Consider the following 47194-nt stretch of genomic DNA (forward strand, 5'->3'; position numbering starts at 1 on the left):
TTGTGGAGAATGCCCGAATGACTCAGACGCACCGCTGCCAACTGTTCCCGTAGGCGATCGTAGTTTTCGGGCAGTTGTTGGCGCAGATGAATCACTTCACGGCTAAGGGCATTCACCCGTCGCTCTAGATCCGCCAGCCGTTCAGGCAAATGCTCCGTTTGAATATAAAACTTGCAGACAATGTCAACAATTGCCGCTTCAAGGCTAGTAAATTGATGCTCCCGCTGATAGGCATACAGCCAACTGAGAACATCGGGCGGTAAATGCTCCGTAATTTCCGACTCAGAATTCACGATTCTATCCTGTGGCAGGCTGTACTTCTATTGTGTCGCTTTAGGGAGAGCAGTGGCGAGAGGGTCGAAGCATCGGAATGGACACCTGTAGTCAGGCAAGGCCACTGCCATTGAGTAAAAACTTGGGAGGCGTCAGCCAAAAGAGTTGACTATTACCAAGGGGATCGGTTTCTGGAATCTGCAGGCCAATAATGCCGGCTTTCTTGAGCTGGAGGTGTCCCAAGGCTTTGCCACAGATGAGCAGTTCTGCCCAGTGACTAAGATTGGGTTCATGACCCACGGCAATCAGGGCTCCCTCATGGTCTTGACGCCAGTGGTTCAGCCACTGCAGCCAATCTGGCAAACGACCGCTTGGCGCCAACAGGTCAGAAATCATCAGATCGGGGGCAACCCCCACTTCAAGGAGAATTTCTGCGGTTTGCCGTGCCCGCACTAGTGGGGAGGAGAGAATCAGTTCTGCTTCAATGCCTAGATCCAATAACCGCCGCGCAATCTGCTGGGTTTTCTTTTCGCCTTTGGCCGTCAGGGGGCGATCGCTATCACTGCCTTCAAACACTTCCCGTTCGACCGCGATTCCGTGGCGGAAAAAAAAGACTGTTAGCTCCGTCATAAAGACCTAAAACTTGATTACTACAAACAGTGCCTTACTCCGTACCGTGGAGGACATTGTTCTTCGGATTGACGAGGTGGAGGAGCTTCTGCTTAATCTGCGTATCGTAAACGCTCCACTTGAGTTTAGCGTATTCTGGATTTTCATTGAGACCCGACAAGAAGCCCACGGGAATTTCAAAACCGCCGGCCTGGGAGCGACCGCCACCAAAGAAGCGTCCTTGGCGATCCTTACCAAAGGCCTCTTTGATAAATTCGTCGGGGTCAAGGGTAATTTTTGTTGTGCGCAGCGAACCGATAATCAGTTCCACTTCTTCATCTTCGTCGTGGACGAGGCCATAGACAACGGCAGTGTGGACGTTCTCTTCAGTCACAAGGAAATCCGCCGCTTGGGGAATGGCATCGCGGTCTTCGTAGCGGATATAGCCCACGCCAGAAATTGAGAAATTGTTGTGAATGGAGCGGTTTTTCAGCGATCGCTCGATCACATCCATCACCTGCTTCGAGCGGTGGGACTGCAAAATGGTGTTCAGCAGTTGATAATCAATAAAACGACTCAGGAAGGCGGCTGCGAGAAAGTCCTCTTCTTTGGCTTGTTTGAGGCAATCGGTGTCAGAGCGCAGGCCATGCATCAGAGCCGTGGCACATTTCACGTGAACTGGGTTACTACTGTCGAGGGTGAGTAGCCCCGCTTGCAGGTATTGGGTAAAGATGGTAGCCGTGGCGCGGGTCGTGGGTCGAATGTCTGTAAACTCGGCTTGAATGACTTCTTGGAGACTGTGGTGATCAATGATGGCGATCGCGGGCAGGCCTGCCTCCTGTACCATGGGCAGCAATTGACTGGTGGTGCCTTGGTTGTCAATGAGAACGTAGCCTTGGTAACAGGTACAATCCCGCTGATCTTTATTTTTCGTACCTTGCACCGCCCAGCGCACAAGGGGCATCCCCGTCAGCCGCACTAGGGTGATATTCTCCTGATGGCTCAGGGCACCGGCGTAGGCAATATCGCACTGAATCTCAAACTGCTCAGCAATAAGCTTATAGGTCCATGCCGAAGAGAGGGCATCGGGGTCAGGAAAATCTTGGAGAATAATCAACTGCCGCGTACCGCGATGGCGTTCCAACATTTGCCGCAGCGCTTCGGCACGAGGGTCACTCAAGCGAACTTCCGCCTTGGCCAATTCTGTAGAGGTCGTCTCCGATTTCACCAGTGCGTTACCATTCAGTTCAGGATGAGTAGAACCGACGTCACTGGCAGCAGGGTCACTGAGTTCAAGTGGATAGGGAGATTGCATAGTTGTTTCAGCGTTGGATAACAGGGTTGAACCCAATGGGGAACGCGCAGAAGATAATTGTCGTCACCATACCGTCAACGACTCTATCTCGATCTTGGCAGATATTTTATCGTTTGGCATCCCCCCTTGGACAGCGGTTGCGCCAGTGGCGATCGTCCCATGCTTGGCAGCCTTTAGCTTTTACTTTAGCGATCGCGCTGTTTTTGGCGGGAACCCACAGTGTGAAAGCGCAGCAGGTGTGGCGAGGCAGTGAATTGGTATCCTTGCAGCGAGCCTACGATGAGTGGCAGCAGAAACACATCCTCTATTTGGGTGAAACCCATGACAGCGCTGCTGACCATCAGGCGCAACTGTTGATTTTGCAGGAATTGCAACGGCGGGGTCGCCCCCTAGCGATCGCCCTAGAAATGATGCAGCGCCCCTTTCAAAGCGCCCTTGATGCCTACATTGGCGGTGAAATTACGGAAATGGAACTGCTGGAGCAAACCCAATATGCTCAGCGCTGGGGCTTCCCTTGGTCGCTCTATGCACCGATTTTTCGCTTTGCCAAGGAGCAGCAGATTCCCCTAATTGCCCTAAATACGCCCACCGAAGTCACCCGCCAAGTGGCACGCCAAGGTCTCGAGAGCTTAGGGGAAGATGATTTTCGCTATATTCCACCCCTATCAGATATTGACTTGAGCAACACTGCCTATCGCGATCGCCTGCAGGAGATTTTTGTTGCTGCCCATCAAGGGATGAGCCACAGTATGAATTTTGACTTCTTTTACCAAGCTCAAGTCCTTTGGGATGAAACCATGGCCAAAGTCATTGCTAAACAGCATCAGCGGCATCCCGATCGCCTGATTGTGGTGCTGACAGGGCGGGGTCATGTTTATTTTGGCGATGGCATTCCCCAACGGGTACAGCGACGGCTCTCCCCCAACCTCCGCCAAGCAATTATCCTCCTCAACCCGACAGCAACGGAAAAAGCCAAACCCCGCATTGCCGACTGGTTCTGGCAAAATGATCCCTCTCTCTAACCTAATCCGCCAAGCCATGTTCAAGGGCAAAGCGCACGAGTTCTGTGCGGCTACTGGTACCGGTTTTCACAAAGAGGCGACTGACATACTTTTCAATATTGCGAACACTGGTATTCAGTTGGCTGGCAATTTCCTTATTCATCAGACCCTTGACCACCAGTTGCAGCACACTGGCTTCGCGGGGGGTGAGATCCAGTTGAATTGGGGGAGCCGTGGGATTGCGTTTGCCCTGTTGGACGAGCATTGCCCGCAGTTCGGCAATTTGTTGGGCTAGATTGGCCAGATTGGGTTCGGTCTCATCGCGAGCAGCCGCTTGCCGCCGCAGCAGATTTTTAATGATGGCCACCAGTTCATCGGGGTCAAAGGGTTTGGCTAGGTAGGCATCACAGCCAGCATCATACCCTTGGATGCGATCGCGCTTCATGCCCCGCGCTGTGAGGAAGATAACGGGAATATGGTTGAGATGGGGCTGTTGGCGCACTGTTTCCAAAAAAGCATAGCCATCCATCTGCGGCATCATAATATCCGTAATAATCAGGTCGGGCACATTGGTTTCTAGGTACTCCAGAGCCGCTTGACCATTGGCCACTGCTGTTACTTCAAAGCCACTGTCCTCTAAATAGGCCGTTACCGCCTCGCGCACTCCCGGCTCATCATCCACCAGCAATAATTTTGCTGTCATTGGCTCTCTCCTAAGATCAGTAGGACTTAATTTATCCATGCTCTACCATATTGGCTATTGGTAGTACTTGGGTGGAATATCGAATGGCGATTATTGCGCTGCGGGCATGGTACCTACCGCAGTATGAACCCCTCGAACACATCGAGCAACGCCCCCACGATCTACGGCTCAACAAAAGTAGCTTGCTGAAAACGGCATTGCGGGCAGATTTTCTCGATGACTTAGAAACGGTGCAGCGTTCGGAGTGGTTTCAACGCTATCGCCTTGGGGAAACGGTGGAATTTTATATTGAGGGCAGTGGCAGCTATACAATTGCCAACATTGATGTTCTCAGTCATGAAATCTATTTCATCAAGAGCGATCGCCTGAGTTACTTGGAACCAACCCTCTTTTTCAGTGCCGCCGATAGCCCCAGTAGTGACGAGATTCGCACCGCCCTCAAAGCATTTGTGACCAATACCCCTAGTCGCTTCCCCTTGGAACTGGTCGAAAGCCCACGCTCAGCCACGGCTCCTCTGCGTCTGGATAGTCCCGTGATCACCCAATTGCGTCGCTCACTGCTCTTTATTGCAGATGGGAGTGGGAATGAACAGTTGCATGCAATGGTTGCCCTCGAACTGGGCTATGCCCTAGCCAGTAAACGCCGCAATCAACTCCTTGTTATTCAGCAGGAGCACCCCAGCCAGCGGGCGCCTCTTCCCATTGAAGTTCCCAGTCGCCAGCGCCTCATCTATAGCCATTCCCAAGAGCTAGCCGAGAAGTTGCCCACCGTACTGCAAACGCTCCTAGAACCTTTTGATTTCCATTGATACTTGCATAGGGAAGCCCGTTTCGGGAATAACCTGACCGTTAACGAACGAGATCGTAGAGCAGGTGGGAAGGAACTCCTGCCGCCAAGAGAAGGCGCGGTAGAGTGGGCAGGACACGACAGCAATGCCGAATGAAATCATGGATCCACCGTTGCAAGGTTTCGACTTCATAGTTGGTTAAAAGTTGATCGTGGGGCGTGAAGTTACGGTTGTGGAACTGCTCCACTTGAATTTGCGCCAACCAGCTTTCACGGGGTCGTGTCAATAACCAATAGTTAGTGACAATCATTTTGCCAAGGTAGCGTACCGTTACTTCTGTAATTCGCCGACAGTATTCATAGTAATCAGCAAGGTTTGTCGATTCATGGTTTACCCTAGGCACAGGAATCTGCTCTTGAGTTTCCGCAACCTGACTAAAGAAAGACATCAAATCTGTTAAGGCACTGTGGGAGACAGGAAGTTGAATACCAATGAGGTCAAAAATTTTTTGCTCAATCTGTTGAAGCTGGTGAGTGTGATGTGGTTCGTTAACTTTTATTTTTTGATGTAACTCAATGAGAAATTCTAATTGATTCAGTTGTGGATAGGTTAAATGATCTAGATTAATGTAACGCTCTAGGTATTCTTCCTCAATGCCCAGTGGGTGTGTGTCACGGGCAACATAGGATTGAATGGCGGGATGCTCTGCCAGTAAGCGCCGCATATAGTAGCGAGTGACTGGAGAAATATTCATAGGGGGAACCCTCACAGTTAGGACAGGACATAGCTGCAAAAGGGAGAGAGGCACGTGACATGCACGTACTTTCAGGTGTGTAAGAAGTTAAGTCAATGATGAATACTTAATACTTGTTTAACAAACGCAGGGACTAGGGAAGCAAGTTAACATAACCAAATAGTTATTCAAAAAACTAATCATCGTCATCAGGGAAACACCAATCACTTCAGGTTTACAAGTAAATTTACGGTATTTAAGTTAAAAGAGAACTCTAACTGTGTTGGATGAAACATGTTTCTGTTATAAATGCTCAGATCTGAGATCGTCAAGTATTGATTGATACAAATAGTGTCAAGTATTAATTGATACAAATAGTTTTGCGTCACCATTCTGTAACATAGCCGCTACGTGACACTGCAAAATTTAAGAAATCGTTTACATTAGTTCATATTGAGCCTAAATTTGGTAGCCAAGGCTACAAATGTTGTCAATAAATGATTTGATTTTTTTATATTCTGATTACAACTCTTTACATTAATTTTTATTAATTACAGCAGCTCCATTTCTATCCACAGACGGGGATCATTCATCCCCTTGGTTGTAGGGTTGATCGGCAAAGATACAGTCAGAAAATTTCTGGGGCGATCGCGAGTGATCTGCCAATGCAGCAATGGTATCCGCTGTTCCGAGAAATCAGCGATGATTGTCTTACCCTTGATGCTGTTTAACCTCTCATCTCGTTATTGAGCCGCCTATGCTTGCTGTTTATCCTGGAAGCTTTGATCCCATTACCCTAGGGCACTTGGACATTATTGAGCGGGGTGCTCGTCTCTTTAGTGAAGTGATTGTGGCGATCGCCCATAACCCTCAGAAAAAAGCCCTCTTTAGCGTGGCGCAGCGGATCAAACAAGTGCAGGCGGCAACTGTCCACTTAAAAAATGTGCGGGTGGATACCTTTGATGGCCTCACCGTTGAGTACGCGCGATCGCAACAGGCAACAGTTCTTCTGCGGGGGCTACGGGTTCTGTCGGACTTTGAATACGAGCTGCAGATGTCCCACACCAATAAAAGCCTCTGGCCAGAGATTGAGACCGTGTTCCTCACCACGTCCAATGAGTATAGTTTCTTAAGTAGTAGCTTAGTAAAAGAAATTGCCCGATTTGGCGGTAATGTTCGTCATCTAGTACCAGCCACTGTTGCAAAGGATTTAGAAGCATGCTTTACTCAAACGCCGATCGCATCTCAACGACCACTGGAGTAAATGAAGCGCTTGATGTCCCTTCCGTACCGCTGCAACTCCTGCAACAATTGGAAAAGCTGGAAGAACTCCTGATTCTCGAAGGGACGAAGATCCCGCTGACCGGCCGCAAACTCATTGATGAAGAGCAGATCCTAAACCAACTTGCCCACATTGAACAGGCGATCCCCGAATCAGTGAAGACAGCGCAGCGGATTCTCAATCAGCGGGATGAGATCATTAAACAGGCCCAGCACCGCGCCCAAGAAATTATCCGTGCCGCAGAGCAACGCGCTGCCCAAATTGCCGATGAACTGCGGATTCGCCAGCAGGCAGAACTCGAAGCCCAAAAAATTCGCCAGCAGGTGCAGCAAGAGGTGGAGTTTATGCGCCAGCGCGCGATCGAGGAAATCAATCTGCTACGGCAAAACACAGAAAAAGAACTAGCCCATCTGCGCCAAGTGACCCGCCATGAATGTCAAGAGCGGCAACAGGAAGCGGATGCCTATGCCGATCGCACCCTTGCGGAAATGGAACGCCAATTCAAGGAAATGCTAGCGGTGATTCAAAATGGGCGCCAATACCTCAAGCAGCACCAAGCCCACCGTCAACCCTAGGCAATACCCCAATTCAATTGTCACGCTAGCGGGCTTTCACAGGCTCTAGGGTAAAAAACGTTTGAAAAATTTGCGTATCCACCTCATTCATTTGCTGCTGCAAGTGATCGAGGAACTCGTGCATGCCTTGGCCAATAATTTCATCAATCGTCAAATAGTCCAGTTGCGATCGCAGGCGTCCCAGTTGGCGTTCCACGGGCTGGTGCCAGCTCCCCAAGGGCGTCCCTGTAATTTTGTAGAGGGATTTTTCCACCTGCAACAGACAAAAGCGGATCGCGCGGGGAAACTCGGCATCGAGAATCAAAAACTCTGCGACCCCTGCGGGTGTAATCCGATGCGAACCCCGTTTACGATACATCTCATAGGCACTGGCGGACTTGAGGAGCGCAATCCAACCCAATTCATCAATGGGCGTGCCCACATCTTCCACTGAGGGCAACAGCAGATAGTATTTCACATCGAGAATCCGCGAGGTCTTATCGGCTCGCTCCAGTAGCCGCCCCATTTGACCAAAGTGCCACGCTTCATTGTGGCTCATCGTACTATCCATCACGCCGGCAAAAAGGTGACTGGCCTGTTTCACTTGCTCCAAAAAGCTGGCAATCTCCAATTGATCCGGGGCTTTAGCCGCCTCCCGCACCATTGTGTAGAAGGCATTCACCTGCTGCCACATTTCTGAGGAAATCACCTCGCGAATGGATGTGGCATTCTCCCGTGCCGTCCGCAGACAGGAGATGATCGAGTTGGGATAGGTGGTGTCAAAGGTGAGGAACTGAATCACATTTTCAGCCGTGGCCGTGCCATAGTGTTCCTGAAAAAAGGGCAAATCCCCCGTTGTTAGCACTAGGGGATCCCATTGACTTGAAAGACTCGTGGGCAGATCCAGCAGCATGTTCAAGTTGACATCAACAAAACGAGCAATATTCTCTGCCCGCTCAATGTAGCGATTTAACCAATAGACCGCATCGGCGACACGACTTAACATATACTGGCAAGCATTCACTCTCTGCCCACTCTAGCAACCTTTTCCCGTCCTGAGTATATGCAGCAAACCCGTCTTAATACCCTGCTTGATCGTTTAGGCGCCGGGATTCAGGAGCAGTTAAAAAATCCGTGGCGACGGCTAGCAACACTGAGTATTGCCTTTCTCTTTGGGGTGTTCTTGGGCTTAGCCATTTCCTCGAGTGCAGGTCAATTGGGCTATTTAGATATTGTGGCCTCGAGCATCGTAGCAATTATTGCTGAAGTGATTAGTGCTATGTTCTATAGCGATCGCTGGAAACTGCGGCAAACTCTCTTTGGCGAAATTCTCAATGCCTTGAAGTTCGGTCTCCTCTATGGTTTGTTCCTCGTTGCCTTCCTTCTGGGAAGTTAGTTGCTAATTCAATTGGAAACCTCATGAATGAGTATTGCGGCAATTTTAATCGCCATTCCCGACAATGAACCGCCAGCAGACCTTGAAGCACTCATCGCAGCCGCAGAGGAAGGAGACTTACCCAGTTGCATCCTAGAAACTGCATGGCACGGTCTGCAAACGACCCTAGCAAAACGTTTTGACCAGAGGCAATGGCTGCTGCCCACATCTATCCTGCTTCTCTTTTTAGCAAACCAGCAAGGGGCAGGAATACTCATTTACTGTGATTAGCCGAGGCTGGCATTCCCTTGTTACTCTCATATTTAAGAAAAGGGCTGTAATTTGAGTACAATAGTGTGATGCCAACGGCGGCTTGCCCTGTTGGTACGGCGTTTACCCTAAGTTGATCACTGCCTGCTATGGTTCAAGAGCGTAGTCTGCCCTCTTTGTCCATTCCCCAAACCACGATTACTCGTGAGCAGGGGTTAATGCTCTATGAAGATATGGTACTGGGGCGCACCTTTGAAGATAAGTGTGCCGAAATGTACTACCGGGGGCGGATGTTTGGCTTTGTCCACCTCTACAACGGTCAAGAGGCAGTCTCTACAGGTGTAATCAAGGCGATGCGTCCCGATGATTACGTGTGCAGTACCTATCGCGATCACGTTCATGCCCTGAGCGCCGGTGTTCCTGCCCGTGAAGTAATGGCTGAACTCTTTGGCAAGGCGACGGGGTGTAGCAAAGGCCGGGGCGGCTCAATGCACCTCTTTTCTGCTAAGCATAATCTCTTGGGGGGCTTTGCCTTTGTCGCTGAGGGGATTCCAGTCGCAACGGGGGCAGCATTTCAGACGATGTACCGCCGTCAGGTGATGGGCGATGCCAAGGCCGATCAGGTCACCGCTTGCTTCTTTGGTGATGGTGCCAGCAATAATGGCCAGTTCTTTGAGTGCTTGAATATGGCAGCCCTCTGGAAATTACCCATTCTTTTCGTGGTGGAAAATAACAAGTGGGCGATCGGTATGGCCCATGAGCGTGCCAGTTCCGAAACAGAAATCTACAAGAAGGCCAAGGTCTTTGGCATGGTGGGTGAGGAAGTAGATGGCATGGATGTGCTGGCGGTGCGTACAGTGGCTGAGGCAGCGATCGCCCGCGCCCGTGCCGGTGAAGGCCCCACCCTAATTGAAGCTTTGACCTACCGTTTCCGGGGGCACTCCCTTGCCGATCCCGATGAACTGCGCTCCAAAGAAGAGAAAGAATTTTGGCTGAAGCGCGATCCGATCAAAAAGCTGGGTGCCTACCTCGTGGAGCAGGAACTGGCCACTAGCGAAGACCTGCGTGCCATTGAGCAAAAAGTACAAGCGATTGTGGATGATGCTGTGGCCTTTGCCGAGGAAAGTCCTGAGCCTAAGCCCGAAGAACTCTACGACTACATCTTTGCGGATGAATAGGTTGGGCCGCTGCCAGCAAGGGGGGCATTGCCCGAAAAATAGGACAATTTTGCAACAGGAGCAAACTCACGCGGTAAAACGGTTCGGACAATCTCGGACAAAGCAATATCCCACTGTTGGCCAAGTCCACTGAACACTAGGAAACAAATGCCTAAGAAGCAACCGCAAACACAAATAAGTGGAATTTGGCATGTTGCAGGGGGCTGGGGTGTTGTCTTTTGGTAAACACTCGTCTGGCGAAATGCGCTGAGGGGCATAGCTCACAACGACAGTTCTAGGGGAAACTCGTGTTTAAGAGAACATTATTTAAAGATTAAGGGATTATAACCTAGCCCCACCCCCCTACAGCCCTTGGCTGATCCCAGTCTCAGCAACGTCAAGAATATATTTTTATCAATGAATAAACCATTGCTGGGTCTGTTGACTAGGATAGTCACTAGAATAAAAGGAGCTTTCCCTAGAACATTGGCATGTTGTTGACTCCTCCTTTGTTTGCCTGGCTGGATGGTCTCTGGGATGGGGTATTCTCCACCCAAGGGATCATGATCATGCTGCTGATGGGCTACGCAGGGGCGATGTGGCTCTTTTTGTCCAGTGCCCCCAAGGTCTATACGATCATGGTCTCGGATTTGGAGCACGCGCGGCAGTTCTACGAGCAGGAGTTGCATTTGCCGATCGCTGATGTACCGCTGCACTACTACTACAACTATGAGCAAACCCTTGGCGTGGCTTCGATGGATCCGCTCTATGTGCCCTCGGCCTTGAGCTACAGCAGCCCCAAGCGCCCCAGCCCTAGTGATGGGTTGTGGTACCAACTCAAGAAAAATACGCAACTGCATGTCATTAGTGGTGCCAGCAAGGGGGAACGCCACCGTCAGCGCCATGTCTGCTTTGACCGTGAGTGCCTCAAACTCCTATTGCTGCGGATTCAACGGCGGCAGTTGCGCTACAAAATGCGCAGCGATCGCCCCCTCAATTTCCTTGTCAAGGACTACGACGGCACCGTGATTGAAATGGCAGAAATTTCGGCGCGGCCATGACAGACCTCCAAGAACTCCCTAGTCGTGGTCATCTCTTGACGGAGCAGATCAATCCCGCCAGCCAGAATCTGGATCAGCTCACTCCCTTGGAACTAGTTGATCTGTTTAATCAGGAAGATGCCCAAACGCTGCGGGCGATCGCCCAAGCCCGCGAGGCCTTAGCCCAAACCATTACCGCCACAGCAGTCCGCCTCCGCCAAGGGGGACGCCTCTTCTACGTTGGTGCCGGCACCAGTGGTCGCTTGGGGGTTTTGGATGCTGCGGAATGTCCACCCACCTTTTGTACACCGCCCCATTTGGTTCAAGGCATTCTGGCCGGCGGTGAGGCTGCCCTTGTGCGCAGTTCCGAAGGCCTTGAGGATCGCTACGAAGATGGCGCCGCCGTGGTGGGCGATCGCCAGATTACTGCCCAAGATGTGGTGATGGGTATTACCGCTGGCGGAACCACTCCCTATGTTCATGGGGCACTGGATGCAGCGCAAGCAGTAGGGGCACTTACGGTCTTTATGGCCTGTGTTCCCTCGGATCAGGTACAGCGGGCTGCCGACATTGACATTCGCCTACTGGTGGGGCCTGAACTCCTTGCTGGATCCACCCGTTTGAAAGCCGGTACTGCCACAAAAATGGCACTGAATATCATTTCCACGGGGGTGATGGTGCAGTTGGGCAAAGTCTATGGCAACCGCATGGTGGATGTGGCGGTCACCAATCGTAAGCTCTTGGATCGTGCCCTGCGGATTCTCACGGATCTCACGGGGATTGATCGCGCAGCAGCAGCAGCTCTCCTCGAACGCAGTGGCTACCAAGTGAAGCGTGCCCTGCTCATGTACTGGACAGAACTGGATGCCCTTGCCGCTCAAGCTCTACTCGATCAACACAATGGCCAACTGCACGCGGCCAAAAGTGCTGTCCTGAACCCCTAAATGCCCACTTTGAAGCCAAGACCGCGATTATTGCGGGGTTCCTCAAACTGCCTGTACACCTTTGGATCGGGGCGAGTAGGCACAGGCGAAATCTCTAGGCTGTTTTCAATCTCTGCCATATTACTCGCAGGTGGGACAGCATTGGGGTTTGCCGCAGGATCGGGGGCTGATTGCAGTGCCGATCGCAACTCGGGGCTAACTTGAATCGTGCCAATGGCAGCGGAATTAGCAAAGACAGGTACAGCAGGCAGCATACTGGCAATTACTATCCAAGGGATTGAGGAGAAACGCATAGTAAAGAATCCTCAAGGGGGTTAGAAATTAAGCACTTAAGAACCCCTAACTGCGTTGGGAGTATTCTCTATGTTTTCTATTTTAGGGCAGCCACCTCTCCCTTGGTTGCCGCAAGGGATCCCTTCTGTGGTGGCAAGATAACAATAGGACGGAGAGAGAGGGATTCGAACCCTCGGTGAGTTGCCCCACACAGCATTTCCAGTGCTGCGCCTTCGACCACTCGGCCATCTCTCCACGTTTAGGCAGTTCTACTATCCTATCAGAAGTCCTGTGTCTCTGCTGCATTCCATTGCCCAAGCCAGTTTTGCCATCATTGATCGCGAGATCGGTCCTCACCCTTTTGATGCCCCAAGCTATGCGATTTTGCGGCGAATTATCCACAGCACGGCAGATTTTGAGTTTAAGAACCTGCTGGAGATTTCGCCGGGGGCGATCGCCCACATGACACAAGCCCTGCGCTCAGGTGTGCCGATTATTACCGATGTGGCCATGGTCAGGGTCGGCATTCAAACCATGGTCAGCCGTACCTTTCAGAATCCGATCATTACCGCCCTTGACGATGGCAGCCACACCGCTCCCGATCAAACCCGCAGCGAAGCAGGGATGATCCGCGCTTGGCAACAGTGGCCCGATGCCCTGTTTGTGGTTGGGAATGCGCCAACGGCGCTCCTTGCCCTGTGCGATCGCCTGCAACAAACCCGTGTACCGCCGGCGGGCGTCATTGGTGTCCCGGTTGGCTTTGTCAATGTTGTAGAGTCAAAAGCAGCCCTTGCCCAACTGCCCGTGCCTCAAATTCGTGTTGCCGGTCGCAAGGGGGGATCGCCTGTGGCGGCAGCGATTGTGAATGCCCTGCTGGAGTTGGCCGATAGCAAGGAGTCAGTGTGACCCCGATTCATGTGGTGGGCATTGGCCTAGAGGGGCTGGCAGGGTTGGGGGAAACAGTTCAGGAAATTATTCGCACAGCGACGCTTTTGGTGGGGAGCGATCGCCATCTTCAGTTGATTCCCCATGGAGACGCCCGCCGCTTGTCTCTACGGGACTTTAACGCCAGTTTCAAGGCGATTCAAACCCACTTGGCAACAACCCCGAACCCCCAAGTGGTCATTCTCACCAGTGGCGATCCCCTGTTTTACGGGCTGGGACGCTGGCTGCTCGAAGTCTTTACTCCCGATCAGTTGACGTTTCATCCCCACCTCAGTGCGGTGCAGTTGGCCTTTAGTCGGCTCAAGCTCCCTTGGCAGGATGCCGTGATCTACAGTGCCCATGGTCGCGATTTAGCGGGGTTGGTGCCGCTGTTGCAGCGGGGGGTGGAGAAAATTGCCATCTATACCGATGGTGAGGCTAATATTGCTGCCATTAGCCGCTTATACCAAGCATTGCACCTGCCTGTGTCCTATCGGGCGTGGGTGTGTCAGGCCTTGGGTAGTGCAGACGAAGCCATTCTGCCGTGGGACTTAGCCCAACCAGTGACAATGCTTCCGCCGGTACATCCGCTGAATTTGGTGGTGCTCCTGCGTCAACCCCAGCACCTACCCCCTCGGGAACAGCCCGTTTTTGGCCTAGGGGATGATCAATTTTTCACCTTTGGCGATCGCCCCAGCTTGATGACAAAGCGGGAAGTGCGGGTATTGGCCTTGGCGGAACTTGCCCTCACCGGCACTATCGAAACCGTTTGGGATGTGGGCGCCGGCACCGGCAGTGTCGCTGTGGAAATCGCCCGCCTTGCCCCCCAAGCCACCATCTATGCGATCGAGAAAACGGCGATTGGCTTTCAACTGATTGAGCGCAACCGCAAGGCTTTTGGTTTGACCAATCTGATCCCAATCCAAGGAGCAGCACCCCAGAGCCTCAGTGGCTTGCCGCAACCGGATCGCGTGTTTATTGGCGGCAGTGGTGCCCAATTACTGGCCAATCTCGACTATTGTTGGTCACACTTGAAAGCTGGCGGCCGGTTGGTGCTGGCGATCGCCACCCTCGAACACCAAGGCCAAGTTCTCCACTGGTGTCAAACCCAGCAAATCAGCCCGCAAGTGCTACACGTGCAACTCAGCCGCTCCATTCCCTTGGGTCAAGGCCACCGCCTCCATCCCCTCAATCCAGTCACCCTCATCACCCTGAGTCAGGGGTAAAAATAGCCATCGGGATAAACCGTGGTGCGATCGCACACCGCAGCCGACAGATCAACACCCGTTGCCCGAAAAAAATTACACCGCTGTACCTGGGCTGCCGTTAAATCTGCCTGCTCTAAATTGGCCTGTTGCAGGTTGGCCCCTTGGAGATTCGCTTGTCGCAAATTGGCATAGCGCAGATCCGCCCCCTGAAGATTAGCGCCTTGCAGGTTTGCCCGTTCCAAATTGGCCGATCGCAGGTTGGTGCGGACAAGGTTGGCTCCTTCAAGATCTGCTGCCGCAAGGTTCGCTTGATACAACTGAGCATCCCCTAATTCACTGTGGCGTAGATTGGTGGCAATCGCTTGAATTCGATTCAACTGGCAATAGGGCAAATAGGCATTTTCCAAATTACTCTCACTGAAATCGGCATCACTGAGGTTGGTGTCAAAAAGGCTCAGACCCGTCAGATCGCTGCCCCGAAAATCTCGTTCCCCCGCTGCATAGGCTGCCAATAGTTCCTCATTGCTGAATTTGGCCATAATGGTATAAAGAGCGTTGTACTGTGACTAAGTATTTCTACCTAAACCTTTTTGACTGTAGGGGGATTTATTGAGGAAGTTCATTTTATTTAATGGTTTCTTAACTTGGTGAGGCACCACAATGGGGTTTCAACCGCTTTCCTTGGCACAGCATTACCACGAACGCACCAAGTACGCCCCTGAGACCTTAGCCCAACAGGCAGCACCGCTCGATTTTAGTCGCCAGCCCAGTCCCTGCAAAACCTATCCTCTTGGTCAGTCCTTCTCCCTCAAGCCGTTTTTAGAACCTGAGCAGGGGGCAGCCCACCCCCACTGGCAGCGACTCTCACGGTTGTTGTACTGTACCTATGGCATTACTGGGGTGGTTCCCTATCCCGATCAGCCCTTTTATATGCGGGCAGCACCTTCTGCCGGGGGGCTATATCCAGCGGAAATCTATCTCCTCACTCGCAACGACACCGCCGTTCCCGCTGGCATTTATAACTACCAAGTGAAAGACCATGCCCTTGTGCAGGTGTGGCAAAGCTATTCTTGGTCAGCCCTACAGGCCGCTTGTCTTTGGCATCCAGCGCTAGAAAGGACGCACATTGCGCTGATCGTGACAGCCGTCTTTTACCGTTCCGCTTGGCGTTATGGCGATCGCGCCTATCGCCGCATTTGCCTCGACATTGGGCACCTCTTGGGGAATGTGGAACTGGCCGCCAATATCAATGACTTTCGCGCTCACTTCATTGGTGGTTTTGTGGATGCCCAAATGAATGAACTGCTTTACCTTGATCCAGAACAGGAGGGGGTGTTGGCGGTGGTTGCCCTTGCCAATTTACTCGAAGTGGGTGAAAACTTGTCCACGTTCCCCGCAGTGTTGGCCTCCGCCACCTGCTATGACTATGGGGCGATCGCCAGTGGCGAGCTACTGAAGGCTTACCATCGTGCCAGTGCCCTCACCAATAGTGACATTATCTACGGCATGGCCAAAGAGACTCCCAGCCCCCCTGCCAAGGAGCCTACTGAACCCCCTGCTAGTAAATACAACTTTCCCTTTGGTCTGCGGGTGAGTCTCAGCAAAACCATCATTGACTGGGAAACCAATCTAGCCGCTCTCCAGCAAACCATTCTGCAGCGGCGCTCGACTCGTCAGTACAGTGGCCAAGGGATTGAAGTGGATCAACTGGCTGCCCTGCTCACCTTTGCCTACCATCCTCAGGACTACCGCGATCAAGGCCTAGATGAAGCCCCTAGTTTCTTTGACCCGACATTGGTGGAAACCTTTATTGCCGTGACGCGGGTCAAGGATCTAGAGGAGGGCTGCTACTACTATGCTGTGGCCGAGCATGAGTTACGCCAAATTCGCTTCAAGAACTTTCAAGAGCAGTTGCATTTCCTCTGCCTCAATCAAGACCTCGGTCGCGATGCCGCTGTGGTGATTTTCCATACCGCCAATCTGGAGCGGGCGATCGCTCGCTATGGGGAACGGGCTTATCGCTACCTCCACATGGATGCTGGCCACCTTGGACAGCGGATCAATTTGGCTGCCACCGCTTTGGGGCTAGGGGTCAGTGGCATTGGCGGTTTCTTTGATGATCAGGTCAACGATCTCTTGGGCATTCCCCCGCAAGAAGCGGTTCTGTACATTACCACCGTTGGCAAAGCAGCGTGACCCTCACCACCCGTGGCCACTACAGTATCAAGGCTCTATTGGACTTGAGTTTGTTACCCAACTATGGGCCTGCCTCCGTGCGCGCCATTGCTGAGCGGCAAAAGATTCCTGCCCCCTATCTGGAAAAACTCTTGATTGAATTGCGGCGGGCTGGCTTGGTGCGATCGCTGCGAGGCGTCTATGGGGGCTATCAACTGGCCCGTCCCCCGGCCGCCATTTCCCTGCGGGATATCCTTACTGCCGTTGGTGAATCGCCGACCCCCCTGTTTTTGCATCCTCCCCAACCGGAAGATGGCACAGCGGATTGGGTGACCTTGAGTCTCTGGCAACGACTCCACCAAAAACTTCAGGATGCCTTGGCCAGTATCTCCCTTGAGGATTTATACTTTGATGCCCGTAGTTGGCAAGCGGCTCAAGGGGATGGGGCAACGTTTGTCGTCTAGGCGATCTAGGCTAAGGGCATCCCAGAGTGGGGGGAGACACCCATGTCAGCACCAACCTACCCCAAAGCATGGCTGATCATTCGCGAACGTGGTTTGCCGAAACGGGAAGTTATTCTCAGTCCCGATCGCCAGTGGACGATTGGTCGCCAACTGGATTGCAATATTCTCCTCAAAGATACCTACGTCTCGCGAGTGCATGCCGTCATCAACGCCTTTCTCTTTAAGGGGCAGCCCCTCTATTTCATTAGTGATTACCACAGTCGCAATGGCACGCTCCTCAATGGCCTGCCAATTCAGCACAGCACCCTCCTCCACCATGAAGATGTCATTTGTGTGGGTACCACCCTCATTGTTTTTTACTATCCAGACATGTTTAAGGAGATTTCCCTCGATGAGCGCCCCAAACTGAGCAAACGTTCAACCGGCAGTCTGCCTTGGGTTGGCTAGGGGTTTGACAGCCACAGGGGATAAACTTTATGATGAAAAATTGTTGAGTTTGCACGGAACAGGTTTTCCAAGAGGCACGCATCCCCTCACCTGCACGGCAAGGAGTTTTTTAGTTTCTATGGCATACGCAATCATTGAGACCGGTGGCAAGCAACTGCGCGTTGAAGCCGGGCGCTTTTACGATGTGGAGCGGCTCCCCGTCGAGCCAGAGGGCACAATTGATCTAGAACGGGTGTTGCTGGTGCAAACCGATAGCCAAGTCCACGTGGGTCAACCCTACGTTAGTGGTGCGGTTGTCTCTGGTACGGTGATGGGGCACCGTCGCGGCCCCAAGGTGATTGTCTATAAGATGCGCCCGAAAAAGAAAACCCGCAAAAAACAAGGCCATCGCCAAGAACTGACCCGCATCATGATCAACGAGATTCGTCTTAACGGTGAATCCCTAGGAGGTTAACATGGCACACAAGAAAGGAACAGGTAGTACCCGCAACGGTCGTGACTCCAATGCCCAGCGTCTGGGTGTCAAGCGCTTTGGTGGTGAAGTGGTTAAGGCCGGTCACATTCTTGTACGGCAGCGGGGGACAAAGTTTCACCCCGGCGCCAATGTCGGTCGTGGCAGTGACGATACTCTTTTTGCCACGATCGCGGGTGTGGTCACCTTTGAGCGCTATGGCAAAAATCGCAAGCGCGTGAGTGTCTATCCCCTAGCCGAGGGCTAAAACCACTCCTCGATAAACATTCAAAAATCATCTAATTGGGTCAATCCTCGGGGTTGGCCTTTTTTGTTGTCTTAGTCAATGACTCTCCTAAGGAAGTGTTGACCCGATTATTGTAAATTTCTATGAACAGCTTGCTTTAAGGTCGAGAAATTGTTAAATTAGATACAGAAATAAATCGTTCATCTCTCGCAGGACATCAGTAAACGCTTTTCAGACCGAGTTTAATTGTCAGCGTTGTACCTTCGCGAGGGACGGAAGTAGGGAAACAGATCCCGAAGGAACGCGCCTCAGCCAGTCCACCTTGTAATAAAAATGGGGCGAAAATTATGACGACTCTTACTTATCGCGGCGTTCAATACAACTACGTTCCTCCAGCGATCAACACCCAAGCAACGGATGTCGTGGCCAAGTATCGCGGTAGCACCTATCGTGTGGCTGCTCCGACAAATCCACCGGAAGACTCCTTAAAAATCATGACCTATCGGGGTGTCAAGTATCAAAAAGGTAAACAGCCCGCTGGTGTTCCCGCTGCGCGCTTGGCCGATAATGTGGCTTCTGTGCCCATGACAGCAACGGTTAACGAAATGGCTCGCTCCTTGGCGATGGCACATCATGTGATGATTAAAAGCCGTGAACAAACCCTCCTTGCCCGGATGGCAGAAGCAATCGGCATGCCGGTGACGGCAGCCCACTACTGGAACCAAATCCAAGGGAAAATTAACCCCGTCTTTGGTGCCACCTACGATCGCTCCCCTGTGGCGCTGAGCTAAGGCAGCAATGACACTGGGTTGAAGTGTTGAGTTGAGTCAGTAGGAAAATAACGAGGGAGTCAGGTCATTCTTGGCTCCCTTTTGCTGTGGGCATTAACCCCGCCGATCCCAGGGCCCCCAAATGGCAAAGGTCATCCCCGGATGGTAGAGATTGACAAACATGGTTTGGCCGTCGGGTGAGAAGCAAACCCCCGCCAGTTCTTGATCATTGAGGGCATTGCGCGCAAAGGTGTATAGCTCTCCTTGGGGGGTGATACCAATGAGGCGATTAATGGCATCGTCGCCATCTTCGCAGCAAATGAGGTCTCCCCAAGGGGCCATCGTCAAGTTATCGGGATAATCAAGAACCTCTTTGCCGGGGGACTCGACAAACAGCTCAATCGTGCCACCATCTGCTGCGGTGCGACCGGGGCGGTATCGCCAGATTTGGCCTAGCCGCTTTTCACCACCACTGGTGGCTGTAAAGTAAAATTCGCCATTGTGGTAGCAGAGGCCTTCACCGCGTACAAATTGGGCTGCCCCTTTGTCGTAGCCCTCATAGCGCACGGTGTCGAGGGGGGGGTCAGGCTGGGTGATATTTACCCATTCCACTTCAAAGGGTTTGCGCAGGGGAAAATCCTGACCGGTGTTAATTTTCGGGTAGCGTTTGATTTTCAAGGCTTGGAGTTGGCCGCCAGCAGCAAGGTTGGTGGGTTCCTTGGGAATAAAGCGATAAAAGAGACTATCGCCGCGATCCTCTGTTTGATAGACGATATGCGTTTGCGGGTCGATGGCGATCGCCTCATGTTGAAAGCGCCCCATTGCCTTGAGGGGAACTGGCGTCACGGGGCCTTGGGCACTGATCGGTACTTCAAAGTTGTAGCCGTGGCGTTTTTGCACCGGACCGCGGTTGGCAGGATGTTCGGGCGTGGAAATGGTTTCCTCGCAGCTAATCCAACTGCCCCAAAGGGTTTTGCCGCCACCACAATTGCGCGAGGTACCGGCCAAAGAAACGTAATGCTTGAGGAGTTGCCGATCTTTGCTCACCACGAGTGTAGTGGTGCCGCCGGGGGCAATGGGGTCATACATCCGCTCCTTGGGAGCCACCACCCCCTGAAAGGCACGGGGTAGCCCCGGATACATCTCATGGTTGCGCACAAGGATGGTCGTGCCATCGGGGCCGGGGAAGGCGGCCATGCCATCATGGAGCGTCGGGACGGGGGTACCATCACTCAGGCGATCGCCCAGCTTGGAAAATACCCGATACTGAAAGCCTGCCGGCAAATCCAACAGGCCATTGGGATCCTGCACCAAGGGGCCAAATCCGCGTGTGGTCAGCAGTTCACCTTGGGCGGCCCGTTGATAGAGAAGCTGTAATCCTTGGGGAAACAGTGCTGCCCCCATACCGGCGGCGGCAAGGGTGAGGAAGCGACGACGTTGCAAACCCATAAAAAACCCATGTAAACTGCACAACCAACGGCTAAAAGCCGACCCCTATTGTCTTACTGCAAACTTAGGAAGTTATTCAAGGGCATTTTGTGGCCGATTGCAGATCGCTTGCTAAAATAAAGTCATAATGAGTTTGGATAAGTCAATGCGAGTGATCGATTTGCCCCTCAATGCCATTCGTCGTCCCCTGATTCGGCAAACGGATCCTGCAAAAGTCGCAGCGTTGATGGCCTCCATTGCGGAAATTGGCCAGCAGGAACCCATTGATGTCCTTGAAGTCGAAGGGCAGTACTATGGCTTTTCGGGGTGTCATCGCTACGAAGCCTGTCAACGGCTCGGACTGCCGACGATTCGGGCACGAGTCCGCCGGGCGCCCCGTTCGGTACTGAAGCTGCACCTTGCCTAGGCATCTTGTCAGATTCGCCTCAGTGTGGGATTCTAGCCAATTAGCCCCTCTAGGATAGCGATCGTGACCGGTGTACGCCTTGAACAACTGACCAAGGTCTATCGCGACCCCCAGCGCGGGCATGATGTCACGGTGCTGCAAGGGATTGATCTGAGGGTCGGTGCGGGCGAGTTTTTGGTGCTGGTGGGGCCTTCGGGGTGTGGCAAAAGTACCCTGCTGCGGCTCATTGCGGGTTTGGATGAACCAACCACGGGCACAATTTGGGTGGGCGATCGCGTGGTCAATGGTTTACCGCCCAAAGCGCGGGACATTGCCATGGTTTTTCAAAGCTATGCTCTTTATCCCCACTTGACGGTCTATGACAACTTGGCCTTTGGCTTGCGCCGTAACGCCCAGATGAATGGCCTCCTCCCCGCCCCCATTGAAGCAACTTTGACGCGCTGGACGCGATCGCTCCCCAAGGGGATGCAACTGTCTTTTCCCCGCGAACGCATGATTCACCAGCGGGTGATGCAGATTGCGGCGATGTTGCAAATTGGTCACTTGCTCTATCGCTATCCCAAACAACTGTCCGGTGGTCAGAAGCAGCGGGTGGCCCTCGGACGAGCCATGGCCCGCAATCCCCAAGTGTTTTTGATGGATGAACCGCTTTCAAACCTTGATGCCAAGCTGCGCACCGAAACCCGCGCTCAAATTGTCCAACTGCAGCAGCAATTGGGCATCACAACCATTTATGTGACCCATGATCAAACGGAAGCAATGACGATGGGCGATCGCATTGTGGTGCTGCACCAAGGTCAAATCCAACAAATTGCCAGCCCCCTCGACCTGTATCAACGCCCTGCCAATCGCTTTGTCGCTGAGTTTATTGGCTCACCGCCAATGAATTTCTTAGCCGTGACCCTCAACCAAGGGAAGATTCAGTACCACCATTGGCAGTTGTCCTTGAACCCGCCCTTCCCCTCGACAGCGAAGGCATGGTTAGGGATTCGTCCAGAACATTTCGCGCTGGCCACCGCTGAAGAGACCGATGTCCTGCCCGTTCAAGTGGATCTCGTGGAAGCCCTTGGCCATGAAACGGGCTTGACGGTTCACCTCTGTGCGACAGGAGAAACGTTGCGGGTGCGCTTACCAGGACAACAGCCGATTCAGCGGGGCGATCGCCTGTATTTGCGTCCTGATCCCCAGCATTTCCACTTCTTTGATGAGCAAACGGGGCAGCGACTAGAACCATGAGCCAACGCCTGCAAGCCCGCCTCGCCATGGCCGGCATTACCCGCAAGAGTCAACTACGCCGTAAAGGATTTACCCGCCACCAAGCCAATGCCATTTGGTCAGGGGAGCTGCGTCGCTTGCGCCTAGAGACCCTCGAACACCTTGCCCAGGTTCTGGGGGTGACGCCCTTGGAGTTTTGGCAGTGGTTTTATGGTGAAGCGTCCCCTGAGGCTGCCCTGCAACACCAAGCTCTTCAGATTCTGGAGCCATTTCTGCGTTTCTGGCCCACTGCCGCCTACGCCGCTAGCCAAAACCCCACTGCCCCCGCCCAGAGAATTTTGCCCCTTGTGAAGCCGGTGTTTCAACTCCTCGAGCAGTGGGGGATTCGGTTGATTGGTGAGGTTGGAGCCTGTGTTCCCTTTGATCCGCACCAGCACCAGAGCGATCGCGTGCCCTTAGAGGAAGGCACCCCTGTGCGCATTAGCCATGCGGGCTATTGGTGGGGCGATCGCCTGCTCTTTCGGGCGGTGGTGACGCCAGTAGATACTCTTGGACAATCTGCCCCCTCAGCACATGCTCCTGAATCACCCGCTCAATAACTGCTGGCGTTGCCGAGTGATACCAGACGCCATCGGGATAGACCACTAAAATGGGGCCCTGTTGACACACCCGTAGGCAATTGGCCTTTGTGCGAAAAATACAGCCCTCTGGGCGCGGTTGATCCAAGCCCAATTCCTTGAGGCGTTTTTTCAAATACTCCCATGCTTCTAAACCCACTGCCTTGTCACAGCACAGGGGTTTGGTTTGATCAGCACATAGGAATAGATGCCGCTGAATGTGATCAATGCCGAGAGCTGCTACTTGCTGCGCTAACGAAGGAGATGTCATAGTTGGCTTTTTCTAATCTGCAACAAGGGTTTCTGGTGTTGGTAGCACCATTGAGGACGTGGGGGAGGGTTGACGCCGATTCCATTCAATGTCGGGCATTTCCTCAAAAGCTCGCCGCAGGGAGGCCTCCCAGAACTGCCGCACCTTCGACAAAAAAGGATCACCCAAGACAAATTCGGCGCGGTGACAGATCTGAAAGCTATCGGTGCGGTACATGATCAGGTCAAGGGGGGGGCCGACGGAGATATTGGATTTCATCGTTGAATCAAGGGAGAGCAGTGCATACTTTGCCGCCGCATCTACCGGCGTATCGAAGCGCAACGTGCGGTCTAAAATCGGCTTGCCATATTTTGTTTCACCAATTTGAAGAAAGGGAGTTTCGGGGGTCGCTTGCAGAAAGTTGCCCTGACTGTAGATCAGGTAGAGGTAGGGTTCCTCGCCACGAATTTGCCCCCCCACCAGAAATGTGCATTGGTAGTCAATGTTATCTTTGGCCAACCAAGGGCGATGACTATCGGTGACCTCCCGCAGCTTACCACCGACATAGCGGGCTACCTCGTACATATTGGGCAGCGAGTTGAGACTGTGCTCCAACTGACCCTTGAGATCACGACGAATGAGCGTGAGCACTTCCTGAGTAATTGAAAGGTTACCAGCGGTACAAATGACAATCACCCGCTCCCCCGGCACCGAAAAATCAAAGAGTTTCTGATAGGTGGAAATGTAATCCACCCCCGCATTGGTGCGAGAGTCTGCCGCCATCACCAGACCCGACGTGGTGAGAATTCCCAAGCAATATGTCATTTTGCCTATGCTCCGCCAATAACCAAGCACTATAGAGTGTATAAGGGATTTGCAGCGATCGCTACGGACGCTGGGCATTGGAAATTGACCTGATCATCCGATAGGGTAGGGTTCGGTGTCACAGCGAAGTTTGCAGCGATGTCAGCCATTCTAGAAACCCTTGCCCTGATTCTCATGCTGGGATTCTTTGGGGGTCAGTTGGCACGGCGACTAGGGGCACCGGCCTTGATCGGCATGATTCTCGTGGGGATTGTCCTCGGGCCTGCAGCCTTGAATCTGTTGCAAACCGATGTCCTAACGGCAGCCCCCACCTTCCGTACTGTTGCGGTGATGGTGATTTTGATGAAGGCGGGGCTGGGCTTGGATCGTCAGAAGTTGGCACAACAGGGCACGGTGGCGCTACGCCTCGGTGTATTACCCGCACTGTGTGAAATGGTCGTTGTGGCTGGGGTGGCGATGCTGCTACTGGGATTTGATTTGCGCCAAGGGCTATTGTTGGGGGCGATCGTGGCACCGGAGTCCCCGGCTGTCATTGTGCCGGGCATGCTACGGCTAAAAAGTTTGGGCTGGGGCGTGGACAAGGGGATTAGTGATGCGATTCTCTCGGGCAGTGCTATTTCCGATGTAGTCATACTGCTGCTGTTTAGTCTGCTGATGGGGTCTGAGCATGAGGGAGGATTCCTAGGGGCTTTGCCGCCCGCCTTGGGGGTGAGTGTGCAGGCACTCCTTGAAATTGGTGGTGGCTTGATCGTGGGCTATGGCTTGGCCTGGGCGCTGGTCTTTTTGTTGGTCAAGCAAAACTGGAGTCAAAATCGGGTGCAAACAACCCTCGTGGCAGCAGCAGTGGCCTTGGGAGCGGTGGGCTTGGCCGATCGCCTGCCGTTGTTTTCCGGCTACCTTGCGGTGATGAGTGCCGGCTTCTTCTTGATTGAGATGGATGCCCCCCTAGCGCGGCAATTGCGGGGCGGCTTTGATGTGCTGTGGCAGGTGGCAGAGATTTTTCTCTTCGTGCTGTTGGGTGCCAGTGTCCAGTTAGGGGTGTTGCAAAGTTCCCTCGGTGTGGGTTTGGTGATTTTGGCGGTGGGTACCTTGATTGGGCGGGGCATCGGTTGGTATCTTTCCACCCTTGGCAGTCATTGGACACTCTCCGAACGCCTCTTTTTGCTGCCGGGGAATTCCGCAAAGGCAACGGTGCAAGCGGCGATCGGTGCTTTACCCTTATCCGCTGGGGTGGCGGGGGGTGAAACGATGCTGGCGATCGCGGTTCTCTCGATCCTGATTACGGCTCCCTTGGGGGCATGGGCAATTCCCACGTTTGCACCAAAGCTCCTGCAAAAGGGCGAGGTGGATGCCACCAAAGTTCTGCTGCAACCACGGGTTGTGCTCTTAGCACCGGTGGATGTTTCGAGTGTCACCCCCTACGTTCTCCAAAAGACGGCGGAATTAGCGCGGCGTGCTGATGCGGAAGTGATTGTGCTCCATGTGCAGGATGTTCCTGATCCCAAGGCAGTGGCCACACTCCAAGCCCAAGTCAAGCAGTACCTCGCAGACATTCGCTATCGTTTCATTGTGACCGCTGGCCCAATTCCCCAAGCCATTTTGGATACGGCAACCCTCTACAACGTGACCGAAATTATCCTTGGCAAACATGGTCAAGGGGGTCTGAAGCGCGTGCTCATGGGATCTGTGTGCCAGAGTATTCTTGAGACCTCAACCCGACCCGTGCTGATTGTGGAGGAACCCCGCTCGTGATCCCTATGCATCCCCGATTGCGACCGGCCTTAGCTGTCAGTTTGGGTGCGATTCCGGGGGCCTTAAGCCGCTTTTTACTAGAGGCCTATTTGGAACCCTATCTTACGGGTAATGTGCCCTTTGCTACGCTCGTCGTCAATGTCACGGGTTGCTTTCTGCTGGGGGTGATTGCTCCCCTTGCCTTTGCCCGCACCTTTGTCCTGCATCCCGATTTGCGCTTGCTATTGACAACGGGGTTTATTGGTTCCTACACAACCTTTTCATCCTACGAGTTGGATAACGACAAGCTCTTGGGAATCACAGATGCGGCAGTCGAGGGTTTTTACTGGCTCGGCAGTACAGGGCTGGGATTATTAGCACTGGAGTTGGGGAGCCGCCTAACGCTGCGGAGTCTAGCCCATTGGGAGAAGTGGGATGATCGCACCTGAGAGTGTATTGGCCATTGCCATTGGAGCGGTGCCCGGTGCCTTGGCCAGATATTATGTGGGTCTGTGGAGCGATCGCCGCTTTGGCACCCTTGTCTTCGGTACCCTGAGCGTGAATCTCATGGGTGCCTTTCTTATGGGCTTTTTGAGCCCTGTTTTAGCCCGTTGGGGGGCACCGCTGTGGCTCAGCCATGGCATCACTGTCGGTTTTTTGGGGTCTTTGACCACCTTTTCTACGTTTACCCTCGAGGTATCGAACCTGCGCCGTGAAGGCTACCCCCGCATTGCGTGGCTGTACTGGCTGAGTACGCCTATCCTCGGGTTTCTTTTTGTGGAAGCCGGCATTGGCCTCTCCCATTGGATGTAGATCAACGGCTAGCCGCCAATACTGGCCAGTAGCTTCGCTTCCTCCTCCTTGGAAATGAGGCGGCCTTGGTTTTCGTAGTCGGGAATTTGGTCAAAGTAGAGGTAGCGATAGAGATCCGCTGCAAAGGGATCAATTTTCCGCGTCACAATCTCTAGGTACTCCTCGCGGGTGGGAATGCGCCCCAGTAGGGCACAAACTGCTGCTAGCTCTGCGGATCCCAAATAGACCCGTGCCCCTTTGCCCATGCGGTTATTAAAGTTCCGTGTGGAGGTGGAGAAAACCGTGGTGTGATCAGCAACGCGGGCTTGGTTGCCCATGCACAGGGAGCAGCCCGGCATCTCCATGCGTGCCCCAGCAGCAGCAAAAATACCGTAGTAGCCCTCTTCGCGCAACTGCTGCTCATCCATGCGGGTGGGGGGTGCAATCCAGAGGCGCACCTTCACCGCCCCCTCTCCTTCCAGTACCTTGGCAGCGGCACGGTAGTGGCCAATATTGGTCATACAGGAGCCAATAAAGACCTCCTGCACTGGATCGCCGGCACATTCGGAGAGGGTTTTGATATTGTCGGGGTCATTGGGGGCAGCCACAAGGGGTTCCTTGATTTGATCTAGATCCACCTCAATCACATCGGCATACTCGGCATCCGCATCCGCCGAGAGGAGACTGGGATTGGCCAGCCATGCCTCCATCTTTTTCACCCGCCGTAGAATCGTACGCGCATCGCCGTAGCCACGGGCCACCATATTTTTCAGGAGGGCTACATTCGATCGCAGGTAGGTTGCCACCGTTTCTTCACTGAGTTTAATCGTGCACCCTGCGGCCGATCGCTCCGCTGTGGCATCGGTCAGTTCAAAGGCCTGCTCCAGTTGCAAGTGCGGCAGCCCCTCCATTTCTATGATCCGTCCGGAGAAAACATTCTTTTTATTCTCCTTGGCAACGGTGAGCTTACCCTGCTGAATGGCCACATAGGGAATGGCATTGACAATGTCCCGCAGCGTCACCCCCGGTTGCAACGCACCTTTGAAGCGCACGAGCACCGACTCCGGCATATCCAAAGGCATCACCCCCAAGGCCGCTGCAAAGGCGACCAAGCCAGAACCTGCTGGGAACGAAATGCCCAAGGGAAAACGGGTATGGGAATCGCCCCCCGTGCCCACGGTATCCGGCAGCAGCATGCGGTTGAGCCAAGAGTGAATAATGCCATCTCCCGGTCGTAGCGAGACGCCCCCTCGCGAGGTCATAAAGTCCGGCAGTTCTTTGTGGGTTTTGATGTCAACGGGCTTGGGATAAGCCGCCGTATGGCAGAAACTTTGCAATACCAAATCCGCACCAAAGCCAAGGCAGGCCAGCTCCTTGAGTTCATCGCGGGTCATTGGGCCTGTCGTATCTTGGGAGCCAACCGTTGTCATGACCGGTTCACAGTAGGTGCCGGGGCGGACGCCGGGGAGACCACAGGCTTTACCGACAATCTTTTGTGCCAAGGTATAGCCCTTACTGCTCTCAACGGGGGGCTTGGGACGAGTAAAGAGGGGACTGGGTTCTCGGCCAAGGGCAGCCCGTGCTTTGTCGGTGAGGGTACGCCCAATGAGAAGGGGAATGCGCCCCCCCGCTCGCACTTCATCCAAGAGGGTCTCGGGTTTGAGGGTAAAGGTACTGATGACCTCCCCCGCTGCATTGGTGATTTCGCCGCGGTAGGGGTAGATCGTGATCACATCCCCCATATTCATGCGGGTAACATCGCACTCAATGGGCAGGGCGCCGGAGTCCTCCATGGTGTTGAAGAAAATGGGCGCAATTTTGCCACCGAGACAGACGCCCCCTGTGCGCTTATTGGGAACGTAGGGAATGTCGCGACCAATGTGCCAAATCACAGAGTTGGTGGCGGACTTGCGGGAGGAACCGGTGCCAACCACATCCCCCACATAGGCAAGGGGGTAGCCCTTTTGCTTCAGTTCGGCAATGATTTGCAGTGCCCCCGGCAAGCGGCTTTCCAGCATCACCGTAGCGTGCAGCGGAATATCGGGGCGGGTGGTGGCATGGGGGGCAGGGGAAAGATCATCGGTATTGGTTTCACCGGCGACCTTAAAAACGGTGACAGTAATGGCCTCCGGCAGCGGATCACGGCAGGTAAACCAATCCCCATTGGCCCAGGATTCCATCACCTGACGGGCGTAGGGGTTGCCTTGGTGCATCAGGTCTTGGACATCGTGAAAGGCGTCATAGACCAAGAGGGTATGACTGAGGGCAGTGGCCGCCGCACGGGCAAGTTCTGGGTTTTCATGGCGCAGCAGCTCAATGAGGGATTGAACGTTGTAGCCCCCCAGCATTGTCCCTAGGAGTTCCACCGCTGCAACGGGAGTGATGAGGGGACTGGTGAGTTCTCCTTTGGCGATCGCCGTCAAAAAGCCGGCTTTAATGTAGGCCGCTTCATCGACACCGGGGGGCACGCGATCGCGAATCAGGTGCAGTAGGTAGTCTTCTTCGCCCGCTGGGGGGTGTTGCAGTAGATCACAAACCGCCGAGGTTTCTGCCGCCGTCAGGGGCAAGGGGGGAATGCCCAAGGCAGCACGTTCTTGGGTTTGCTGACGGTATTGGCTGAGTACGGTTGTGTCCACGCGCTGTTGACCTCAATTCGGATACAAGGGAGAACAAAATCATTTAAGTGCGGATCTAGATTTTAGAGTACAGATTCCCCTTTGGGGGTTTGGTTGCCTTTGCTACCCTTGCCCCTATCGCCAGTCCCGCTGTAACTCTTCAGCAACGCGGCGGTAATCCGCTTGAGCTTCCTTCGCCTGCTTGCCCTTCCATTGGGTAATGGGTACGCCGTCGAGAGCCGCCCGTTCGTGGGCTTTGTAGGCGCGGATAAAGGAGTGACAGGCTGCTACCCCCAACTGCAAGAGCGTATTTTGGGCTTCGAGGGCTTCATTGACACAGCGGGGATCAACGCGGGTGAGCAGGACGCGGTGGGGAACGTTAGACGGTTGCACCACTTGCTTCACTGTTTCAATGAGGGCGGCAAGGTCAATGGGGGCGGGGGGGGTGGGCAGCACCAGATAGTCGGCGATCGGTACCACCGCTGCTAGGGCACTGGAGGCTAAGGCCGGCGGCGTATCGACAACAATCAGGTCATAGCCAGAAAGCTGGCGTACCCTGCTGAGGAGTTTGGGGTTAAGCTCCTGGGCGAGATCGAAGCCCATGGACTGGCCACTGCGCTGAAACCACCACGTGGCTGAGGCTTGGGGATCCGTATCCACCAACAACACTTTGTACTGCTCGGCATAGGTGGCTGCTAGGTTGATTGCCGTTGTGGTTTTACCAACGCCTCCCTTGCCATTGAGGACAGCCAGCAGACGGGGTTCAGCCAAGGCCCTATCCTCCTAAAACTGCCGCAGAAAGCGCAAATCGCTGGTGTAGAAGCGGCGAATATCATCAATTTGATGCAGCACCATGGCAAACCGCTCCACACCGAATCCGGCGGCAAAGCCCGTGTAGACCTCTGGATCGTAGCCGACATTTTTGAGCACAGCAGGATCCACCATGCCACAGCCCATCACCTCTAACCAGCGTCCCTGCCACTGCACATCCACCTCCGCCGAGGGTTCGGTAAAGGGGAAATAGCTGGCTCGGAAACGAATGGGAACATCGCCAAAGAGTGCCGCTAGAAACGTCGTGACGGTACCCTTGAGGTCGGTAAAGGTCAGCCCCTCATCCACTGCCAAAATCTCAATCTGATGGAACACAGCCGCGTGGGTGGCATCCTCCGTATCCCGCCGATAACAACGGCCGGGAGCAACAATGCGAATGGGCGGATCATTGAGTTCCATGTAGCGAATCTGCACCGAGGAGGTGTGGGTGCGCAGCAGATTGCCATCGGGCAGGTAGAAGGTGTCCTGCATGTCGCGAGCCGGGTGATCTGCAGGTGTATTCAGCGCCTCAAAGTTGTAGTAGTCAGTTTCCATTTCGGGGCCATTGGCAACGGTATAGCCGAGACCCACAAAAATATCGAGGATGCGGTCAATGGTGCTATTGAGGGGATGAATGTGCCCTTGGGGACGATAGACGCCCGGCAGGGTGACATCAAGGCTTTCAGCCGCCAGTTGCGCAGCAATTTTTTCGGCTTGCAGGGTTTCGCGGCGGGCTTCTAGTTCTTGGAGCAGTTTTTCCTTGAGGGTGTTGGCGAGGGCACCAATGGTGGGGCGATCGCTAGGGGGCAGTTTGCCCATAAGGGCGAGAATTTGTGAGAGTTCGCCTTTTTTGCCCAAGTAAGCCACGCGCAGTTGCTCTAGGGTATCGAGGGTGCGAGCTGCAGCGATCGCCTGTAGGGCTTTGGCTTCTAAATCTTTGAGTTGTTGGCTGAGCCGATCACGATCAAGGGTGGGGGTCGTCATGGCAAAATGCAGTTGCGGGGTGCACAAATGGCAACAATTTCGGTCAAGATAAAGCATTCCCACCTGTTGGGAATAAGCCTTGATTATAACGCTATGCCCGCAGTTGCGATCGCGATGGTTCTCGAATGCCGATTCCCAACCTCACCAGCCAGCCTAAACAGACGGTCAGTCAGTGGCTAGCCAGCGCACCCCAAGCCTTTCTCCGTTCACCGCGGTTTTCTGCGAACCGCGAGCAACAGATGGCGATCGCTGCCTGTGGGCTGTGGTTTTGGGCACAACTCCTTTACCTGCACGATTTGTCTGCAACCCCTTGGCCGTGGCTCGAAAGTGTGGTGGAGGCCGCCGCCGTCGTGATCATTGGTGGTTTTCCAGTGCTATGGTGGGCAAGTGGCCAGCGGGATTTTAATAAGATGACCCAACGCTGGCCGGGGCGGTTACTCCTCAGTTTGGCACTGTACATTGCCATTGGCTTGATTCTCCCCCAAGCAGGCCGCTTTCCTTGGCAGCGGGTTCTCACCAATTTAATCTTTGCTGATCAGCCGTGGCTGAACTTGCTGATCTTTCTCGGAGGCGTCTGGGCCATGGTGCGCGTCCCTGTCCTCTTGCAGCAGCAAACCACACCGACACCAGTGTTGTGGGCTTGGATCAGTGGAGCAGCACTTTATTTGTTGCTCAGCCACAGTGGGTTGATTTCGCCAGCCTTCCCCAAAGCGTACACAGAAGGATTCATCATTACCCCTATCTATTTGCTCCTATGTGCTTGGGGCGATTGGCAGCGGCGACACCCGCCACGGGCGACCCCCACGGGATTGGGACTGCACGACATTCCCCTAATTGCGGTCTCGCTTTTTAGCCTCTACTGGTTCTCGACCCCCTACTTTCGCTTTGGCCCTTTTGTGGCACTGCAACTGTTTATTTTGGTGATCATTTTTGGCAGGGGGCTGGGGCGATCGCACTTTGGCTATAGTTTTGAACCCCGCTGGTGCGATGCTCGTTTATTGGCGGCAATGTTCTTGGCGGCTTTGGTAACCATGGTGCCCTTGGGGAGTCTATTGGGCTTTTTGCCCTTGGCGAAATTTAACTTGACGCCTTCGCCTTTGGCGGTGTTTGTCTATGTCAGCCTCTTTGCAATGCGGGTGGGCATTTTTGAGGAGGTGCTCTTTCGCAGTGGTTTGATGATTTTCGTGCGGGATCTGTGGCAGCACTATGGGGGCGATCGCCAGCGGCCGGTGGTCATTGCTTGGGGTGCCATTCTCATTTGTTCGCTGCTTTTTGGTATTCTCCATGTAGGCAATGAGCCGAATGCCGATATTCAACTGCCCCTCATGGCCTACCGAGCGGTGTATATCATCATGGCAACCTTGGCCTCCCTCTTTTACTGCCTCACCTTTGCCTGTACCCAGCGCCTCTGGGCGGGCGTTCTCCTGCATGGTCTGGTGGATGCGATCGCCGTCGTCTTTTTTGGCGCTGCCCTTGTTGCCCCTTTCTAGCGCACCACAATCACAGGCACACCCGGCTTGACTTTCTCAAAAAGCTCCTCAATGTCGCGGTTGTACATCCGCACGCAACCGTGGGAAACCGCATGACCAATGGAATCCGGATGGGGGGTACCGTGCAACCCAACCCAATTGGTGCCATCACTCCAAAAGCCAATCCAACGCCGCCCCAAGGGGTTGCGGGGATGTCCACCAGCAATCACTGCCCCGGTAAAGGGATTTTTCCAAGCCGGATCGCGAATCATCTCCCGCACTTGAAATTGACCTGTGGGGGTTTCCCACCCCGGACGACCTACGGCCACGGGATACCGGCGCAGGGGAGTTTGTCCTTGATAGAGGGTCAATTGGCGCCGTGATAGGCTGATTTCTAGACGTAGGGGAGCGGTGACCGCCGGTGGAGGAGCAGTAGCAAGGGCAAAGGGGAGACGACCCCAAAGACTCAAACTCACCCATCCAATAACCGCGATCGCTCGCTGGCCAGCTTTTAGGAAGCCTTGTGCTTTCATTCCGCAATTCACTCCTACCACTGTGAGATTGGCATTGGGGAATAATAGATAGTTACGTTGCTACTGAAAAATTTTTCAAAATTCTAGATGAATGACCAAGTTCTCCGCTATTTACCCCTTGCAACGGGGGTTTTGGGGGGCACACTTCTCCTCATCAATCGCCTCTTGACCCCCCTGCTGACCCCTTCCCAAGCCCGTGCCGATGTCGTGGGGGTGATCCTTGCGGCGGTCTTGATTTTGACGACGCTGATTTGGCAGCGGGTGCAGCCCCGTCCTGCGGAAGCGGTGATCCTTGAAGGGGAAGAGGGATTTGAACTTGCCGATGATCTGGATGCTGCCCTGAAAACAGAGCTGGCGTGGCTGTCCTATACCTTGCTGAAGAATACGCCGACAAAGTCCATTGTCATTTGGCGCGCCGATCGCCCCCTCCTGCGGCGCGGTATTCTGGGGCCCAAACCAATGACGGCCACGGGTGCCATTGTGCAGCGCGCCCTGCAAACCCAACGCCCCATCTATTTAGTGAATTTAGCCCTTTACCCCGGACGCATTGAATTTGACTATTTGCCCCCCAATACCCAAGGGGTGATCTGCCAACCGGTGGATGCGCAAACGGTGATGATTCTCGGCACTAATGCCCCCCGCCGCTATACCAAACAGGATGAACAGTGGGTAGCTGCCCTTGCCGCCAAGCTCGCCCAGTTGCTGGCAGAACAGTACAATAAAGCCTAGACACGCTTTGAAGCGACTTTTTTTTGACACTGAAGACCGTTTATTAGGATTTCGATATTTACTATGACTGTTGCCACTTCTGCTACCCCTGCTGTGCCCAGCGACTCGCGTCAACGGGCAGCGACTTTTTTGAAAGACCTCCAGGATCAGATTTGTCAGGCTCTAGAGGCAGCCGATGGCGGTGCCCAGTTTCAAGAGGACAGTTGGCAACGTCCCGAAGGGGGCGGTGGTCGCTCGCGGGTGATGAAAAATGGTCAGCTCTTAGAGCAGGGGGGCGTTAATTTCTCAGAGGTGTGGGGGGAGCAATTGCCGCCCTCAATCTTGGCGCAGCGGCCAGAGGCAGCGGGTCATGGCTTCTATGCCACGGGTACCTCCATGGTGCTCCATCCCCGCAATCCCTATGTGCCAACGGTGCATTTGAACTACCGCTACTTTGAAGCAGGTCCTGTGTGGTGGTTTGGCGGTGGCGCAGATTTGACCCCCTACTACCCCTTTGCTGAGGATGCGAAACACTTTCATCAGGTGCATAAGGCTGCCTGCGATCGCCACCACAGCGAGTACTACCCTGTGTTCAAACGCTGGTGTGATGAATACTTCTACCTCAAGCATCGTGGCGAGACCCGTGGCGTGGGCGGCATTTTCTTTGACTACCAAGATGGCAGCGATCGCGAGCTTTACCGCGGCCCTGATCCCCATGGCGAAGCTGCTCGCTACAGTCAAAAGGTCGGTTCCATCGGCAATCGTTCGTGGGAAGACCTGTTTGCCTTTATTCAAAGCTGTGGCCAAGCCTTTCTAGAAGCCTACCTACCGATTGTGGAACGGCGGCGTCACCTCGAGTATGGCGATCGCCAGCGGCAATTTCAGCTCTATCGGCGCGGCCGCTATGTGGAATTCAACCTAGTCTATGACCGCGGCACCATCTTCGGCCTACAAACCAATGGCCGCACCGAGTCTATTTTGATGTCTCTGCCCCCCCTTGTCCGCTGGGAATACGGCTATACCCCGGAACCCAACAGCCGCGAAGCGGAACTGTACACCACCTTTCTCAAGCCCCAAGACTGGGTGAATTGGCCAAGCTAAATGAGGATCAGTGCCCCTGTGTTGCGCCGTGTGCTTGCCCTCCTAGGTGATCTGCGCCTAGCGATTCTCCTGCTGCTGGTGATTGCGATCGCCAGTATCGCTGGCACTGTGATTGAGCAGGGGCAATCCCTCAGCTTCTACCAAGAAAACTATCCCGCAGACCCTGCCCTGTTTGGTTTTCTCAGTTGGCGGGTGCTGCTAGCCCTAGGGCTAGATCATGTCTATCGCACCCCTTGGTATCTCACTCTGTTGGTGCTCTTTGGGGCGAGTTTAACGGCCTGTACCTTCACTCGGCAGGTGCCTGCCCTCACCACCGCCCAACGCTGGCAGTACTACTCCCAACCGCGTCAATTCACCAAACTGGCCCTGAGCACCACGATTTCCCAAGGCTCCCTCAAGGAACTGGCCGCTGCCTTGACTCAGAGAGGCTACCGCGTCTGGCAAACCGATAATCAACTCTATGCCCGCAAAGGCATTGTTGGTCGCATAGGCCCGATTGTGGTTCATGCCAGTATGATTCTGATTTTGCTGGGGGGGATTTTGGGGGCGCTGACGGGCTTTATGGCGCAGGAACTGATTCCCAGTGGTGAAACCTTTCATCTTCAGCACATTGTGCAGGCGGGGCCACTGGCGCGCATCCCCCAACACTGGTCGGTCAAGGTGAATCGCTTTTGGATTGATTACACTGATGCGGGTGACATTGACCAATTCTACTCGGATCTCTCGGTACTGGATGCCGACGGTCAGGAGGTGAAGCGGGGCACAATCCATGTCAACCAGCCCTTGAAGTATGGCGGGGTCACCCTCTATCAGGCGGACTGGAGTATTGCCGCCATTCGCTTTCGCCTGAACAACAGTCCCGTGCTGCAACTGCCAATGGCCCAGCTGGACACAGAAGGCAAAGGTCGTCTTTGGGGCACATGGCTGCCCACGAAACCGGATCTCTCGGAGGGGATTTCCCTGATTGCGCGGGATCTCCAAGGCACGGTGCTCATCTACAGCCCTAAGGGCGAGTTTCTCACCAGCTTGCGCACCGGCATGAGTACAGAGATTAACGGTGTGACGCTGACGTTGATTGAACTTGTGGGCAGTACAGGGCTACAAATTAAAGCCGATCCGGGGATTCCCCTGTTTTATGCGGGCTTTGCCCTGTTGATGGCGGGGGTGATCATGAGCTATGTGTCCCACTCCCAGGTGTGGGGGCTGCAGGAAACCGATCTCCTCTATGTGGGTGGCCGCACCAATCGCGCCCAGTTGGCCTTTGAGCAGGAATTGGTGGCGATCGCCAATGCCTTAAACCGCCAAGACCAGCCCCTAGCCGTTGAACAAAATTAGCCGGACTCCCCCTTGACTCTCTCGTTCACTGGAGACTTCACGATGAATCGCAGGAGTGTCAGGGGAAGATCACCATGGTTCTCAAGCTGCGCGTGCCCGACATGGCCTGTGGCGCCTGTCGTGATGCCATTATCCAAGCGATTCAAGCGGTTGACACCCGTGCGACTGTTACCGCCCATCTCGCAACCAAAGAGCTAGCCATTGAGACCCAAGCCGCAGCGGCAGACATCCGCAGTGCCATTCGCCAAGCCGGTTATACGCCCCAATGATCACCCAGCTCAGCTTCAAGGTGCAGGGGATGCAGTGCGCCGCTTGCGCCAATGTCGTTGAAACTGCCCTGCGATCGCTACCGGGCGTCAGGGACTGTGAAATTTATTTTGCCGCCGCTCAGGCCACGGTCACCTACGATCCCCAGCAAGTGACCTGGTCAGATCTACAGGGGGCGATCGCCAAAGCCGGCTATCACGCAGAGCGACTGCCTGAAGAAGGCTTGGTAACTGACACCGCCACCGCAGAATTGACCTATCGGGCTGAGCTGCACCGTCTCAAACGCCGACTCCTCTTTGCGGGTGGCGCCACCCTACTACTGCTAGTGGGGAATCTACCCATGATGACGGGCTGGCATCTCCCTTGGATCCCCCCATGGCTGCACCATCCTTGGGTACAACTGTTGCTGACAGCGCCAATTCAGTTTTGGAGTGGCGAATCCTTTTATGAGGGCGCCTGGCGGGCACTGCGCTATCGCACAGCAACGATGGACACCCTAGTGGCTCTGGGCACCAGTGTCGCCTTTTTCTACTCGCTCTTTGGGACGCTCTTTCCCCAAGCCTTCCATGGCCACATGCCAGAGGTCTATTACGAAGTCTCAGCCGTCGTCATTACCCTGATTCTCTTGGGACGCTTTCTCGAAAGTCGCGCCAAACGGGAAACTGCTGCCGCTATTGGCAAACTCCTCGCCCTGCAACCGAAAACGGCACGGGTGATTCGTAACGGGGAAGCCGTGGAGGTGCCCCTGATTGAAGTGCAAGTGGGGGATCGATTGCTGGTGCGTCCCGGCGAGAAAATTCCCGTGGATGGTGAGATTGTGGCTGGGGCTTCGACGGTGGATGAATCCATGGTGACCGGGGAGAGCCTAGCGGTGGAAAAACGCGAGGGGGATGAGGTCATTGGTGCCACCCTCAATCAAACGGGCAGCCTACAAATGCGTGCTACACGGGTGGGACAGCAAACCTTTTTGGCACAAATGATTCGACTGGTGCAGCAGGCCCAGGCCTCAAAAGCCCCCATTCAAAAACTGGCGGATCGCATCACGGCTTGGTTTGTACCGACGGTGCTGGCGATCGCTCTCCTGACGGGGCTGCTGTGGCTGACCATTGGCCGCAATCCCACCCTAGCCCTGTTGACCACCATTGGCGTTTTGATCATTGCCTGTCCCTGTGCCCTTGGCTTGGCCACCCCCACCTCAATCATGGTGGCCACCGGCAAAGCAGCGGAGTATGGCATTTTGATTAAAGATGCCCGCAGTCTCCAGCTGGCCGATCGGGTGCAAACTGTGGTTCTCGACAAAACAGGCACCCTCACCCAGGGCCATCCCAGCGTCACCGATTTTTATCCTCAGGCGGATGCCACAACCCTTTTGCGGCTGGCCGCCAGTGTGGAATGGCACTCGGAACATCCCTTGGCTGCCGCTGTGGTCGAGTATGCCCAAGGGCAGGGGGTATCGCCGCAAGCGGTTCGCGACTTTGTGGCCACGATTGGTCAAGGGGTACAGGGCATGGTTGAGGATCAATGGGTGCTCATTGGTACGCCAGCCTTTCTAGCAGGCCACAAGATTGACATCACCCCTTGGCAGCCTCAAGCTCAAACCCTTGCACAGCAGGGGAAAACGGTCATCTGGATAGCGGTGGATGCCCAAGTCAGGGGGCTGATCGCCCTTGCCGACACGCTGAAACCCGAAGCCCCAGCGGTAGTGGCTGCCCTGAAGCGCATGGGATTAGAGGTGATTCTCCTCACGGGCGATCAGGCCGTAACAGCTGCGGCCATTGCCCAGCAAGTGGGAATTGAGCATTACGTTGCCAGTGTCCGCCCCGATCAAAAGGCAGCGATCATTGCTGAACTGCAACGGCAAGGGAAGTGCGTGGCCATGGTGGGGGATGGCATTAATGATGCCCCGGCTCTCGCTCAAGCCGATGTGGGCATTGCTCTGGGCACGGGTACCGATGTAGCGATCGCCAGCAGTGACATCACCCTCATTGCCGGTCATCTTCAGGGCATTGTCATCGCCCTACAACTCAGCCGCGCCACCATCCAAAATATTCGCCAGAATCTCTTTTTCGCCTTCATCTATAATGTGGCTGGCATTCCCATTGCCGCTGGTATCCTTTACCCCCTGAGCGGCTGGCTCCTCAATCCCATGGTGGCCGGTGCAGCAATGGCCTTTAGTTCCTTCTCCGTGGTGATGAATGCTCTGCGCCTGCGCTCTTTTCGACGATCGTCGACATTCTAACCCCCTAAAATTACTCCGTTGTCTGAATTGGAAAATACTTGACTGGGTCATTAGAACCTTCTGGCTGATCTTCCCAACAATCCCCAGGGGGTGCTGCCGTTTTTCCCTCCTTCACCGAAGCACTCGTGACCCCAAAATCCCCCGGCTTCGCCCAGACACAGCCCGACACCCCCTTGCCTGCTGGATCAATGGCTTGGGCATGCACAGCGGCATACCACGGATTACCGCCACCATGGAGGATGCGGCCAGTATTTTCCTCCTTCACTTGGTCATAGGTGAGCGTCAAGGGATAGTAGCCATCCACCCTATAGCCCCCCCCTTGGGTGTTATAGAGACCCAGATAGGCAATTTTGGTGGCAAAAATTTTGTGGCGCACCCGGTAGGCCTCCTGGGCACGGTTAACTGCCCCCACCGCTGATTTGGCCCCCGCCAGTTGTGCCTTGAGCCGTTGATTCATCAGCGAAGGCAAGGCAATTAGGGCAATCACCCCTAAAATCACCATCACCACCAGCACCTCCGGAAACGTCAATCCGCCATTGGCTCCCCACCGCCGCCGCTCCTGCAGAAAAAACAGCAGCTTCAGATATACACTGTCCCTACCCCTGTCCCCATGTTCTGTCATAGCCATCTCTAACTCTTCAACACTGCTCTACCGACACCTTACTCACGATACACGCCACAGGATTGTCCCTGCTCAATGCGCATCCCCCCCAAAATGGTTGGTATTCGCACGCACTGGAGGTACTCGTCTTCATAGGCATAGATGCTAAAGGCAATCCGCCGGGGCGTCACCGGCGTGATCACCCGCCCCTGATGGTCAAAGGCCAACTCACACTGTTGGACTGCCGCCGATCGCGCCTGGGGCTGCCAGCATTCCAAAATTCGATTCCCCTCCCCCACCTCTGTGGAGTTAAAGTCAGTGGCGTACATGACCATCACCAACTGCTCATCGTCATCCACTAGGGGCTGCCACTGCCAGTCCCTCCTATCCCGGTTGACGGGATTGGTCGACCACTGCGGGCCAAAATCGGTATTGCGAAATGCCGCTATCCAAGGCAGCTTTTCCCTTTTGGCATTGGCCTGGGCAAGGCGCAGTACATTGCGGGCAGTATTCACAGCGGCGCGCACCCGTTGCCGTTGCAGCAGTGGAAACAGGGTCATGGTGCCAATGCCCACAAGAATGGCAATCAGGACAATGACCACCAGTATCTCGGTCATGGTGTAGCCCCGTTGGCGGCTGTTCATGGCTGCGGCGCTCCTTTTCCTTAGGCGGTTAGCTAAAAATTGGGAACTTTTCCTTGCACCGAACGGCTCAGCACCGTGGTGGTCAGCACGGGCCGATTTTGTATATCTTCTTCACGGATCCCCGGCAAGCCCTGGGGATTGCCCCGCAGATAAACAAAGGTGGCGGCATTAAAGCTTGAGCCGCGCTCTTGCACACAGGCAAAAAAGCCTGCCGGTGCCGGCGCATCACTGGTGTCTCGGGGAGTGCGAATTGTCCCCGTTGGGCAGTCTGGCCTTGGCATACTGGTGTCAGTATCAATAAAGTCTGTGACCACCGTCAAATCGGTGACCCGTAGATAGCCCTCAATGTTTTTGACAGGGCGACTAGATTGCAGATTGGCACCAGTTTGCACATCAATTGGCCAGCGGGCAAAGTTGGTCCTTCCTGTAGGGTCAACATACCCCTGGTTAATCCCCAGCCAGTCGTAGTTAGCATCACTAGCCCTCGCCGCTTCCTTATATTTGCGCAGTTGGTAGCGCACGAGTCGTGCCTGCCCCTGCCAATCCGATTCCGGTGACCAAAAGGACTGGCGAGCGGTATCAATGTAATACACCACCAAGGTATAACTGCGGCGGCCACTTCTCAGCTCTTGGCAGTGTGCTTTCGCATTTGCCTGATCTGTTGACCATACCCTTGAGCAATCCCGCGGCATGACGAATCGGGCATACCCCAGTTGGTTTTGGTAGTAGGGAAAGGGCTCCAAAATCCACATTGCCAACACCGGCCGCATGGTATTTGGAAAGTCGGGCAGGTAGTTTGTCAGGGGTTCAGAGCGGGAGGTATCGCCACAGGAGCCGCTGCCAGCTAAGCAGTTGCCGTTATAGACAAACACTGCCTGGGACAGATCCGTACTGATCACATCCAGCGTCGCCTTGAGGTCTTGGCGCAGCTGATTCAAAGCAGCCTCGCGGCTTTCGGTTTGGATCATGTCGATTAAAATTGAGCCTAAGGAGGCGGTGATCACCCCGGCAATGACCAAGGAAACCAGAATCTCGGTAATCGTAAAGCCCTTGGATCGCCGCCGCCACCAACCCAGCAGTTTCATTGCAACCTCTCCTCTTTGCGACAACAACACCTTATGAACCAGAACCTGAACCGCCATCTCCCTCCGGCACAGCCATCAGCGGCAGGGTGTTAGGAGCGTCACTGCGCAGCAGCACCGTTGTCAACACCGCCAAGGGCCGTCTTTCGGCACCCACAATGCTGCTGGTCATCATCACCGCTTCTGGCTCAATAGGGTCGGGGTTGCTCTCTGGCTCCATCGGCAAGGCTGCAGCGCTATAGACCCGCACCTGCACCGGGTAAGCCAAGACCCTGCGGGCAGTGTCGGTAATCAGGGTACCGCGATAGATTTGCACCCCAAAGCGGGCATTGTTCAGCTGCCGCTCGCAGGCCGTGGTGGCATTGTTGGGCAAGTTGCAGCTTGTCAGACTGGTGGGCGGGGCTTGCCTAGAGAGGACGGAGGGATTACTCACGGAGGCGCCAACAGTGCTTGCAGGAGGCAGCAGGCCACGGTCTTCGCGAATGTCGATGCCCTGCTCCATCATCACCCGCAGCCGATCCAACTCGCCACGGGCAATCTCTGTGGCTTGGTTAATGCGATCATTGCGCAAGCGGGTAGCCGCCACCAACAGCAGCGGTGCGGCCAACATGGCCACAGAGAGGTTCACCACCAGAATGGCAATCAAACACTCCACCAAGGTCAGCCCCCCATTGGCTGGCTGCAGCCGCTGCAATTGCCGAATCATCGAACTCACCTCCATCGTTAGGCAGGACAATTAGACACCGTTGGATCAACTCGTCCACTACCGTCAGGACGTTGGGCACAGCGTAGGCGTAGGATATAGGGATCGTCGGCACGCAGCTCAGTGTAGAATTCATTGCGTTGCCGCCCTGGGGTAATAAATCGCCGTGCCACTGGCCCTGCCGGTGCCAGCTGCAGACCCACGTCATAGCCCCAGCGTCGAGTCGGCGCTCCGTAGTACCGAATTAACTCATCAGATTGCGCTGGACAATTGAAGGCGGTGTTGACATCGCGGCAGCGAGGATCGTTGGGAATTTCCCACTGGTCTTGATCAAAAGGACCTGTGGCTTGGGTCGAGAAGTTGAGTTGAATAAAGGATCCCTGAATGGTAAGGTTACCCCATCCCTCCAGAAAACGCGGGAAGTTGTGCATGCCGCCATAGGATTGGGTCGGTCGCGAAGGCACAGTGCCACTGATGATTACCGCATTGACTTGGGTATCTTGCGCCCCATTCCGGGAACGGCTTTGGTCAAAACCGTAATAAGCATCGTAGGGTCTATTCGGGGTCGGAGGGTCCCCCGTGCCACTGGGATAGGCGGTCAACACGTCACCATTGCGAGCTACCCGCTGACCACTCCTATGATTGACGACCCAAGGCGTGCCATTGCGATCCACGTAAATCGGTGAACTGGGATCAAAGGGACTTTCCCGCAGCCAAACTGTATTGCTAGGTAAGTCGTCACTAGGACGGTTGGCATTCAAGAAAGAGGTGCGCAGGTTTGCATTGTTGGCACAGGTCAGGTAGATTTGGCCAAGATTGTTGCCGTTGTTAACCCGTGCGTCACTTCCAGTGTTTTGCACATAGTTTGTGGCGAGGTTTTCAGGGGAGTTGTTGCCAAGCCCTTGAATACCATCGTTGTAAGCCTGAGCAAAATAATCATTGGCAGAGCCATTGCAGAAATTGTCAGAGAGAATTGTCACCGCATCCCCGAGGATTTCTGCGGGTCGCCAAGTGTCGGAGTTAGGCCGAGCAAAGCGATTATCGAGCGTATCACGGCTATAGAAGTTGCTCCAGTTTGCGTCTAGGGTTGTGGTAAATTCCTCCAGATTGTTTGTTGTGCCGTTGGTACTGTGGAGGTTAAAGTTCCCCTGAATATACACGGGGTTATCGCTGATAAAGGAGAGACCAGCGATATTCTTCTCGGCAGGAATTCCTTGGCGGTCAAGGCGCCGGCCATTCCACAATCGAAAGCCATTGGGTCGCCGCATTGGATCCGCAAAGAAATCCACTGGTTTTGTCGAAATGCCGTTGGCGGCTCGGATGGGATCATGAGGATTGCTGGGATTAGTATTCATCCAGTTTTGACCTGTAATGGCAGGTCGGGCAATGCCATCTTCGCGCACTGCATCTTCCCGGAAGGCATAGACAATGCCCCCCATCGGCAGCCATGTATCCCCACCAATAGAAGTGCGCCGCAGCAGGTTAAGGTCAATATCCATTTCCCGCACCGCCATCTCTTCACGACCATTGAAGAGGGTGTTATCAAGGAAGGCCACGTTGTAGGCATTGCCGTCAAAGTCAATGATTTGATTCAGGCGGCTGGGATAGCGGATATTATTCACTAGAGTCCCAGTAGCTGGCTCGGTAGGGGTAAGGAAATTTGTTCGTGGGGTTGCTTTAATATCACCCGGAGTTACAGACGACCCCCCCGGCGGGGGCGGGTTGAAGATCTTCCGCAACGCTGGATATTTAATCACCGTATTAAAGGTACCGAGAGGCAGGTCACTGTCACCTTGGCGTTTGAGCACCACCAGTGTCGAGCCCGAAATAATGTCCTCCATACCCGTACCCGTACGTTCTGTGCCGCCAATGTAGCGTAGGGTTGCTGTCCCAGGAGTAAGTGGAGTAGGTGGAGTAGGAGGAGGATTGTCAATGACCTTAAAGACTCCCTCTACGCGATCAGAGGGACTGCGAATTGCCACAATGTCTCCAACTTGGAGTTGGGGCGGTGGCGTGGGCGGTGGCGTGGGCCCTAGCGTGTATGTGATTGTAACCTCGGTAGGGTTGCTTGGGTCATTGCTTGGGTTATTGGGAAACGGAACGGCAACGGTGATAGTACCAGTTTCCGAGGAGTTGTTAGGCGGACTAACAATCCAAGCAGAAGCTCCTGCTTGAATCGATCCTGTCGCATTACCTAGGACGCCTAGGTTTTTCAACGTTACTGTGAGGATTTTGCCACGGCCATCATCCTCGAACTTCTCCAGAATCATCCACCCCGCACCGGTGACATAGACAACTTTGCGCTTATCATCAGGGTCGCGCAGGTCAAAGTTATAGCTGGGGGCATCTTCAAGCTTGACACGAGGCACTGTATTGACAGTCACTATTTCACCGGGGTTCGGCATCTTAAACTCCTGGCCAATCACAAATCCTCGTTTCTCTTGCCCTAGGCAAAAAGCCTTCCGCAAGTTGCTATACTGAATAGGAATTCCACACGTGTACTCTTGTGGATTAAGGTCATATTTCACCTGCTCCGTGAGGGCAATTAAGCGGGCAAGACGGGCATTGACATCGTCATTAGTTTCTTGCAGCGGGCGCTCACTCCAGCGATCATTAGGGGGAGCATTAGGGATCAGGGCGGTGATGTAGGCATTGGCATCCAAATAGCCCCCGCGATAGCTCAATGGCTCAGCGCCGTTGCGCTTGACCTTGATGGCACCACTATCGAAAGTCACTTTGCCTTCGTTACGCAAATTGCCGATCGCCCCATCCAAATTGTTCATCGCCTGATTCAGATTACTCGGGTTGTCAATCAGCTCGGGGCTTGAGTATTCTGAATCGTGAAGCTTTTCAAGAATATCCACACTATGAGCCAGCATTCCCAACATACAGCCTGCGGTGTGGATTGTACTTTGATCGGCCAAGCTTAGAGCGCTCAAGCTGCCTCTTTGCTCTAGGAGTTGAAGCGCGCGGTCAAGGTTCGAGAAATTCCCAGCACGAGTCTTATCAGGATTGGGGTGAATTGTGGTTCCCCCTATTTCCTGTTTGGGCGGAAACGCCCCATCCACACCATCACTCGCATAGGCATAGTCCACGAGGTTCCGCATCGCTTTTCGCATCGGATCGTCGGGATTAAGAAGCCTGTTGAAATTAGGAGGCTGAAACTCCCAACCATTGGTGCCGCGCCCAGTAAAGAAGTCAAAGAAGCGGAAATTAGGGGACAAGCCTGGAATGCCATCGTACTGGTTGAACATGATGCTGCGCAGGGCAGTTTGCGGTGTGCCGTGGTGGTGAGTAGTCGCCAAGCAGGCGATCGGCTCATAGCCCCCTGTGTTTTGCCCCGGATAAGGCTCCGTAAACGGATCGGGAATAGTGGAGTCAACCGTTGTTCCCCTCGCTTTGTAGTGATAAATGGCTGTGGCCTGCACGGCTGCCAAATCATCCCGCAGCGTGCGGTGCTGATAAAACTCGTTGCGGCGGCTGTTATTAGCGGTATTACCCGCAGGTGGATCAAGAGGTGTGCCCAGTTCCAAGCGTTCTCCCACAATGATTCGTAGGCCTTCTTGGCGTGCCCGCCGCTCCCAGTAGCCATCCAGTCCCAAATCCTCCCGTTTATTTTGGCTGTCGGGGGGGGCAACATTACGAGTCAGCAGATCGCGCCCCTCAATCGGGTCGCCCACCTTAGCGCCTGGCGGAATTTGCCGCAGCGGATCAGAAGCAGGCATCTTGACGTCATACACGGGCTTAGGGCCATAGCGGTCATCAGCGCGGTACGTATCATCCACGTAGGGCTTAGGTTGGGTTTTATTGTCAAAGCGCCCCTGCTGCACATAAAACTGATTCGACCAGTTAGGATCCCGTACCGTCACATTGGTTGGATCACTCCCGCGCGCCCGACTGCGGTCTTCGGTCACAATAGCCACTGGGTTGAGAGCGACATTTGCAGGCACGAAATCATTCTTTACAGAGTCGCGGCTCGCGTTAAACCTGACCTTTGGAGCAAGTGGATTCGGCTCCTCAGTGGTGTAGGGGTCACTGGGCGGCTCAGTGGTGTAGGGGTCACTGGGCGGCTCGCGGTAAGAGTGAATCTCAACAGTTCCCGCATTGGTGTTGTTATCCCGCAAGCTCCCCGCCATAAATTGGCCTTGGAATTCAATCTCATTGGTTTCTGGGTTGCGGATTTCCGTTGCCGTAATCTCTGAAGCCGCGCGGGTATAAACACAGGACTTCGGCGCGCTAATCAGATAGGCGGTGAAACCAGTACCACCCGTCAAAAAGACACTCCCCTCGGTGTGCAGTGCCCCATTCCAGCGAAACACCGGCCCCGGAAAAATCTCCAAATCATTGCGGAACCATGCCCCCCATTTATTGCCCCGCTCCATTTGGCGTTCCTGCACAAACTCAATCGTCGACAGCGCCTGACCACCATTGCGGTTTTCATAAACAAAGGCATTAATTTGAAAGTTCTTGCGCAAAATAGCACTGCCCACTTCATCCCAGCCCACTTCCACCTGTTGGCCTGCGGCGCCGCCCAGCTCACTACACTGATTCCCCAGTTCAGTAATCCCCATTGGCCGACTGCGGGTGATCAATTGACCAGCTTTTTGCGCATCCGATTGATCGAGTTGCGCATTGCTCGGTCGCCGCATCAAGATCGAGTAGGCCACGATCGAGTCACTAGTGGGTTGAAACACCCAAGCATTATCCACCTGCCCATCGCCATTAATATCAATCCGCTGCTCGTCAGCCATCGTATAGGGGTCGGGGTTGCGGGGGGTCCCTAGCCGATTGCCAATAATCTGTTCAATGGTTTCTTCCCCCGGCACCCCATTCGGACGCAGCGGATCTTGGTTAAAGAAGTACTCTAGCTTGGCACGTGCCCTATCAATGGCCGGTGCAGTGGCATTCAAAACTTGGATGGTCTGCCGTTGCCCCCCCACCTCTGCGGTGCGATTCAGCGTGCGGATCATCAGTGCTGCCACCGTTAATGTCAGCACCACCAACACAATCACCGCCGTCGGCAACACAAACCCCCGGCGCCCAAACTGCAGTTGCCGCCCCCCTCTCCCTAGGGGTGCCAGCCGTCGCCGTATCCAGAGGCGCAGCTGGTAAAGCAAATGACGAATTGCTTGGGTCAATTTGCGATACTGCCGTTTTGAGAGGCCAAAGCGTCGGTCATTCTTTTTCATAGGGGCACCTAGTCAACGCACGGGAGCAGTAACCTACCACTAGTTATAGAGCGATCAATAGATCTGAAATAGGCTAGTAATTAGTATGGTTTTTCCTTGGTAAAAAATTTCAGCCTCCAGACAATTTTTCAAATTGTTGCGCACAGCAATCATACTTATTGCCACACGATCAAACACACAACTTAAATGTTCCAACTAGCGATTTATGATGCCTAGGCTAGGAAGAGCGATTTAGCCACGCAAACACTTCCTCTAGGGCAGTGAAGTCCAAGAGAGCCTCTGCCAATGCTTCGATTTGAGGGGGAGAGAGCTGGCGAATGCGCTCCTCAAGGCCAGCTGGTAACTCGCCAAACCGCCGTCTTAGGAGCCGCAAGACAACGAGGGTCTCTCCCTGCTGCAACCCTTCCTGCCGCCCTTCCTGTCGCCCTTCCTGTCGACCTTCTTCCCGTGCCTCAGCATAGACCTCTTCCCGTGCCTCAGCATAGACCTCTTCCCGTACCTCAGCATAGACCTCTTCCCGTACCTCAGCATAGACGTCCCGATAAAACCGCGTCCGCTTCAGTTCCTCAGTAGTAAACCCCAGCATGCGCAGCACCTCCTCGCGACTCAGCTCCGTAAACTTGTAC

The 47194-nt window shown here is 54.2% G+C and carries 50 protein-coding genes, 1 tRNA gene and 1 riboswitch (1 of these 52 running past the window's edge); of the genes, 29 read left to right on the forward strand and 22 right to left on the reverse strand.

Going from position 1 to position 47194, the window contains the following annotated elements; translation table 11 throughout:
• From RHK62_RS08505 to RHK62_RS08515, 3 genes are all read right to left on the reverse strand, one after another.
• A protein-coding gene (locus RHK62_RS08505) for a hypothetical protein (protein WP_310453575.1) crosses the window boundary here: on the reverse strand, nt 1-293 show its 5' portion. Its footprint begins 82 nt before the window's first position; 293 of the gene's 375 nt are visible here — the first part of the coding sequence; the start codon lies at nt 291-293; its stop codon lies beyond the left edge, outside the window.
• Nucleotides 294-384: 91 nt separating this feature from the next.
• On the reverse strand, nt 385-903 hold the full coding sequence (sixA, locus tag RHK62_RS08510; RefSeq protein ID WP_206199596.1) for a phosphohistidine phosphatase SixA: 519 nt from the start codon (nt 901-903) through the stop codon (nt 385-387).
• Between the two features lie 34 nt (nt 904-937).
• A complete protein-coding gene (locus tag RHK62_RS08515; RefSeq protein WP_206199597.1) occupies nt 938-2197 on the reverse strand; it encodes a bifunctional oligoribonuclease/PAP phosphatase NrnA in 1260 nt (419 codons plus the stop codon).
• 113 nt (nt 2198-2310) lie between these two features.
• Here RHK62_RS08515 and RHK62_RS08520 point away from each other — a divergent pair, with 113 nt between their 5' ends.
• A complete protein-coding gene (locus tag RHK62_RS08520) occupies nt 2311-3219 on the forward strand; it encodes a ChaN family lipoprotein (RefSeq protein WP_310453576.1) in 909 nt (302 codons plus the stop codon).
• Nucleotide 3220: 1 nt separating this feature from the next.
• On the opposite strand, the gene RHK62_RS08525 is transcribed toward RHK62_RS08520, so the two are convergent.
• Nucleotides 3221-3901, reverse strand: a complete 681-nt coding sequence (locus tag RHK62_RS08525; protein WP_302677934.1) for a response regulator transcription factor — start codon at nt 3899-3901, stop codon at nt 3221-3223.
• Nucleotides 3902-3984: 83 nt separating this feature from the next.
• Between RHK62_RS08525 and RHK62_RS08530 the strand changes: the two genes are divergently transcribed.
• Nucleotides 3985-4710 (forward strand): hypothetical protein, encoded by a 726-nt coding sequence (locus RHK62_RS08530; RefSeq protein WP_206199600.1) that lies wholly within the window; start codon nt 3985-3987, stop codon nt 4708-4710.
• Between the two features lie 40 nt (nt 4711-4750).
• On the opposite strand, the gene RHK62_RS08535 is transcribed toward RHK62_RS08530, so the two are convergent.
• Nucleotides 4751-5443 carry a hypothetical protein gene (locus RHK62_RS08535; RefSeq protein ID WP_206199601.1) on the reverse strand — a complete coding sequence of 231 codons (693 nt, stop codon included), beginning with the start codon at nt 5441-5443 and terminating at the stop codon, nt 4751-4753.
• Nucleotides 5444-6179: 736 nt separating this feature from the next.
• Between RHK62_RS08535 and coaD the strand changes: the two genes are divergently transcribed.
• Nucleotides 6180-6686, forward strand: a complete 507-nt coding sequence (gene coaD, locus RHK62_RS08540; protein WP_206199602.1) for a pantetheine-phosphate adenylyltransferase — start codon at nt 6180-6182, stop codon at nt 6684-6686.
• Nucleotides 6641-7279, forward strand: coding sequence for an ATP synthase F0 subunit B (locus RHK62_RS08545; protein ID WP_206199603.1), 639 nt, complete (start codon nt 6641-6643; stop codon nt 7277-7279). The genes coaD and RHK62_RS08545 overlap by 46 nt, the downstream gene beginning before the upstream one ends.
• A 25-nt stretch (nt 7280-7304) precedes the next feature.
• Here RHK62_RS08545 and RHK62_RS08550 read toward each other — a convergent pair whose 3' ends face one another.
• The gene (locus RHK62_RS08550; protein ID WP_302677938.1) at nt 7305-8264 is read right to left on the reverse strand and encodes an alpha-E domain-containing protein; all 960 of its coding nucleotides are present in this window, start codon (nt 8262-8264) and stop codon (nt 7305-7307) included.
• A 57-nt stretch (nt 8265-8321) separates the two neighbouring features.
• Between RHK62_RS08550 and RHK62_RS08555 the strand changes: the two genes are divergently transcribed.
• The 5 genes from RHK62_RS08555 to murQ all read left to right on the forward strand — a co-directional run bounded on the left by RHK62_RS08555 (nt 8322) and on the right by murQ (nt 12044).
• Nucleotides 8322-8654 carry a DUF565 domain-containing protein gene (locus RHK62_RS08555; protein WP_206199605.1) on the forward strand — a complete coding sequence of 111 codons (333 nt, stop codon included), beginning with the start codon at nt 8322-8324 and terminating at the stop codon, nt 8652-8654.
• A 27-nt stretch (nt 8655-8681) separates the two neighbouring features.
• Nucleotides 8682-8924 (forward strand): hypothetical protein, encoded by a 243-nt coding sequence (locus tag RHK62_RS08560; protein WP_302676312.1) that lies wholly within the window; start codon nt 8682-8684, stop codon nt 8922-8924.
• 128 nt (nt 8925-9052) lie between these two features.
• Nucleotides 9053-10081 (forward strand): pyruvate dehydrogenase (acetyl-transferring) E1 component subunit alpha, encoded by a 1029-nt coding sequence (gene pdhA / locus RHK62_RS08565; RefSeq protein WP_206199607.1) that lies wholly within the window; start codon nt 9053-9055, stop codon nt 10079-10081.
• Nucleotides 10082-10551: 470 nt separating this feature from the next.
• On the forward strand, nt 10552-11121 hold the full coding sequence (locus RHK62_RS08570) for a glyoxalase-like domain protein (RefSeq protein WP_310453577.1): 570 nt from the start codon (nt 10552-10554) through the stop codon (nt 11119-11121).
• Complete coding sequence (murQ, locus tag RHK62_RS08575; protein WP_310453578.1) at nt 11118-12044, forward strand: N-acetylmuramic acid 6-phosphate etherase; 927 nt, start codon at nt 11118-11120, stop codon at nt 12042-12044. The genes RHK62_RS08570 and murQ overlap by 4 nt, the downstream gene beginning before the upstream one ends.
• Here murQ and RHK62_RS08580 read toward each other — a convergent pair.
• Nucleotides 12041-12337 carry a hypothetical protein gene (locus RHK62_RS08580; protein WP_206199610.1) on the reverse strand — a complete coding sequence of 99 codons (297 nt, stop codon included), beginning with the start codon at nt 12335-12337 and terminating at the stop codon, nt 12041-12043. The two genes, murQ and RHK62_RS08580, sit on opposite strands and share 4 nt — an antisense overlap.
• Nucleotides 12338-12487: 150 nt before the next feature.
• Nucleotides 12488-12572 (reverse strand) — tRNA-Ser (locus RHK62_RS08585).
• Nucleotides 12573-12608: 36 nt separating this feature from the next.
• Between RHK62_RS08585 and RHK62_RS08590 the strand changes: the two genes are divergently transcribed.
• Together RHK62_RS08590 and cbiE are read left to right on the forward strand one after the other, a co-directional pair.
• A complete protein-coding gene (locus RHK62_RS08590) occupies nt 12609-13223 on the forward strand; it encodes a cobalt-precorrin-8X methylmutase (protein ID WP_310453579.1) in 615 nt (204 codons plus the stop codon).
• Nucleotides 13220-14467: a precorrin-6y C5,15-methyltransferase (decarboxylating) subunit CbiE gene (gene cbiE, locus RHK62_RS08595; protein ID WP_302677941.1), complete on the forward strand. Its 1248-nt coding sequence runs from the start codon at nt 13220-13222 to the stop codon at nt 14465-14467. Before RHK62_RS08590 ends, cbiE begins: the two co-directional genes overlap by 4 nt.
• On the opposite strand, the gene RHK62_RS08600 is transcribed toward cbiE, so the two are convergent.
• Nucleotides 14458-14988, reverse strand: a complete 531-nt coding sequence (locus tag RHK62_RS08600; RefSeq protein WP_206199613.1) for a pentapeptide repeat-containing protein — start codon at nt 14986-14988, stop codon at nt 14458-14460. The genes cbiE and RHK62_RS08600 overlap by 10 nt on opposite strands.
• Before the next feature lie 121 nt (nt 14989-15109).
• On the opposite strand from RHK62_RS08600, the gene RHK62_RS08605 reads away from it, so the two are divergent.
• The 6 genes from RHK62_RS08605 (at nt 15110) to RHK62_RS08630 (ending at nt 19024) form a co-directional block, all read left to right on the forward strand.
• Nucleotides 15110-16645, forward strand: coding sequence for a SagB/ThcOx family dehydrogenase (locus RHK62_RS08605; protein WP_310453580.1), 1536 nt, complete (start codon nt 15110-15112; stop codon nt 16643-16645).
• Nucleotides 16642-17088: an Rrf2 family transcriptional regulator gene (locus RHK62_RS08610; protein WP_302676304.1), complete on the forward strand. Its 447-nt coding sequence runs from the start codon at nt 16642-16644 to the stop codon at nt 17086-17088. The genes RHK62_RS08605 and RHK62_RS08610 overlap by 4 nt, the downstream gene beginning before the upstream one ends.
• A gap of 42 nt (nt 17089-17130) precedes the next feature.
• Nucleotides 17131-17535 carry an FHA domain-containing protein gene (locus tag RHK62_RS08615; RefSeq protein ID WP_302677943.1) on the forward strand — a complete coding sequence of 135 codons (405 nt, stop codon included), beginning with the start codon at nt 17131-17133 and terminating at the stop codon, nt 17533-17535.
• A 118-nt stretch (nt 17536-17653) separates the two neighbouring features.
• Nucleotides 17654-17989 (forward strand): 50S ribosomal protein L21, encoded by a 336-nt coding sequence (gene rplU, locus RHK62_RS08620; protein ID WP_206199617.1) that lies wholly within the window; start codon nt 17654-17656, stop codon nt 17987-17989.
• A 1-nt stretch (nt 17990) separates the two neighbouring features.
• A complete protein-coding gene (rpmA, locus tag RHK62_RS08625) occupies nt 17991-18254 on the forward strand; it encodes a 50S ribosomal protein L27 (RefSeq protein ID WP_206199618.1) in 264 nt (87 codons plus the stop codon).
• Between the two features lie 174 nt (nt 18255-18428).
• Nucleotides 18429-18541, forward strand: a riboswitch (Glutamine riboswitch).
• 39 nt (nt 18542-18580) lie between these two features.
• On the forward strand, nt 18581-19024 hold the full coding sequence (locus RHK62_RS08630; RefSeq protein ID WP_206199619.1) for a DUF4278 domain-containing protein: 444 nt from the start codon (nt 18581-18583) through the stop codon (nt 19022-19024).
• Between the two features lie 93 nt (nt 19025-19117).
• On the opposite strand, the gene RHK62_RS08635 is transcribed toward RHK62_RS08630, so the two are convergent.
• Nucleotides 19118-20452, reverse strand: coding sequence for an alkaline phosphatase PhoX (locus RHK62_RS08635; RefSeq protein ID WP_206199620.1), 1335 nt, complete (start codon nt 20450-20452; stop codon nt 19118-19120).
• Between the two features lie 145 nt (nt 20453-20597).
• Here RHK62_RS08635 and RHK62_RS08640 point away from each other — a divergent pair, with 145 nt between their 5' ends.
• The 3 genes from RHK62_RS08640 (at nt 20598) to RHK62_RS08650 (ending at nt 22672) form a co-directional block, all read left to right on the forward strand.
• Nucleotides 20598-20858: a ParB N-terminal domain-containing protein gene (locus RHK62_RS08640; protein ID WP_206199621.1), complete on the forward strand. Its 261-nt coding sequence runs from the start codon at nt 20598-20600 to the stop codon at nt 20856-20858.
• A gap of 63 nt (nt 20859-20921) precedes the next feature.
• On the forward strand, nt 20922-22094 hold the full coding sequence (locus tag RHK62_RS08645) for an ABC transporter ATP-binding protein (protein ID WP_206199622.1): 1173 nt from the start codon (nt 20922-20924) through the stop codon (nt 22092-22094).
• Nucleotides 22091-22672, forward strand: a complete 582-nt coding sequence (locus RHK62_RS08650; RefSeq protein ID WP_310453581.1) for a helix-turn-helix domain-containing protein — start codon at nt 22091-22093, stop codon at nt 22670-22672. The genes RHK62_RS08645 and RHK62_RS08650 overlap by 4 nt, the downstream gene beginning before the upstream one ends.
• Here the strand turns inward: RHK62_RS08650 and RHK62_RS08655 are convergent.
• Nucleotides 22554-22961 (reverse strand): ferredoxin, encoded by a 408-nt coding sequence (locus RHK62_RS08655; protein WP_149820658.1) that lies wholly within the window; start codon nt 22959-22961, stop codon nt 22554-22556. The two genes, RHK62_RS08650 and RHK62_RS08655, sit on opposite strands and share 119 nt — an antisense overlap.
• A gap of 12 nt (nt 22962-22973) precedes the next feature.
• Nucleotides 22974-23765, reverse strand: coding sequence for a proteasome-type protease (locus RHK62_RS08660; protein ID WP_190278070.1), 792 nt, complete (start codon nt 23763-23765; stop codon nt 22974-22976).
• Nucleotides 23766-23903: 138 nt separating this feature from the next.
• On the opposite strand from RHK62_RS08660, the gene RHK62_RS08665 reads away from it, so the two are divergent.
• The 3 genes from RHK62_RS08665 to RHK62_RS08675 are packed head-to-tail and all read left to right on the forward strand — an operon-like array spanning nt 23904 to nt 26309.
• On the forward strand, nt 23904-25517 hold the full coding sequence (locus RHK62_RS08665) for a cation:proton antiporter (RefSeq protein ID WP_310453582.1): 1614 nt from the start codon (nt 23904-23906) through the stop codon (nt 25515-25517).
• 5 nt (nt 25518-25522) lie between these two features.
• Nucleotides 25523-25945 (forward strand): fluoride efflux transporter CrcB, encoded by a 423-nt coding sequence (gene crcB / locus RHK62_RS08670; protein ID WP_206199624.1) that lies wholly within the window; start codon nt 25523-25525, stop codon nt 25943-25945.
• A complete protein-coding gene (locus RHK62_RS08675; RefSeq protein WP_302677948.1) occupies nt 25932-26309 on the forward strand; it encodes a CrcB family protein in 378 nt (125 codons plus the stop codon). The genes crcB and RHK62_RS08675 overlap by 14 nt, the downstream gene beginning before the upstream one ends.
• An 8-nt stretch (nt 26310-26317) precedes the next feature.
• Here the strand turns inward: RHK62_RS08675 and acnB are convergent, their stop codons facing one another.
• The 3 genes from acnB to pheS form a co-directional block, all read right to left on the reverse strand.
• Complete coding sequence (gene acnB / locus RHK62_RS08680; protein WP_310453583.1) at nt 26318-28924, reverse strand: bifunctional aconitate hydratase 2/2-methylisocitrate dehydratase; 2607 nt, start codon at nt 28922-28924, stop codon at nt 26318-26320.
• 114 nt (nt 28925-29038) lie between these two features.
• Complete coding sequence (locus RHK62_RS08685) at nt 29039-29674, reverse strand: ParA family protein (protein WP_302676284.1); 636 nt, start codon at nt 29672-29674, stop codon at nt 29039-29041.
• A gap of 12 nt (nt 29675-29686) precedes the next feature.
• Nucleotides 29687-30697 (reverse strand): phenylalanine--tRNA ligase subunit alpha, encoded by a 1011-nt coding sequence (gene pheS / locus RHK62_RS08690; protein ID WP_206199627.1) that lies wholly within the window; start codon nt 30695-30697, stop codon nt 29687-29689.
• 125 nt (nt 30698-30822) lie between these two features.
• On the opposite strand from pheS, the gene RHK62_RS08695 reads away from it, so the two are divergent.
• Nucleotides 30823-32187, forward strand: coding sequence for a CPBP family intramembrane glutamic endopeptidase (locus tag RHK62_RS08695; RefSeq protein WP_310453584.1), 1365 nt, complete (start codon nt 30823-30825; stop codon nt 32185-32187).
• Here the strand turns inward: RHK62_RS08695 and RHK62_RS08700 are convergent.
• Complete coding sequence (locus tag RHK62_RS08700; protein WP_225901523.1) at nt 32184-32699, reverse strand: L,D-transpeptidase; 516 nt, start codon at nt 32697-32699, stop codon at nt 32184-32186. The genes RHK62_RS08695 and RHK62_RS08700 overlap by 4 nt on opposite strands.
• A gap of 87 nt (nt 32700-32786) precedes the next feature.
• Between RHK62_RS08700 and RHK62_RS08705 the strand changes: the two genes are divergently transcribed.
• The 5 genes from RHK62_RS08705 (at nt 32787) to RHK62_RS08725 (ending at nt 38349) form a co-directional block, all read left to right on the forward strand.
• On the forward strand, nt 32787-33428 hold the full coding sequence (locus tag RHK62_RS08705) for a cofactor assembly of complex C subunit B (RefSeq protein WP_302677949.1): 642 nt from the start codon (nt 32787-32789) through the stop codon (nt 33426-33428).
• Nucleotides 33429-33491: 63 nt separating this feature from the next.
• Entirely contained in the window at nt 33492-34508 is a 1017-nt protein-coding gene (gene hemF, locus RHK62_RS08710; protein WP_302677950.1) for an oxygen-dependent coproporphyrinogen oxidase, read from the forward strand.
• Entirely contained in the window at nt 34509-35843 is a 1335-nt protein-coding gene (locus RHK62_RS08715; RefSeq protein ID WP_310438292.1) for a cytochrome c biogenesis protein, read from the forward strand.
• Nucleotides 35844-35917: 74 nt separating this feature from the next.
• The gene (locus RHK62_RS08720; RefSeq protein WP_206199632.1) at nt 35918-36112 is read left to right on the forward strand and encodes a heavy-metal-associated domain-containing protein; all 195 of its coding nucleotides are present in this window, start codon (nt 35918-35920) and stop codon (nt 36110-36112) included.
• Nucleotides 36109-38349, forward strand: coding sequence for a heavy metal translocating P-type ATPase (locus RHK62_RS08725; protein WP_310453585.1), 2241 nt, complete (start codon nt 36109-36111; stop codon nt 38347-38349). Before RHK62_RS08720 ends, RHK62_RS08725 begins: the two co-directional genes overlap by 4 nt.
• A gap of 10 nt (nt 38350-38359) precedes the next feature.
• Here the strand turns inward: RHK62_RS08725 and RHK62_RS08730 are convergent, their stop codons facing one another.
• From RHK62_RS08730 to RHK62_RS08755, 6 genes are all read right to left on the reverse strand, one after another.
• Entirely contained in the window at nt 38360-38977 is a 618-nt protein-coding gene (locus RHK62_RS08730) for a prepilin-type N-terminal cleavage/methylation domain-containing protein (protein ID WP_310453586.1), read from the reverse strand.
• 32 nt (nt 38978-39009) lie between these two features.
• Nucleotides 39010-39594 (reverse strand): type II secretion system protein, encoded by a 585-nt coding sequence (locus tag RHK62_RS08735; RefSeq protein WP_310453587.1) that lies wholly within the window; start codon nt 39592-39594, stop codon nt 39010-39012.
• A gap of 32 nt (nt 39595-39626) precedes the next feature.
• Entirely contained in the window at nt 39627-40679 is a 1053-nt protein-coding gene (locus RHK62_RS08740; protein ID WP_310453588.1) for a type II secretion system protein, read from the reverse strand.
• 31 nt (nt 40680-40710) lie between these two features.
• Nucleotides 40711-41382, reverse strand: a complete 672-nt coding sequence (locus RHK62_RS08745) for a hypothetical protein (RefSeq protein WP_206199637.1) — start codon at nt 41380-41382, stop codon at nt 40711-40713.
• Between the two features lie 17 nt (nt 41383-41399).
• A complete protein-coding gene (gene hpsA, locus RHK62_RS08750; RefSeq protein ID WP_310453589.1) occupies nt 41400-46568 on the reverse strand; it encodes a hormogonium polysaccharide biosynthesis protein HpsA in 5169 nt (1722 codons plus the stop codon).
• A 217-nt stretch (nt 46569-46785) separates the two neighbouring features.
• A partial coding sequence (locus tag RHK62_RS08755; protein ID WP_310453590.1) for a DUF4351 domain-containing protein occupies nt 46786-47194 on the reverse strand: 409 nt, incomplete at its 5' end.

It is taken from the genome of Thermosynechococcus sp. HY213, from assembly GCF_031460975.1.
GTDB lineage: Bacteria > Cyanobacteriota > Cyanobacteriia > Thermosynechococcales > Thermosynechococcaceae > Thermosynechococcus.

Excerpts from the sequence above, each read along its gene's own strand:
- sixA (WP_206199596.1), bottom strand. The coding sequence starts at position 903 with ATGACGGAGCTAACAGTCTTTTTTTTCCGCCACGGAATCGCGGTCGAA.
- RHK62_RS08515 (WP_206199597.1), bottom strand. The coding sequence starts at position 2,197 with ATGCAATCTCCCTATCCACTTGAACTCAGTGACCCTGCTGCCAGTGAC.
- RHK62_RS08525 (WP_302677934.1), bottom strand. The coding sequence starts at position 3,901 with ATGACAGCAAAATTATTGCTGGTGGATGATGAGCCGGGAGTGCGCGAG.
- RHK62_RS08530 (WP_206199600.1), top strand. The coding sequence starts at position 3,985 with ATGGCGATTATTGCGCTGCGGGCATGGTACCTACCGCAGTATGAACCC.
- RHK62_RS08535 (WP_206199601.1), bottom strand. The coding sequence starts at position 5,443 with ATGAATATTTCTCCAGTCACTCGCTACTATATGCGGCGCTTACTGGCA.
- coaD (WP_206199602.1), top strand. The coding sequence starts at position 6,180 with ATGCTTGCTGTTTATCCTGGAAGCTTTGATCCCATTACCCTAGGGCAC.
- RHK62_RS08545 (WP_206199603.1), top strand. The coding sequence starts at position 6,641 with ATGCTTTACTCAAACGCCGATCGCATCTCAACGACCACTGGAGTAAAT.
- RHK62_RS08550 (WP_302677938.1), bottom strand. The coding sequence starts at position 8,264 with ATGTTAAGTCGTGTCGCCGATGCGGTCTATTGGTTAAATCGCTACATT.
- RHK62_RS08555 (WP_206199605.1), top strand. The coding sequence starts at position 8,322 with ATGCAGCAAACCCGTCTTAATACCCTGCTTGATCGTTTAGGCGCCGGG.
- RHK62_RS08560 (WP_302676312.1), top strand. The coding sequence starts at position 8,682 with ATGAGTATTGCGGCAATTTTAATCGCCATTCCCGACAATGAACCGCCA.
- pdhA (WP_206199607.1), top strand. The coding sequence starts at position 9,053 with ATGGTTCAAGAGCGTAGTCTGCCCTCTTTGTCCATTCCCCAAACCACG.
- RHK62_RS08570 (WP_310453577.1), top strand. The coding sequence starts at position 10,552 with ATGTTGTTGACTCCTCCTTTGTTTGCCTGGCTGGATGGTCTCTGGGAT.
- murQ (WP_310453578.1), top strand. The coding sequence starts at position 11,118 with ATGACAGACCTCCAAGAACTCCCTAGTCGTGGTCATCTCTTGACGGAG.
- RHK62_RS08580 (WP_206199610.1), bottom strand. The coding sequence starts at position 12,337 with ATGCGTTTCTCCTCAATCCCTTGGATAGTAATTGCCAGTATGCTGCCT.
- RHK62_RS08600 (WP_206199613.1), bottom strand. The coding sequence starts at position 14,988 with ATGGCCAAATTCAGCAATGAGGAACTATTGGCAGCCTATGCAGCGGGG.
- RHK62_RS08605 (WP_310453580.1), top strand. The coding sequence starts at position 15,110 with ATGGGGTTTCAACCGCTTTCCTTGGCACAGCATTACCACGAACGCACC.
- RHK62_RS08615 (WP_302677943.1), top strand. The coding sequence starts at position 17,131 with ATGTCAGCACCAACCTACCCCAAAGCATGGCTGATCATTCGCGAACGT.
- rplU (WP_206199617.1), top strand. The coding sequence starts at position 17,654 with ATGGCATACGCAATCATTGAGACCGGTGGCAAGCAACTGCGCGTTGAA.
- rpmA (WP_206199618.1), top strand. The coding sequence starts at position 17,991 with ATGGCACACAAGAAAGGAACAGGTAGTACCCGCAACGGTCGTGACTCC.
- RHK62_RS08630 (WP_206199619.1), top strand. The coding sequence starts at position 18,581 with ATGACGACTCTTACTTATCGCGGCGTTCAATACAACTACGTTCCTCCA.
- RHK62_RS08635 (WP_206199620.1), bottom strand. The coding sequence starts at position 20,452 with ATGGGTTTGCAACGTCGTCGCTTCCTCACCCTTGCCGCCGCCGGTATG.
- RHK62_RS08640 (WP_206199621.1), top strand. The coding sequence starts at position 20,598 with ATGCGAGTGATCGATTTGCCCCTCAATGCCATTCGTCGTCCCCTGATT.
- RHK62_RS08650 (WP_310453581.1), top strand. The coding sequence starts at position 22,091 with ATGAGCCAACGCCTGCAAGCCCGCCTCGCCATGGCCGGCATTACCCGC.
- RHK62_RS08655 (WP_149820658.1), bottom strand. The coding sequence starts at position 22,961 with ATGACATCTCCTTCGTTAGCGCAGCAAGTAGCAGCTCTCGGCATTGAT.
- RHK62_RS08660 (WP_190278070.1), bottom strand. The coding sequence starts at position 23,765 with ATGACATATTGCTTGGGAATTCTCACCACGTCGGGTCTGGTGATGGCG.
- RHK62_RS08665 (WP_310453582.1), top strand. The coding sequence starts at position 23,904 with ATGTCAGCCATTCTAGAAACCCTTGCCCTGATTCTCATGCTGGGATTC.
- crcB (WP_206199624.1), top strand. The coding sequence starts at position 25,523 with ATGCATCCCCGATTGCGACCGGCCTTAGCTGTCAGTTTGGGTGCGATT.
- RHK62_RS08675 (WP_302677948.1), top strand. The coding sequence starts at position 25,932 with ATGATCGCACCTGAGAGTGTATTGGCCATTGCCATTGGAGCGGTGCCC.
- pheS (WP_206199627.1), bottom strand. The coding sequence starts at position 30,697 with ATGACGACCCCCACCCTTGATCGTGATCGGCTCAGCCAACAACTCAAA.
- RHK62_RS08695 (WP_310453584.1), top strand. The coding sequence starts at position 30,823 with ATGCCGATTCCCAACCTCACCAGCCAGCCTAAACAGACGGTCAGTCAG.
- RHK62_RS08700 (WP_225901523.1), bottom strand. The coding sequence starts at position 32,699 with ATGAAAGCACAAGGCTTCCTAAAAGCTGGCCAGCGAGCGATCGCGGTT.
- RHK62_RS08705 (WP_302677949.1), top strand. The coding sequence starts at position 32,787 with ATGAATGACCAAGTTCTCCGCTATTTACCCCTTGCAACGGGGGTTTTG.
- hemF (WP_302677950.1), top strand. The coding sequence starts at position 33,492 with ATGACTGTTGCCACTTCTGCTACCCCTGCTGTGCCCAGCGACTCGCGT.
- RHK62_RS08715 (WP_310438292.1), top strand. The coding sequence starts at position 34,509 with ATGAGGATCAGTGCCCCTGTGTTGCGCCGTGTGCTTGCCCTCCTAGGT.
- RHK62_RS08720 (WP_206199632.1), top strand. The coding sequence starts at position 35,918 with ATGGTTCTCAAGCTGCGCGTGCCCGACATGGCCTGTGGCGCCTGTCGT.
- RHK62_RS08725 (WP_310453585.1), top strand. The coding sequence starts at position 36,109 with ATGATCACCCAGCTCAGCTTCAAGGTGCAGGGGATGCAGTGCGCCGCT.
- RHK62_RS08730 (WP_310453586.1), bottom strand. The coding sequence starts at position 38,977 with ATGGCTATGACAGAACATGGGGACAGGGGTAGGGACAGTGTATATCTG.
- RHK62_RS08735 (WP_310453587.1), bottom strand. The coding sequence starts at position 39,594 with ATGAACAGCCGCCAACGGGGCTACACCATGACCGAGATACTGGTGGTC.
- RHK62_RS08740 (WP_310453588.1), bottom strand. The coding sequence starts at position 40,679 with ATGAAACTGCTGGGTTGGTGGCGGCGGCGATCCAAGGGCTTTACGATT.
- RHK62_RS08745 (WP_206199637.1), bottom strand. The coding sequence starts at position 41,382 with ATGATTCGGCAATTGCAGCGGCTGCAGCCAGCCAATGGGGGGCTGACC.
- hpsA (WP_310453589.1), bottom strand. The coding sequence starts at position 46,568 with ATGAAAAAGAATGACCGACGCTTTGGCCTCTCAAAACGGCAGTATCGC.